The 56112-nt window shown below is 69.0% G+C and carries 54 protein-coding genes (1 of these 54 only partly in view); 26 read left to right on the top strand and 28 right to left on the bottom strand.

Annotation, left to right across the window (positions count from 1 at the left end; genetic code table 11):
* The 3 genes from ABZS69_RS61440 to ABZS69_RS61430 form a co-directional block, all read left to right on the top strand.
* A protein-coding gene (locus ABZS69_RS61440; protein WP_355392514.1) for an ABC transporter permease crosses the window boundary here: on the top strand, positions 1 to 268 show its final stretch. It extends 497 nt beyond the left edge of the window; only the last 268 of its 765 coding nucleotides appear in the window; its start codon lies beyond the left edge, outside the window; it ends in the stop codon at positions 266 to 268.
* Between the two features lie 67 nt (positions 269 to 335).
* Positions 336 to 941, top strand: a complete 606-nt coding sequence (locus ABZS69_RS61435) for a DUF1707 domain-containing protein (protein WP_355392511.1) — start codon at positions 336 to 338, stop codon at positions 939 to 941.
* A gap of 223 nt (positions 942 to 1164) precedes the next feature.
* Positions 1165 to 3324 (top strand): hypothetical protein, encoded by a 2160-nt coding sequence (locus ABZS69_RS61430; protein WP_355392508.1) that lies wholly within the window; start codon positions 1165 to 1167, stop codon positions 3322 to 3324.
* Between the two features lie 145 nt (positions 3325 to 3469).
* Here ABZS69_RS61430 and ABZS69_RS61425 read toward each other — a convergent pair whose 3' ends face one another.
* Positions 3470 to 3913: a hypothetical protein gene (locus ABZS69_RS61425; RefSeq protein WP_355392505.1), complete on the bottom strand. Its 444-nt coding sequence runs from the start codon at positions 3911 to 3913 to the stop codon at positions 3470 to 3472.
* Positions 3914 to 4127: 214 nt separating this feature from the next.
* On the opposite strand from ABZS69_RS61425, the gene ABZS69_RS61420 reads away from it, so the two are divergent.
* Together ABZS69_RS61420 and ABZS69_RS61415 are read left to right on the top strand one after the other, a co-directional pair.
* Entirely contained in the window at positions 4128 to 4697 is a 570-nt protein-coding gene (locus ABZS69_RS61420) for a TetR/AcrR family transcriptional regulator (RefSeq protein WP_355392502.1), read from the top strand.
* Positions 4698 to 4722: 25 nt separating this feature from the next.
* The gene (locus ABZS69_RS61415) at positions 4723 to 5901 is read left to right on the top strand and encodes a GDSL-type esterase/lipase family protein (RefSeq protein ID WP_355392499.1); all 1179 of its coding nucleotides are present in this window, start codon (positions 4723 to 4725) and stop codon (positions 5899 to 5901) included.
* A 50-nt stretch (positions 5902 to 5951) separates the two neighbouring features.
* Here ABZS69_RS61415 and ABZS69_RS61410 read toward each other — a convergent pair whose 3' ends face one another.
* On the bottom strand, positions 5952 to 6221 hold the full coding sequence (locus ABZS69_RS61410; protein WP_355392496.1) for a hypothetical protein: 270 nt from the start codon (positions 6219 to 6221) through the stop codon (positions 5952 to 5954).
* Complete coding sequence (locus ABZS69_RS61405; protein ID WP_355392493.1) at positions 6212 to 7354, bottom strand: alpha/beta hydrolase; 1143 nt, start codon at positions 7352 to 7354, stop codon at positions 6212 to 6214. The genes ABZS69_RS61410 and ABZS69_RS61405 overlap by 10 nt, the downstream gene beginning before the upstream one ends.
* 199 nt (positions 7355 to 7553) lie before the next feature.
* Here ABZS69_RS61405 and ABZS69_RS61400 point away from each other — a divergent pair, with 199 nt between their 5' ends.
* Positions 7554 to 8093 (top strand): GNAT family N-acetyltransferase, encoded by a 540-nt coding sequence (locus tag ABZS69_RS61400; protein ID WP_355392490.1) that lies wholly within the window; start codon positions 7554 to 7556, stop codon positions 8091 to 8093.
* 27 nt (positions 8094 to 8120) lie between these two features.
* Here the strand turns inward: ABZS69_RS61400 and ABZS69_RS61395 are convergent, their stop codons facing one another.
* The 3 genes from ABZS69_RS61395 to ABZS69_RS61385 form a co-directional block, all read right to left on the bottom strand.
* On the bottom strand, positions 8121 to 9506 hold the full coding sequence (locus tag ABZS69_RS61395) for an SPFH domain-containing protein (RefSeq protein WP_355392487.1): 1386 nt from the start codon (positions 9504 to 9506) through the stop codon (positions 8121 to 8123).
* A 77-nt stretch (positions 9507 to 9583) separates the two neighbouring features.
* Positions 9584 to 10606, bottom strand: coding sequence for an alpha/beta hydrolase (locus tag ABZS69_RS61390; RefSeq protein WP_355392484.1), 1023 nt, complete (start codon positions 10604 to 10606; stop codon positions 9584 to 9586).
* Between the two features lie 85 nt (positions 10607 to 10691).
* Positions 10692 to 11345, bottom strand: a complete 654-nt coding sequence (locus ABZS69_RS61385; protein ID WP_355392481.1) for a helix-turn-helix domain-containing protein — start codon at positions 11343 to 11345, stop codon at positions 10692 to 10694.
* Between the two features lie 118 nt (positions 11346 to 11463).
* Between ABZS69_RS61385 and ABZS69_RS61380 the strand changes: the two genes are divergently transcribed.
* On the top strand, positions 11464 to 13071 hold the full coding sequence (locus ABZS69_RS61380; protein WP_355392478.1) for an arylsulfatase: 1608 nt from the start codon (positions 11464 to 11466) through the stop codon (positions 13069 to 13071).
* A 65-nt stretch (positions 13072 to 13136) separates the two neighbouring features.
* On the opposite strand, the gene ABZS69_RS61375 is transcribed toward ABZS69_RS61380, so the two are convergent.
* The 3 genes from ABZS69_RS61375 to ABZS69_RS61365 form a co-directional block, all read right to left on the bottom strand.
* Positions 13137 to 14012, bottom strand: coding sequence for an LLM class flavin-dependent oxidoreductase (locus ABZS69_RS61375; protein WP_355392475.1), 876 nt, complete (start codon positions 14010 to 14012; stop codon positions 13137 to 13139).
* A 327-nt stretch (positions 14013 to 14339) separates the two neighbouring features.
* Positions 14340 to 15248, bottom strand: coding sequence for a MerR family transcriptional regulator (locus tag ABZS69_RS61370; RefSeq protein ID WP_355392472.1), 909 nt, complete (start codon positions 15246 to 15248; stop codon positions 14340 to 14342).
* Positions 15249 to 15322: 74 nt separating this feature from the next.
* A complete protein-coding gene (locus tag ABZS69_RS61365) occupies positions 15323 to 16315 on the bottom strand; it encodes a LacI family DNA-binding transcriptional regulator (protein WP_355392469.1) in 993 nt (330 codons plus the stop codon).
* Between the two features lie 201 nt (positions 16316 to 16516).
* On the opposite strand from ABZS69_RS61365, the gene ABZS69_RS61360 reads away from it, so the two are divergent.
* Together ABZS69_RS61360 and ABZS69_RS61355 are read left to right on the top strand one after the other, a co-directional pair.
* Positions 16517 to 20536, top strand: a complete 4020-nt coding sequence (locus ABZS69_RS61360; protein WP_355392466.1) for a glycosyl hydrolase 115 family protein — start codon at positions 16517 to 16519, stop codon at positions 20534 to 20536.
* A 157-nt stretch (positions 20537 to 20693) separates the two neighbouring features.
* Positions 20694 to 21758: a serine/threonine protein phosphatase gene (locus ABZS69_RS61355; protein ID WP_355392464.1), complete on the top strand. Its 1065-nt coding sequence runs from the start codon at positions 20694 to 20696 to the stop codon at positions 21756 to 21758.
* 90 nt (positions 21759 to 21848) lie between these two features.
* Here ABZS69_RS61355 and ABZS69_RS61350 read toward each other — a convergent pair whose 3' ends face one another.
* Positions 21849 to 22661: an NAD(P)-dependent alcohol dehydrogenase gene (locus tag ABZS69_RS61350; RefSeq protein ID WP_355392461.1), complete on the bottom strand. Its 813-nt coding sequence runs from the start codon at positions 22659 to 22661 to the stop codon at positions 21849 to 21851.
* A gap of 38 nt (positions 22662 to 22699) precedes the next feature.
* Between ABZS69_RS61350 and ABZS69_RS61345 the strand changes: the two genes are divergently transcribed.
* A complete protein-coding gene (locus tag ABZS69_RS61345) occupies positions 22700 to 23287 on the top strand; it encodes a TetR family transcriptional regulator (protein WP_355392459.1) in 588 nt (195 codons plus the stop codon).
* A 5-nt stretch (positions 23288 to 23292) separates the two neighbouring features.
* Here ABZS69_RS61345 and ABZS69_RS61340 read toward each other — a convergent pair whose 3' ends face one another.
* Positions 23293 to 23847: a helix-turn-helix transcriptional regulator gene (locus ABZS69_RS61340; protein WP_355392456.1), complete on the bottom strand. Its 555-nt coding sequence runs from the start codon at positions 23845 to 23847 to the stop codon at positions 23293 to 23295.
* A 432-nt stretch (positions 23848 to 24279) separates the two neighbouring features.
* Here ABZS69_RS61340 and ABZS69_RS61335 point away from each other — a divergent pair, with 432 nt between their 5' ends.
* Positions 24280 to 24897 (top strand): hypothetical protein, encoded by a 618-nt coding sequence (locus ABZS69_RS61335; protein WP_355392453.1) that lies wholly within the window; start codon positions 24280 to 24282, stop codon positions 24895 to 24897.
* A gap of 114 nt (positions 24898 to 25011) precedes the next feature.
* On the opposite strand, the gene ABZS69_RS61330 is transcribed toward ABZS69_RS61335, so the two are convergent.
* The gene (locus ABZS69_RS61330) at positions 25012 to 25875 is read right to left on the bottom strand and encodes a LysR family transcriptional regulator (protein WP_355392450.1); all 864 of its coding nucleotides are present in this window, start codon (positions 25873 to 25875) and stop codon (positions 25012 to 25014) included.
* 93 nt (positions 25876 to 25968) lie between these two features.
* Between ABZS69_RS61330 and ABZS69_RS61325 the strand changes: the two genes are divergently transcribed.
* From ABZS69_RS61325 to ABZS69_RS61310, 4 genes are all read left to right on the top strand, one after another.
* Positions 25969 to 26706: an SDR family oxidoreductase gene (locus tag ABZS69_RS61325; protein ID WP_355392447.1), complete on the top strand. Its 738-nt coding sequence runs from the start codon at positions 25969 to 25971 to the stop codon at positions 26704 to 26706.
* 146 nt (positions 26707 to 26852) lie between these two features.
* Complete coding sequence (locus ABZS69_RS61320; protein ID WP_355392444.1) at positions 26853 to 27809, top strand: D-alanine--D-alanine ligase family protein; 957 nt, start codon at positions 26853 to 26855, stop codon at positions 27807 to 27809.
* On the top strand, positions 27806 to 29191 hold the full coding sequence (murF, locus tag ABZS69_RS61315; protein ID WP_355392441.1) for a UDP-N-acetylmuramoyl-tripeptide--D-alanyl-D-alanine ligase: 1386 nt from the start codon (positions 27806 to 27808) through the stop codon (positions 29189 to 29191). The genes ABZS69_RS61320 and murF overlap by 4 nt, the downstream gene beginning before the upstream one ends.
* Before the next feature lie 82 nt (positions 29192 to 29273).
* The gene (locus tag ABZS69_RS61310) at positions 29274 to 29966 is read left to right on the top strand and encodes an aspartate/glutamate racemase family protein (RefSeq protein WP_355392438.1); all 693 of its coding nucleotides are present in this window, start codon (positions 29274 to 29276) and stop codon (positions 29964 to 29966) included.
* A 21-nt stretch (positions 29967 to 29987) separates the two neighbouring features.
* On the opposite strand, the gene ABZS69_RS61305 is transcribed toward ABZS69_RS61310, so the two are convergent.
* Positions 29988 to 32000 carry an ATP-binding protein gene (locus ABZS69_RS61305; protein ID WP_355392436.1) on the bottom strand — a complete coding sequence of 671 codons (2013 nt, stop codon included), beginning with the start codon at positions 31998 to 32000 and terminating at the stop codon, positions 29988 to 29990.
* Between the two features lie 60 nt (positions 32001 to 32060).
* Positions 32061 to 32609: a D,D-peptidase/D,D-carboxypeptidase VanY-N gene (gene vanY-N, locus ABZS69_RS61300; protein ID WP_355392434.1), complete on the bottom strand. Its 549-nt coding sequence runs from the start codon at positions 32607 to 32609 to the stop codon at positions 32061 to 32063.
* Between the two features lie 201 nt (positions 32610 to 32810).
* Here vanY-N and ABZS69_RS61295 point away from each other — a divergent pair, with 201 nt between their 5' ends.
* The 5 genes from ABZS69_RS61295 (at position 32811) to ABZS69_RS61275 (ending at position 37695) form a co-directional block, all read left to right on the top strand.
* The gene (locus ABZS69_RS61295; RefSeq protein ID WP_355392431.1) at positions 32811 to 33485 is read left to right on the top strand and encodes a response regulator transcription factor; all 675 of its coding nucleotides are present in this window, start codon (positions 32811 to 32813) and stop codon (positions 33483 to 33485) included.
* A gap of 7 nt (positions 33486 to 33492) precedes the next feature.
* Positions 33493 to 34971 carry a HAMP domain-containing sensor histidine kinase gene (locus ABZS69_RS61290; RefSeq protein ID WP_355392428.1) on the top strand — a complete coding sequence of 493 codons (1479 nt, stop codon included), beginning with the start codon at positions 33493 to 33495 and terminating at the stop codon, positions 34969 to 34971.
* Positions 34968 to 35456, top strand: a complete 489-nt coding sequence (locus tag ABZS69_RS61285; RefSeq protein WP_355392425.1) for a hypothetical protein — start codon at positions 34968 to 34970, stop codon at positions 35454 to 35456. Before ABZS69_RS61290 ends, ABZS69_RS61285 begins: the two co-directional genes overlap by 4 nt.
* A 41-nt stretch (positions 35457 to 35497) precedes the next feature.
* The gene (locus ABZS69_RS61280) at positions 35498 to 35917 is read left to right on the top strand and encodes a hypothetical protein (protein ID WP_355392422.1); all 420 of its coding nucleotides are present in this window, start codon (positions 35498 to 35500) and stop codon (positions 35915 to 35917) included.
* 230 nt (positions 35918 to 36147) lie between these two features.
* Complete coding sequence (locus ABZS69_RS61275) at positions 36148 to 37695, top strand: DUF885 domain-containing protein (RefSeq protein ID WP_355392419.1); 1548 nt, start codon at positions 36148 to 36150, stop codon at positions 37693 to 37695.
* 114 nt (positions 37696 to 37809) lie between these two features.
* On the opposite strand, the gene ABZS69_RS61270 is transcribed toward ABZS69_RS61275, so the two are convergent.
* Entirely contained in the window at positions 37810 to 38199 is a 390-nt protein-coding gene (locus ABZS69_RS61270) for a GNAT family N-acetyltransferase (RefSeq protein ID WP_355392416.1), read from the bottom strand.
* A gap of 371 nt (positions 38200 to 38570) precedes the next feature.
* On the opposite strand from ABZS69_RS61270, the gene ABZS69_RS61265 reads away from it, so the two are divergent.
* Entirely contained in the window at positions 38571 to 39527 is a 957-nt protein-coding gene (locus ABZS69_RS61265) for a hypothetical protein (RefSeq protein ID WP_355392413.1), read from the top strand.
* A 155-nt stretch (positions 39528 to 39682) separates the two neighbouring features.
* On the opposite strand, the gene ABZS69_RS61260 is transcribed toward ABZS69_RS61265, so the two are convergent.
* The 4 genes from ABZS69_RS61260 to ABZS69_RS61245 form a co-directional block, all read right to left on the bottom strand.
* Complete coding sequence (locus tag ABZS69_RS61260) at positions 39683 to 40105, bottom strand: lasso peptide biosynthesis B2 protein (RefSeq protein ID WP_355392410.1); 423 nt, start codon at positions 40103 to 40105, stop codon at positions 39683 to 39685.
* On the bottom strand, positions 40102 to 40368 hold the full coding sequence (locus tag ABZS69_RS61255) for a lasso peptide biosynthesis PqqD family chaperone (protein ID WP_355392407.1): 267 nt from the start codon (positions 40366 to 40368) through the stop codon (positions 40102 to 40104). Before ABZS69_RS61255 ends, ABZS69_RS61260 begins: the two co-directional genes overlap by 4 nt.
* Positions 40365 to 42179 carry an asparagine synthase-related protein gene (locus tag ABZS69_RS61250; RefSeq protein WP_355392404.1) on the bottom strand — a complete coding sequence of 605 codons (1815 nt, stop codon included), beginning with the start codon at positions 42177 to 42179 and terminating at the stop codon, positions 40365 to 40367. The genes ABZS69_RS61255 and ABZS69_RS61250 overlap by 4 nt, the downstream gene beginning before the upstream one ends.
* A gap of 190 nt (positions 42180 to 42369) precedes the next feature.
* A complete protein-coding gene (locus ABZS69_RS61245; protein ID WP_355392401.1) occupies positions 42370 to 42495 on the bottom strand; it encodes a lasso RiPP family leader peptide-containing protein in 126 nt (41 codons plus the stop codon).
* A 458-nt stretch (positions 42496 to 42953) separates the two neighbouring features.
* Here ABZS69_RS61245 and ABZS69_RS61240 point away from each other — a divergent pair, with 458 nt between their 5' ends.
* Positions 42954 to 43076 (top strand): hypothetical protein, encoded by a 123-nt coding sequence (locus ABZS69_RS61240; protein ID WP_355392399.1) that lies wholly within the window; start codon positions 42954 to 42956, stop codon positions 43074 to 43076.
* Positions 43077 to 43314: 238 nt separating this feature from the next.
* On the opposite strand, the gene ABZS69_RS61235 is transcribed toward ABZS69_RS61240, so the two are convergent.
* The gene (locus tag ABZS69_RS61235) at positions 43315 to 43539 is read right to left on the bottom strand and encodes a hypothetical protein (protein WP_355392396.1); all 225 of its coding nucleotides are present in this window, start codon (positions 43537 to 43539) and stop codon (positions 43315 to 43317) included.
* Positions 43540 to 44529: 990 nt separating this feature from the next.
* Here ABZS69_RS61235 and ABZS69_RS61230 point away from each other — a divergent pair.
* A complete protein-coding gene (locus ABZS69_RS61230) occupies positions 44530 to 45705 on the top strand; it encodes an MFS transporter (RefSeq protein WP_355392393.1) in 1176 nt (391 codons plus the stop codon).
* A gap of 858 nt (positions 45706 to 46563) precedes the next feature.
* On the opposite strand, the gene ABZS69_RS61225 is transcribed toward ABZS69_RS61230, so the two are convergent.
* From ABZS69_RS61225 to ABZS69_RS61200, 6 genes are all read right to left on the bottom strand, one after another.
* Positions 46564 to 47334, bottom strand: a complete 771-nt coding sequence (locus ABZS69_RS61225; RefSeq protein WP_355392391.1) for a transposase family protein — start codon at positions 47332 to 47334, stop codon at positions 46564 to 46566.
* A gap of 92 nt (positions 47335 to 47426) precedes the next feature.
* The gene (locus ABZS69_RS61220; RefSeq protein WP_355392388.1) at positions 47427 to 47879 is read right to left on the bottom strand and encodes an RHS repeat-associated core domain-containing protein; all 453 of its coding nucleotides are present in this window, start codon (positions 47877 to 47879) and stop codon (positions 47427 to 47429) included.
* Between the two features lie 70 nt (positions 47880 to 47949).
* On the bottom strand, positions 47950 to 48492 hold the full coding sequence (locus ABZS69_RS61215) for a BMP family ABC transporter substrate-binding protein (RefSeq protein WP_355392385.1): 543 nt from the start codon (positions 48490 to 48492) through the stop codon (positions 47950 to 47952).
* Positions 48443 to 49003: a BMP family ABC transporter substrate-binding protein gene (locus ABZS69_RS61210; protein ID WP_355392382.1), complete on the bottom strand. Its 561-nt coding sequence runs from the start codon at positions 49001 to 49003 to the stop codon at positions 48443 to 48445. The genes ABZS69_RS61215 and ABZS69_RS61210 overlap by 50 nt, the downstream gene beginning before the upstream one ends.
* Before the next feature lie 175 nt (positions 49004 to 49178).
* Positions 49179 to 49571 (bottom strand): GNAT family N-acetyltransferase, encoded by a 393-nt coding sequence (locus ABZS69_RS61205; RefSeq protein WP_355392379.1) that lies wholly within the window; start codon positions 49569 to 49571, stop codon positions 49179 to 49181.
* A 444-nt stretch (positions 49572 to 50015) separates the two neighbouring features.
* Positions 50016 to 50630, bottom strand: coding sequence for a TetR/AcrR family transcriptional regulator (locus ABZS69_RS61200; RefSeq protein ID WP_355392377.1), 615 nt, complete (start codon positions 50628 to 50630; stop codon positions 50016 to 50018).
* A 216-nt stretch (positions 50631 to 50846) separates the two neighbouring features.
* Here ABZS69_RS61200 and ABZS69_RS61195 point away from each other — a divergent pair, with 216 nt between their 5' ends.
* Positions 50847 to 52331, top strand: a complete 1485-nt coding sequence (locus ABZS69_RS61195) for an MFS transporter (protein ID WP_355392374.1) — start codon at positions 50847 to 50849, stop codon at positions 52329 to 52331.
* A gap of 35 nt (positions 52332 to 52366) precedes the next feature.
* Positions 52367 to 53035 (top strand): SGNH/GDSL hydrolase family protein, encoded by a 669-nt coding sequence (locus ABZS69_RS61190; protein WP_355392371.1) that lies wholly within the window; start codon positions 52367 to 52369, stop codon positions 53033 to 53035.
* Positions 53036 to 53310: 275 nt separating this feature from the next.
* Here ABZS69_RS61190 and ABZS69_RS61185 read toward each other — a convergent pair whose 3' ends face one another.
* Together ABZS69_RS61185 and ABZS69_RS61180 are read right to left on the bottom strand one after the other, a co-directional pair.
* Complete coding sequence (locus ABZS69_RS61185; protein ID WP_355392368.1) at positions 53311 to 54051, bottom strand: VOC family protein; 741 nt, start codon at positions 54049 to 54051, stop codon at positions 53311 to 53313.
* Between the two features lie 306 nt (positions 54052 to 54357).
* Positions 54358 to 55104 (bottom strand): hypothetical protein, encoded by a 747-nt coding sequence (locus ABZS69_RS61180; RefSeq protein WP_355392365.1) that lies wholly within the window; start codon positions 55102 to 55104, stop codon positions 54358 to 54360.
* Between the two features lie 618 nt (positions 55105 to 55722).
* Here ABZS69_RS61180 and ABZS69_RS61175 point away from each other — a divergent pair.
* Positions 55723 to 56022 carry a VOC family protein gene (locus ABZS69_RS61175; protein WP_355392362.1) on the top strand — a complete coding sequence of 100 codons (300 nt, stop codon included), beginning with the start codon at positions 55723 to 55725 and terminating at the stop codon, positions 56020 to 56022.
* Positions 56023 to 56112: the final 90 nt, after the last annotated feature.

Genomic DNA, 56112 nt, shown 5'->3' with positions numbered 1-56112 from the left:
GTCCGTGGAAGGCGCGAGCGCGTTCTCCTACCCGCTCATCTTCCTGCCGTTCCTCAGCTCGGCCTTCGTACCCACCGACACCATGCCCGGCCCGCTGCGCGTCTTCGCCGAGCACCAGCCGGTGACCTCCATCGTCAACGCCATCCGCGACCTGTTCACCCAGCAGCCGGTCGGCACCGACATCTGGATCGCCCTGGCCTGGTGCGTCGGCATCCTCGTCGTCGCGTACGCCTTCGCCATAGCCACCTACCGTCGCAGGATCGCGTAGACAGCCGTCTCCAAAACCGATCAGTCAGGTGGCCGCGGTGCCACCACCTCACCACGGAGGAGGCCGGATGCCGGTAGATCCCCCCAGCTCACCCGCGCTGCGCGCGTCCGACGCGGAACGCGACCGGGTCATCGAACTGCTGCACGCCGCCGTCGCCGACGGCCGGCTCGACGCGGTCGAGTTCGACGAGCGGCTGAACGCGGCGCTGGCCGCCCGCACCATCGACGAGCTGACCCCGCTCGTCACCGATCTGGTCGCGGCGCCAGGCGGCGACCGCGCACTCGCGCTGCCGTTCGCCGGGACGCCGGCCGAGCCGGCCGCCGAACTGCTCACCATCAAGGAGCGGCACGGCTCGGTGCGCCGTGACGGCCGGTGGACGTTGCCGCACCGGATCACGCTGCGCACAGCGTGGTGCAACGTGCTGCTGGACCTGACCAGCGCGGTGCGCAGCGCGCCCGAACTGGTCATCGAGCTGCGGGTGAACGGCGGCAACGTGGAGTTGGTCCTCGCGCCGGGCATGGTGGTGAACGCCAACGAGCTGTCGGTACGGCACAGCCTGGTGGCGATCAGCAGGGACGCGGGCGACAACGCGCCGGAGACGCTGGAGGTCCGTTTGGTCGGCCGAATGCGACACGGCCGGCTCGACACCCGATGGCAGGCGCCGCGCCGGTGATGCGGCAGGGCCCGGACACCCCGGCATCCGGGCCCTGACATCTCGCGCGTGGTGCGGGCGCGCCGCCGTACTCCGGGCTGAAAGGGCGAGTGGCAGAGCAGGTTCAGGGCCACGCCGTAATGGATCGTTCCAGTGCCTGTAATGACAAACTTCGACGCTAAATCTTGCGCGATGCGCCGCATGGGAGGAGAAGAGAAGTCTCGCACTCATGGGAGGGGGCGCGATGAAGCGCTTGAAGAAAGACACCCAGACCTCGGTCGAGGAAGAAGCGGGCATGCGAGCCCGCGAGCACAGGGGACTGCCCGCCGTTCACCTGCGGCCGGCGGTGCTGCTGTCCGGCGAGAACGTCTGGCGCGTGCAGATCAGCCCGAGCCCGCGCACGCCGTCGCCGTTCGGCAGCAGGATGGGGGACCACACGATCGCCTGGGCGGTTCACCTGGACGTCCTCAAGGCCGAGATGTACGGCAAGCCGATCAAAGAGGCCGTCGTGGTGCTGCAGACGGCGCATGACGAGGCCACCAGATGGATGGCCGACCCGGTCGGCACGCAGATGAAGATGCTCGAGTGGCTGAGCGACCACGACGCGCGGGTGCTGCGGCTGGAGGACTCCGACTTCCGCACGCGCAAGCATCTCGACGCGGCGCTGCAGGGCATGGTCGCGGGGCGGGCCGACGAGATGGTCGCGGCGCTCGGCCCGGCGCTGGCCCACCATCTGGCGTACGTGAACTACACGCCGTACGCCACGGTCCGCAACCTCAAGGACCGTTCCACCGGTTCGGCCGAGGCGCACTACCGCAGGATCATCATGCAGTGCGAGCGCTACTACGTGGACCAGGCGGCCAAGCCCCAGAAGATGGAGACGGAGCCCGTCCAACCGGCCCAGCCGCCGACCATGACCAGGACGGGGACGGTCATCCTGCGGCCCGAGGATTTCGAGGAGCCGACGCCGCCGCCCGATCTGCCGGCGGTCAAGGCGGCGCTGTGGCGCATGTTCTCCTTCGACGCCGCGCTGCGCGAGACCGGCCTCAACTACGCCCTCAGCCAGGCGGCGGCGATGCAGCCGCGCAACGACAGCCGCAAGCTGGGGCAACTGGCCGTCCAGATGATGAAGCACCTCGACAAGCGCACGTCGTTCACGCTGGACGTCTCGGGGATCGAGCAGCAGGCCAAGGCGCTCACCGAAAAGCTTCGCGGGGAGGGGGCGCAACAGCACCTGTTCAAGGCGGCGCAGACCATCAAGAACGTGGCCGCCAACCTGGTGTTCGCCGACCCGGAAGTCTACGCCTACAACAAGAAGCTGATCAACAAGTATCTGGCGCTGGCCAAGGGAGAGACGCAGGGCGAGACGACCAAGGCCAACGACTCCACCGACCGCTTCGTCAAGATCATGTCGTACCTGCTGCACGAGCATCAGCGGCTGTGCTCGCTCGCCTACCCCCAGAGCGTGTCCCACTCGGAATTCCTGTCGCCCACCCCGGGCGAGGCGGCGATGGCCGAGCTGAAGGCGCAGCTCGCGAAGCTGTATCCGAAGCTCAAGTTCAACACCGAGGCGGGCACCCAGCTGCTGGCCCTGCTGAAGGCGGAGCTCGACAGGATGCCGAGGCTGCCCGCCGTCGACCAGGTCAAGGGCTGGGTGAGCGACGACACCGGCGACCCGCTCGTGGTCACCTTCGTCGATCGCCAGGGCGCCGACATCAACGGCCGCCCGCCCGCTCCCGCGGGGGTGGCGGGCATGGGCTGCCACACCACGGCGTGGGTGATCCAGAGCACCGCGGTCAAGAAACTGCTGGAGCGCAGGGCCAACAACGAGGACGGGCTGGCGGTGCTGGAGGAGGCCATCGAGGCCGACCTGGCCTCCGAATTGATCAAGCTCGACAGGTACCTGCCGCTGGCCCAGCTGGAGGGCGGCCAGCTCGGCGCGATGTTCCAGGCCGCCTTCGACACGATCACCGACGCGACGGCGGGGGAGTCCGCCGCCTCGTACCTCACCTTCCGCAACCTGCTGCCCTTCGCCACGGTGGACGCGGGCGACCGGGGCGGACACGGCGAGAGCCTGAACGCGACGGAGCCGCAGACCTTCGACGCCAAGGCTCTGGGCACGACGCTGGAGCTCTTGCGGGAAGAGCGCACGCAGACGCCCAAGCAGATCGCCAAGCGGCTGCGCGCCGTGGCCGACGAGCTGGAGGACGAGCTCACTCTTGAGGGCGACACCCACTGGTCGGCCGACCACCGCATCACCGCGGCGGTGGAGGACTCGGTGGACCGGCTGCGCGAGGAGGCCGATCTGCTGATGGCCGGGCAGGTCGCCGACGCCACAGCGTTGATCAAGCAGACGCGCCAGAACGAGCACCACCGTCTGTATCTGCAGGCCCACCAGGTCTGACCGCCACCGAACCGCCCGGCCACGTCGGAACGGCCGGGCGGTTCCTGCTTGGGTGGCATGCTGAGCGCCGGGGGTGCAGGCGGTTCATGAGCCTGTGGAAGCCGGCGAGGGTGAGCAGGTGGCCGCGGTGGGGCTCCGCATGGCTCTACCCGGTGGCGAACAGCGAGCGCAGGTGCCTGCCGTTCGCGATCACGACGACGCCCGCCAGGAGCACCCCGCAAACGCCCTGCTCGACCCTCATCCACGGTGGCAGAAACCCCGGGATCGAGATCAGGACCGCGATGGCCGCCACCATGACGCCCGAGGCGATTCGCAACCGCAGGTACGCGCGGCGGCGGCCGCGGGCGGTGCCGACGACGAAGGCGAGCATCAGCACGGAGGTGAGGGCGACGATCCCGCCGCGCACCCAGACCGCGTCGTTCACCAGCCCAGGATCACGGCGGAGCACATAGGCGGCCACGATCGTGAGCACGCTGAGGGCGACGTAGGCACTCACCAGGAGCTTCATGGTGCGAAACGTCGCCAGGCTGCGCGGCTGGTTCAGCGCTTGGCCGGAGATCACGGCAGGGCGTGAGCTGCGGGTGTTCATGGAGAAGCCCTCCTCTCTGTACGGCCTCCAGCGTCGCAACCCCACGCCGGACCGCGCATCGACCATTCACCCGGAACCACGGCTGAACCGGCGGACCGGCCGGACGGCTGAGCCGCCCCACCGATCGGCTGACCGGGTCGCCCCTGACGCCGCCCCATTTGCCTAAAACTATTAGGCAAATGCATACTAGCTTTAGCCTAGCGAGAGGAAGGTCATGGTCAGAGCAGGGCTGACCCCGGAGCGGCTGACCCGGGAAGGGGCGGAGCTGGCCGACGAGGTCGGCTTCGACCAGGTGACCGTCTCCGCGCTCGCCCGGCGGGTCGGCGTCAAGGTCGCGAGTCTCTACTCGCACCTGAAGAACTCCCAGGACCTCAAGACCAGGATCGCCCTGTTCGCGCTGGAGGAGCTCGCCGACCGGGCGGCCGCCGCCCTGGCCGGGCGGGCCGGGAAGGACGCCCTGGCCGCATTCGCGGAGGCCTACCGCGACTACGCCCGGGAGCACCCCGGCCGCTACGCCGCCGCCCGGCTCCGGCTCGACCCCGAGACGGCCGCCGCCAGTGCCGGAGTCCGGCACGCACAGATGACGCGGGCGATCCTGCGCGGCTACGACCTGGCAGAGCCGGACCAGACGCACGCGGTCCGGATGCTCGGCAGCGTCTTCCACGGCTACGTCAGCCTGGAGCTGGCCGGAGGCTTCAGCCACACCGCCGTCGACTCGCAGGAATCCTGGACCTGGATCTTGGATTCCCTCGACGCTCTGCTACGGAACCAGGCCACATCCTGATATTTCGGAAACACGGGTTGAGACAATGAACACTGAACACGACTGGATCACCACACCTGTCACCGCGGACCTGCTGCGCGGCTTCCTCGACGTGGAAGCGACCGCCCACGGTCTGCTCCCGCATCGGCTGCCCGCCCGGGCGCGGCGGCAGATCCCTGACGACCGACTGGCCATGGCCGAGGCGCAGCCCTCCGGCGTGCGGTTGACCTTCCGCACCCGGGCCACCACGATCGAACTGGACACGTTGCCCACCAAGCGGGCCTACCGAGGCTTCCCGGCCCAGCCGGACGGCGTGTACGACCTGCTGATCGATGGCCGTCTCACTGCCCAGGCCACGGTGGCCGGCGGCAGGGTCCACATGATCATCGACCTGGTCACCCAGTCCGCCGAACTGCGCGAGGGGCCCGCCGGCACCGCCCGGTTCGCCGATCTGCCGGCGGGTGACAAGGGCGTCGAGATCTGGCTTCCGCATACGGAGATCACCGAGCTGATCGCCTTGCGCACCGATGCCCCGGTCGAGCCGGCGCGGGACAGCGGGCGCAGGGTGTGGCTGCACCACGGCAGCTCCATCAGCCACGGCTCGAACGCCGCCCACCCGACCGCCATCTGGCCGGCCCTGGCAGCCGCCCAAGGGGGAGTGGAGCTGGTCAACCTGGGGTTCGGTGGCAGCGCGCTGCTGGACCCGTTCACCGGCCGGGCGATGCGGGACACCCCCGCGGACCTGATCAGCGTCAAGCTCGGCATCAACGTCGTCAACGGCGACGTGATGCGCCTGCGCGCCTTCACCCCCGCGGTCCACGGCTTCCTGGACACCATCCGCGAGGGGCATCCGGCCACTCCGCTGCTGGTCGTGTCCCCCATCCTGTGCCCGGTCCAGGAGGACACCCCCGGCCCCCTCGCGCCCGACTTCGACGGCGGGACCTTGCGGTTCAAGGCCACGGGCGACCCGGCCGAACGCGCCGCCGGGCGGCTGACGCTCAACGTCATCCGGGACGAGCTCGCCAGAATCGTCGAACAGCGGACGGCTGACGACCCGAACCTGCACTACCTCGACGGCCGCGACCTTTACGGCGAGACGGACTACGCCGAACTCCCGCTGCCCGACGAGGTCCACCCCGATCCCGCAGGACACCGCCGCATCGGCGAGAACTTCGCGCGGCTCGCGTTCGGCGACGGCGGTCCCTTCGCCGCCAAGACCGGCTGACCACACCGGTCCGGGCACGCCTCTCACGATCCTTGACGGGTGGTCTCAGATCACCCCAGCTGTTTCCAGATGCGCGTGAACACGTCGAGCTGCGCCGGGTTGTAGAGATCGAGGAGCGCGTTGATCAGCGTGGCGGTCGCCGCGTGCCGACCGGTTGCGGCGTGCTCGACGGTGCGCGGTGGTGTCGGGTGCTTCGCGTTCAGCGCGAGCATCTGCGGGGCGATGAGCCGGGCGAGTCGCTCGCGGGTCTCCTCGTCGGCATCCGGCGGGAGCGCGTCGAACTCGTCGGTCGCGTCATCTCGCTCGAGGGTCAGCGGCACTGCTTGATGCGGACGGAGCAGAACGTGACCTCGGGATAGCGGGCGGACGGCTTGTCCAGCAAGGGCTGCGGCCTGGCCGAGAGGTGGCGGGCGAAGAAGGCGGCGACGTAGGCGCGGGTGATCTCCACGGAGCGGACGCCGGTCATGGAGAACCCGAGGTCGATGCCGATCTGTTCGGCCAGCATGGGGACGTCGGTGAAGGACGCGTGCTCCGCGCCGGTCACCACCAGCCACCGCTTCCAGCCGGTCAGCTTCTCCCAGTCGCGCGCCCAGCTGCCGTCCTTGCCGCCGGGGCTGTGCATCTCCGCCGTGCCCACGAACAGGAACGGCTGGGACAGGCCGTCCTTCGGGATCGGGGCGAAGGTGCTGCCGTCCAGGTTGACTCCCGCGCGGATGCGTGTGTCCTTCACCATGGCCGCGATGCTGCTCGCGCCGCCGACCGACTGACCGGCCATCCCGATGCGTGACCGGTCGATCAGCGCGGCCCCCTGCCACTTCGGCTTCGAGCCGGTCAGCTGGTCGAGGACGAAGGAGACGTCCGCCGCCCGGCTCCGGACGACTTTCTGCCCGAGGTCCGGGTCCTTGTTCCCGCAGGCGACGCACGTGGCGACCCGCCCGTCGGGGAAGGCGGTGGCGACGCTCTCGTAGGTGTGGTCGATGCCGACCACCACGTTCCCCCTGCTGGCCAGGTCCTCGGCCAGGCTGGTGAGGGAGCTGCGCGGGGAGCCGAGACCGGGGGAGAGCACCACCAGGGGCAGGCCGCCCTTGCGGCTCGCCGGCGCGGCGTCGGCGTAGGCGTTGGTCCGTACCTTGCTCAGCATGTCGGGTGCGACGCCGGGCAGGCCGGCGTCCTTCACCAGCAGCTCGGACTCCTTCGGCGTCACGTACTGGGCCCGGTGCCCCTGGCGCGGCTTGACCGCCGGGTACCACAGGGACACCATCAGCTCCCTTGACGTCGCTGTGGGAACCCACGGGTCACGCCGGGAGGTGTCCTTCAGGTAGAGGGACGTGGTGCCGACCGTGTCGGAACCCGTGGGGGCGGGCAGCCGCGGTGCCGCCGGCGCCGCGACCGCGGGGAGGGGAGCCGGGAAGGTGAGCAGTCCGGCGAGAGCCAGCACAGGCCACCGATGCATTGTTTCGTCGCCCTTCTTCGGCAATTTGAGGTCGTCCGCGACGGTAGGCGCGGCCGAGGGGCGGGCGCGTCGGCCGTCATGCCGAATTCGGGTACTTCCGAGGAATGATCTGAAGCGGCCTCATCCTCGCGATGTACTCCCGGAGGACGCCTGTCACGCGGGCGGGTGCGGGGGGCCCGTGTCCTAGGATCACGGGCCTATGAGCCAATTGCGCACGCTGTCCGCCACGGAAGTCTCTTCGGAACGGCTCCTGCTTCGCAGAGCGTTGCACGACGCCGACCGTGAAGGATTCATCGAGCTCTCGACCGATCCCGAGGTTCAGGCGTACATCGGTGGTCCCCAGCCTCGGGGTGACGTCGAGCGGCGCTTCGACGCGGCACTCGCCAACGTGACCTCTAGGCCCGGCAATTACGTCATCGCGGACAACGCGACGAACCGATTTATCGGGACATTGATGCTGGCCTGCCGGCCGGCCGAGGGTGACGAGGAACTGGAACTGGGCTATGTACTGCGGCGCAGCGCATGGGGTGCGGGGTTCGCGTTCGAGGCCGCGACGGCCGCGTTGCGCGCCGCGGCCGACGAACTCCCCGACCAGCCGGTCTCGCTCGTGACCCAGACCGCGAACAAGCGATCTCTGAAACTCGCCGCCCGCCTCGGCTTCCGCCCCATCAGCACGTTCGAGGAGTACGGCGCCGAGCAGACGCTCTGCACGGCTCCCCTGTCCACGTTCCGAATCTGATCTCGGTTCTCGACACAGTGAAGGCGATCAGGAACCCGGGGTGTCCCGGTCGATCGCGGAACGCAGCACTCCGACCATGGCGGCGAGCTCGGCCAGCAGGCCCGACACGGTGGTCCGGTCGCTGCCGTTGATCGACACCATGCGCAGCTCCTCCGGCTTGGGGAGTTTCGCCGTGATCTCGGGCAGCAAGCCAATCAGCTTGGCCTGCAGGCTGGCCGGAGACTGCTGGTTGTCGATGTCGGCCCGCAGCCGCAGCCGCTCCACGTCCAGCAGCGCCCGCTCATGCTCGGCCAGCGCCCGGGAACGCGCCAGCTCCAGCTCGCCGGCGAGCTCCAGGCTCTTGAGCTCCTGCTCCCGCTCGATCCGGAGCCTGCCGGTCTCGGACTCCTCGGTGTGCCGTTCGCGCTCCATCCGCAGCGCGTGCAGGGTCGTCTGGGTCTCCAGCTCCGCCACCGCCCTGGAGTCGTCATGCTGGCGCTGGGTGCGCCGCAGCCGCTCGGCCACCTCGGTGTCGAACCGCCACGCGTCGTTACGGGCCCGCAGCCCGGCGAGCTCCCGTTCGTTCTCCAGGCGCTGGGTCTCCTTGACCCGTTCGCCCGCCATCTCGCGCTGGGTGATCGCCTCTTCGGACTGCAGCTCGGCCAGGCGGGCGCGCTGCCCCTGCTCGGCCCGGTAGGGCTTCTGTAAGTTCTCCCAGAGCCGCGACGAGCTGACGACGGCCTCCTTGATCTGGACGGTGACGATGCGCAGACCGAGCCCCTGGTCGCTGTCGTCCTCGCCCTCGGCCACCGCGCGCAGGCGGGCGGTCAGCTCCTCGATGATGGGCTGCTTGTCGCTGAGCACGTCACGCACGCCCATGGTCGCGACCTTGTCCTTGATGGCCGCCTCCGCCTGCTCCCGCAACTGGAGGTTGACCAGCCGCATCGGGTCCTGCGGATCGCTGAAGTCCAGCTTGCGGTAGGCGACGGGGAAGGTGTGGATGATCCACTGCACGTACCCCTGCACCAGCACACCCTGGAGCTCGCGGCAGACGCAGTAGGCGTTGATCAGGATGGTCTGGGTGGCCCCCGGCACGACCAGGAACGAGTCGGTGGACGGGTTGAAGCGGAACGACACGCCCAGGCCGACGTGCAGGGGCTTCTCGCGGCCACGCCGGGTGTGCACCACGAAGGCGTTGGGCGGGACGAGCACGTTCTTCCAGCGCCAGAACCCGGTGATCCGCACGTCCACCGGGCCCGCGGCCGCCTTGTCGGGCGCCGCCCCGCCGATGGCCCGCTCGCGCTTGACCAGCGCCGCCGCCGGGGGCGCCGGCTCGACGGAGGCGGCGCGGCGTGCCCTGAGGTCGTCCTCGAGCACCGCCTGCTGCGCGACGACCCGTTCCAGATAGGCATTGCCCTTGTCAGCGGTGCTCATCGTCCCCTCCGCCCACCTCGCGACTGCCGCCGAGTCTTGCCTACGCCGCCGAACCACCGCAACCCGCTCGGGCAGCCCTACGCCGTCGCCATCTCGTCGCCGCGGGCGGCGGGGGAGCCGAGGGCCGCGCGGACGAACCGTTCAACCGTCTCCCAGGTGGGCGGCGGCGCGTCCGTCAGAAGCCCTCGGTGCCCGGCCCTCGTCCACCTGGCGACGTGGCCTTCGGCCCGCGCCGGGTCGGTGAGGAAGGAGTGCTCGTGCCCGAGTTCGGGGATGGAGTAGAACAGGGCGGTGCCGTTCCGCGCGGCGACGGCCTCGAACAGCAGGGCACTCTGGTGCTCCGGGACGAGCCGGTCCGCCCGGCCGTGCACGATCAGCAGCGGCGGCATGCCGGCGGTCACGTGCGTGACGGGGTTGGCCAGCGCGACAGCCTCACGGTGTTCCCGGATGGGGCCGCCCATCAGGCGAGACTCGGGGGACAGCGGGTCGTCGTGGCAGTCCGACAGGCCCAGGAGGGCGTTGAACTCCTCGCGGGCGCCGGGCGGCATGTGCGCGTCCATCTGCAGGAAGTCGGTCGGCCCGTAGAGGTCGACGGCCGCCTGCACCCGGCTGGACGGCCCCACGACGCCGACCTCGCCCTCCAGCTCCGGTACGTCGCCGGTGAGCGCCGCCATCGTGGCGACCCAGCCGCCGGAGGAGTTGCCCATGACGGCGAACCGGCCCGCGTCGAGCCGGTGCCGCGCGGCGTTCGCGCGCAGCCACCGTACGGCCGCCTTCACGTCGTGGACCTGGGCGGGGAAGACGGCCTGCCCGCTGGCCCGCACGCTCACCCCGGCCACGGCGTACCCCGCCGGGTTGAGGGCGGCGGCGACCTCCGCCGCGCCCTGCTTGCCCTCGTCGGAGCGGAACGCCGACCCCGACGTCCAGATGGCCAGCGGGTACGGGCCCCCGCCCGCCGGCACGTACAGGTCCAGCAGGTGGCCGCGGCCGTCCTGCGGCTGGGGCGGGGCGTAGGCCAGCTCGACGAGCCGCTCGACCTCGACGCCCTGCATAGGCTCGGCTGCCGCCAGGAAATCCGCGGCCGTTGACTGGATCGTCACGGAACCTCCTCGTATGCGCTCTCCTTGTTTGTAGCAGTACGTCCCCGCGAGCCCCGTGCGTGCCCTGGCGGCGCCCCCGGACTCCCTACCGTGAGGGTCGCGGCGCGAGTCCGCGCAGGTAGGAGTCGAGGAAGGTCCGGAACGCCGACCGCATGTCCACGGCGGCGGGGTCGAGCAGCCATTGGACCTGCAGACCGTCCATCACCGCGATGATCGTCGAGGCGGCCGCCGCCAGGTCGGCCCCGGCGTCGATCCGCCCCTGGTCGCGCGCGTCCCGCAGGTGTCCCTCGACGCGTCCGCGCGTCTCGGCGTACCGCTCCAGGAAGTACGGCTGTGCCGGATGCCCCGGGCTGACCGACTCGCCCGACAGCACCGTGTACAGCCGGACCAGCCCGGCCTGGCGGGAGTTGGCCTCCACCAGCCGCACCAGGTAGTCGAGCTCATCGACGCTGTCCTCCTGGAAGAAGCGCTCGATGAAGGCCGTCTGCTCCTCGTCGCGAAGCCGCAGCACCTCCTCCAGCAACTCGTCCTTGGACGAGAAGTGGTGCAACAGACCGGCCTGGCTCAAGCCGACCATCTCCGCGATCTCGCGCATCGAGGTGGCCCGGAAGCCCTGCTCGGCGAAGGCCCGGAAGGCGGCGCGCAGGATCTCCTGGCGGCGGGCCCGCCCCTTCGCGTATCCCCGCGCCGCGTGTCGCCCCTTGCCAGACGGCTCGTACGCCGGTTCCTTCACGGACATACCGTGACCCTAAGCCATCCCACTCAACTGATTGGTTTTGTGGCGCAGAAAACCGCCGACAAACCATTCACATGACTGGTTTTTTGTTCTAGGGTCCGATGACCAGGAGGGGATGACGATGACCGACCGCCCCAACGTGGTGCTCGTACTCGCGGACGACATGGGCTATTCCGACATCGGCTGCTACGGCAGCGAGATCGAGACGCCCAACCTCGACGCTCTCGGCCTGGCCGGGGTCCGGCTCACCAGATTCACCACCACCGCCCGGTGCAGCCCGTCGCGCGCCTCGCTGCTGACGGGCCTGCACCCGCACCAGACCGGCATCGGCGTGCTCACCGCGGACGACGGCCCCGGCGGCTATGCCGGCAGCCTGAACGACCGCTGCCTCACCGTCGCCGAGATGCTCGGCGCGGCCGGCTATGTGACGTACCTCAGCGGCAAGTGGCATCTCTCGCACGAAAAGGACGTGCCGTCGGACGCGTGGCCGATGCGGCGCGGCTTCCAGCACTTCTACGGCACCCTCGACGGCGGTGGGAACTACTACGCGCCCCGCCGCCTCACCCGCGGCGAGCGCGACGTGTCGCGGGAGGCGCTCGACGACCCCGGCTTCTACTACACCGACGCCATCTCCGGCACCGCCGCCGGCTACATCCGCGACCACCGCGCCCGCTACGGCGACCGGCCCTTCTTCTGCTACGTCGCCTACACCGCGCCGCACTGGCCGCTGCACGCCCCCGAGGCCGACGTCGCGCGCTGCGCCGGCAGATACGAGGACGGATGGGACGCGGTACGCGAGCGGCGGATCGCCAAGATGCGCGCGCTCGGCATCCTGGGCGAGGACGCCACCCCCAGCCCCCGAAACCCGCACGTGCCGCCATGGGAGGACGTCGAGCACCCGAAGTGGGAGCAGCGCCGGATGGAGGTCTACGCCGCGCAGGTCGAGGCCATGGACCGCGGCATCGGCAAGATAGTCGAGGAGCTGCGCGCGACCGGCGAACTGGACAACACGATGCTGGTCTTCCTCTCCGACAACGGCGGCTGCGCCGAAGAGTTGCCCCATGGCACGGGCCGCGACTACGTCGCCCGCGGCAAGCGATTCGCATCCGCCGCCACCCGCGACGGCCGTGACGTGTACGTCGGCAACCGGCCCGAGCTCGCCCCCGGCGGCGAGGACACGCACATGTCATACGGGCCAGGCTGGGCCAACGTGTCCAACACCCCGTTCCGGCTGTTCAAGCGGTGGGTGCACGAGGGCGGCGTGGCGAGCCCGTTCATCGTGCACTGGCCCGCCGGGCTGGGGGACCGGGCCGGGACGATCTGCCGGGACCCGCACTACCTGCCCGATTTCGTACCGACCGTGCTGGAGGCGACCGGCGCGGCGTACCCCGTGGACATCCCGGGCCGGGACCCGCTGCCGCTGGAGGGCCGCAGCATGCTCACCTCCCTCCGCGGCGAGGAGGAGCCCGAGCGCAGCCAGTTCTACGAACACCTGGGCAACGCGGCGGTGCGGCGCGGCAGGTGGAAGCTCGTCCGTGAGTACCCCGGCGACTGGGAGCTCTACGACGTCGAATGCGACCCCGCCGAGCTGGCGGACATGGCCGCCGGCCACCCGGAGACGGTGCGCGAACTCGCCCACGCCTGGGCGGAATGGGCGGCGCGCTGCGGCGTCGTGCCGCGGGAGCGCATCCTTGAGCTCGAACGCTGGGGCCTTACCGTGCCCGACTGAGCAACCAGTCCGGCGGCAAGCGTTCAAGACCCGGCCTCCTTGGCGGTAGGTCTGTGAGGAGGCCCTCACGTGCCGCCGAGCGCTCCGGCGAAGCGTTCCACCTGGGTCGTGTCCGAGGCCCAGCAGTAGAACATGACCTCGTCGGCGCCGATGTCCGCCATCCGGGTGACCGTGTCGCGGATCTGGTCGGACGTGGTCAGCATGCTCGCCACCGCGCCCTCGGCGAAGCCGGCCGGCAGGTTCATGTAGTGGGGGCCGCTGTAGTAGTCGTACAGCCGGTCACGCGCCTCCTTGACCAGGTGATCCGGTCCCAGCGCGGCGTTGAACTGGGCGACCAGCCGGGGACGGCCAGAACGTCCCTGCGCCTGCCACTCCGCCTCGGTGGAGCGGAACAGACCCTCGGCGTCGGCGAGGTGCGCCGCGCACAGGAAACCGTCGCCCAGACGGGCGGCACGCCGGATCCCGGCCGGGCTGAAGGCGCCGAACAACACCTCGGGGCCGCCCCGGCGGGCGGGCCTGGGCCCGATCGGGCCGATCCCCTCGCCGTACGGCTCGCCCGACCAGACGCGGCGCAGCACCTCCATCGTCTCCTCCAGTCGCGCCCCGCGCCGGTGCACGTCCGCACCGACGGCCTCGTAGTCGTCCCGGCGCGCCCCCAAGCCGATGCCGAGCGTGAAGCGGCCTCCCGACATGCGGTCCAGGGTCACGGTCTGCTTGGCCAGCAGCGCCGGCTCGCGCAGCGGGGCGAGCAGCACCTCGGTCTGCAGGCGGATCCTGGAGGTCGCCCCGGCGAGCACGGCCAGAGCGACCAAGGGCTCGGGATTGTCGTAGACGAGACGATCGAGCAGGCCAAGCGTGCTGAACGGCCCCGCGTCCGCGAGCCGGGCCCACTCCAGCAAGGCCGCGGGCTCGCTGATGGGCAGGCCGAGACCGATGTTCATACGTCCCCCAGGCTCCCACCGCCGGCGAGGCGCCGCCGGTTGCGCCGCGTACCCGGTCACCGTGCCCGCCGCACTCCCGCTGATGCGACCAGGCGCAGCTCTTGCCACAACCTTTCCGCTCCTTGGAACGACGACGGGTCGGCCCGACGGTGTCATGGTGCTCGAAAAGCACGCCACGGCCAGCTACTAGGGGTCTACTGGGCGGCCGACAACATCACCGCCAACGCCCTGATTCCCGGCGCCGTTTACACCAACCTCCAGCGCCATACCGGCGGCCGGGGCAGCGACCTGGTGGTTCGCCGGCGGGTGCCGGTGCGGACGTACGGATCAGCGGTGTTCGCGCAGCGCGGCCAGCACCCATTCGAAGGCCGGGACCGCTGGTGGGGACGGCGTCTGGCCCTTGAGGATGCTCAGGAGCTGCCAGTACCGCTCCACCCGGGGCTCGGCGACCAGGTCCAGCCACGTGATCAGGGCGGCGGTCTCCTCCGCGGGAAGGTCGTCAGGGATGATCCGATCCAGGATCAGGCGCGCCCCTGGGGACTCCGGCGCGATTCCGCGCGACAGAGCGGCGCCCGCGTGCTCCAGGACCAAGGGCCGGAGGTTGAGGCCGTACTCCAGGCGGTTGTCGTCCTCGCCGCTGAGAACCATCCGTCGGACCGTGTGCTGGAAGCTCTCCTCACCCGCCAGTTCGGCCAGCTCCACCCACGCGTCGACCTGTTCGGAGGTCGGGTCCTCCGGCAGATCGTAGGGGAGGTCGCGCATCCATCCCGCGACGAGCGCGGAGTCCTCGTCGACGACGTCGGCGAACGCGCGGTCAACGAAGTCGTCGATGACCTGCCGGCGTTCCCGTGCCGATAGTCGGGCCAGTGCGTTGATCAATGAAATCTCCTTTGTCGAGCTGTCACGGTCGGCCAGAATGCGCAGGACGGACCGGCGGATCTTCAGGGTGCGGATCTCGGCGTCGAGTGCTCTGGCGTGCAGGTCCGCCACCTCGCTCAGCGTGACGCGCTGCTCCAGCACCTGCTGGATGGCCTCAAGGCCGAGCCCGAGGTCGCGAAGTGTCCGGACCAGGTCCAGCCGCGCGACCGCCTCCGCGTCATAGAGCCGGTACCCGCCCTCCGACCTCTGGGCCGGGGGGACGACGCCGCTGTCGGACCAGAATCGGATCGTGCGCGCCCGCAGCCCCGTACGCCGGGCCAGTTCTCCGATCGTGTAAAGACCAGTGACGTCGTTCATGGCTCGAATCTGCACCTTCCACCCGGTGGAACCTCAAGTGTTCCGTCGGAGATTCTCGCCGTGGGGCAGCGCGCTCAGGCGGGACGTCCCGCTGGGCCGGACGACTCGCGAAGCACCAGCTCGGTAGGCAGGCGGATCGCCTCGCCGTCGCGTTGTGACCGTGCGGCGAACTGCTCGATCAAGAGCTCCACCGCGAGCCGACCGGCGTGTGAGCCGGGCCCGGCCAGGGTGGTCAACGAGGGATGGACGAAGTCGGCGGCGAAGATGTCGTCGAACCCGATCACGCTGATGTCGGCCGGCACCCGGACACCGCGCTGGGAGAGGCGTCGGATGATGCCGATCGCCACGAGGTCGTTGTGCGCCACGACCGCCGTCACACCGGTGCGCAGTGCTCCGTCGGCCGCGGCCCCGCCGCTGGCGACGTTGGGGGCGTACGGACCGATCCGGTGTGCCGTCAGACCGTGCGTCTCGGCCCCGGCGCTCAGTGCCGCCCAGCGCGCCGCGCCTATCCAGGAGCTGGGCGGCCCGGCGCAGTAGGTGAAGCTCCGGTGCCCGAGCGAGGCCAGGTGTTCCAGGATCTGCTGACAGCCGGCGCCGGTGTCGAACGTCACGCTGGTCAACCCGGGCAGCTCTCGGTTGAACAGGACGATCCGGTGCAGTTTGGCGAGGTCGCGCAGGACCTCGTCGTCGAGCCGGCTGGAGGCCAGCACGAACCCCTCCACGCCGGCGGCCAGGTCGCGGATCTGGTTCTCCTCGATGCGCCGGGACTCCTCGGCGTTGAGGATCACCAGCGTGGCGTCGGACGCCTTCGCGCGCTGCTCCGCGCCGCGGATCAGCTCGAAGAAGTGGGGGTTGGTGATGTCGGACAGCACCATGGCGATGGTGCGGTGGCGCAGACCGGGAAGAGCGCGGTTCTGCGGTCTGTGCTGGTAGCCGAGCTGCGCGGCGGCGGCGACCACCCGCTGTCGCGTCGCTTCGTTGACCCGGCCGGGCTTGTTGAACGCCCGGGAGACCGTCGACGCGGCCACACCGGCGGCTTGCGCGACGTCAAAGATCGTGGGCTCCACGAACGCATCTAGTCACGAGATGGAAATTCTGGCAACACCTTGCAGAAATTGTCGGGTGCTACCTACCTTGCGATCATGCCGGCCACACAGTGACAAGTCGGGCGAGAGGGGCGAGGGATGTCGCAGCCCGGACAAAGAGGTCGAGGTGTGCAGCACGACGAGCGCGATGCGGCGGGTCGGGTCAGGCGGTGGTCCGCGGCTGTGACGATCGGCGCTGTGCTGGCCGCGTCGCTGACATCGGTGGGGGTGACGCCGGCGCAGGCGGCGTCGACCGACTTCACCGTCTTCAACGGTCACACCACCGCTCCGATCCTGATCGACCCGTCCTACGACGGCGATCAGGCCGATCGGGACTACAAGCAGGTGCGCCGCGCGGTCCAGGACCTGCGTCAGGACGTCGCCATGGTGACCGGGGCGATCGATCCCGGTGAGGTGCAGAGCCTGTTCGCCGACGACGAGCCGGCCAAGCAAGCGCGGCTGGCCAAGGCCGACCGGAACAAGCTGCCGGCCCTGCTGACCGACGCCGCGGGCCGAAAGACCGCGATCATCATCGGCCAGATCGGCCGGAGCAGGCTGATCGACGGGATCGTCGGAGCCGGCAAGTTCGCCGAGGCCGCCGGGATCAAGGGCAGGTGGGAGGCGTACGCCACCAAGACCATCAAGAACCCGGTCCCCGGGGTCGACAACGCACTGGTGATCGCGGGCAGCGATGCCCGCGGGACGATCTACGGGATCTACTCGATCTCCGAGGAGATCGGCGTCTCGCCCTGGTACTGGTACAGCGACGTGCCGGTCAGGCAGCGCGACGACATCGAGGTCAAGGGCAAGGCCCGGGTCGACGACGGGCCGGACGTCAAGTACCGCGGAATCTTCGTCAACGACGAGGAACGCACCGTCGCGTGGGCGAAGAAGAAGTTCCCCACCGCCAACGGCACGCCTGATGTCAACTACTACCGGCACGTCTATGAGCTGATGCTGCGCCTCAGGCTGAACACGCTGTGGCCGGCGATGCACCTGGCCTCGAGGGCGTTCAACGCGGTCACCGACACCGGGACGTACGACCAGGGGACCCCGATCAACGCTCGCGAGGCGGCGGCGTACGGCGTGGTCGCATCCTCCTCTCACGCGGAGCTGATGCTGCGCAACAACGAGGGCGAGTGGCGGCAGTGGTACGCCCGCAACAAGGACGCGCTCGACATCAAGGGCGCGGACGCCGTGGCGGCCTTCGACTATTCGATCAACAAGCCCGCGATCCTGGAGTACTGGCGCCAGCGGGTGGTCGCCAACGCCGCCTTCGAGAACATCCTCGCCCTGGGCATCCGCGGTGTGCACGACAGCGATCCGGTGTTCACACCCGGCAACCCGTACGGGTTCAAGGACAAGATCGAGATGCTGGCCGACGTCATCCGCGAGCAGCGCAAGCTGATCGCGGGGATCTACGGCAGCGCCGACGCCGTGCCGCAGGTGTTCATCCCCTACAAGGAGATGAACGATCTCTACAACGCCGGGCTGAAGGACCACATCCCCGCCGACGTGACCCTGATGTGGGCCGAGGACAACCAGGGCTATCTGCGCCAGGTGCCCACGCGGACCGAAGCCGCCCGGTCCGGCGGGAACGGCGTCTACTACCACATCTCCTACTGGGGCGAGCCGAAGAGCTACCTGTGGCTGAACTCGACGCCGATGTCCCTGATGGTGCAGCAACTGCGCCGGGCGTGGAATTCCGGCGCGGGGCGCTACTGGATCCTCAATGTCGGCGACATCAAACCCGGCGAGATCAAGCTCGACCTGTTCGCCAAGCTCGCGTGGGACGTCCAGGGCTATGACGACACCAAGTTCCTCACCGAGCACGCGCAGCGGGACTTCCGGCTGAGGGGCGACAACGCGGCCGCGGTCGCCGACGCGCTGAAAAGGTTCGACGCGCTCGAGAACACCAAGCGCGCCGAGTTCTGGGGGGAGATCAACTCCTCCAACGCGAACTCAGGAAGGATCCACAACGGTCAGGTCTTCCCGTTCAGCGCCACTTCGAACGGGGATGAGCTCCAGCGCTACATCAACGAGTCCAACAAGCTCGTGACGGTGCTCGAGGGTGTTTCCGCGAAGCTCGAACCGCGCTATCGCTCCGCGTTCTATCAGCAGGTGCTCCACCGCGTCCGCTCCTACCGCAACATGGCGGAGCAGATCGGCTACTACTGGAAGAACCAGCTCGCCGCCGCCCAAGGCCGCTACGCCAGCGCGGGAAGCTACGAGCTGCTCTCGAAGCAGGCCCGCGAGCGCATCTTCGCCGACGAGGACTACTGGAACACGATCAGCGACGGCAAGTGGGACCACGCCATCGGCCACAGCCATCCCGAAGGCTTCCCGAACGAGGGCGCCGTCATGCTCACCAACGACCGGTACGCCCGGGTGGCCGCACCGGCCGACGCCGTGGGCGCCGCCGCCGAGGGGAGCAAGGAGCCTGGCCGCGGCACGCTGACGTTCAACTCGGCCGGGCCCGACGACAAGCGGTTCTTCGACGTGTTCTCCCGGGACGACGTGGCCAAACCGCAGCAGTGGGTCGGCGAGGCGGACGCCCCGTGGATCACCCTCTCTCAGCGCTCGGGCACGACCGCGACAGAGCAACGAGTCACGGTGACGGTCGCCAAGAACCACCCGGCCACGACGGGGACGATCCGCGTCTTCAACGCCGTCGACGGCGCCAAGGTCGGCGACCCGGTCGCGACGTTCACGGTCGACGCGGAGCGGGCAGCCGTGGATCTACGCCGGGTCGCCGAGCCGGCGCACCTGGAGGCCAACGGATACGTGGCCCTCGAGGCCGAGCACTTCTCCGAGAACGTGCCCGGCGCCGACGGGAGCCGGTGGGCTCCCCTTGAGGGCGTGGGCCAGCGCGGGGCATCGATGGGCGGCTTCCCGGAGATCGCGCCCCGGGTCGACTCCGGCTTCGAGACGACCGCCCGCCTGAGATACCGGGTCCACTTCACCTCCACCGGGAGCTTCACCGGGACCTTCTACCGAATCCCGACGCTGAACGAGGGCACGGAGGACGACGGCACGCCGCGAACCGCGCGCACGGCCATCGGGCTCGACGCCCAGGCCCCCAGCCTGCTGCGCGGCAACTCCGTCGCCGGTACGAGCACCAGCACCTGGGGATTCAACATCATGCACGGAATCGAACCCCTGAGCTTCACCGTCGACGTGACCACGCCGGGGTGGCACGACCTCGTGGTCTACCGCTCGGACGCGGCGATCCTCTTCGACCGGATCATCATCGAGACCCGCGCCGGCGCGGCCGGTGACGGCCTGGTCGGCCCGCCCGAGAGCCCGAACAACATCGCCGCACCCCAGAGGGCCACCGTGGCGCCTCGTCCCGACACGATGCCGGAGCTCCGCCGGCTGCCGGCGATCCAGACGTCGGCAGGCGAGACGAGCACGGTCGAGGGTGTGCGGAAGGTGGTGGCCGCGAACTCCGACAACGAGACCGCCGTGTCGGTCGAGGTGCAGGACGGTCAGGCGCGGGTCACCGGGCACCGGGCCGGCACGGCCGAGGTCTCGATCACCGCTGGTGGTGGCGAGGCCTGGGTGGTGCCTGTCACGGTGGGCAGGGGAGAGGGCGCGCCGGTCGGCCCGTACCTGGAGCAGGGCGGCCGGGTGGTCGCCGATGCGGCCGACGCGCTCGAGAACAGCGCCTCCGCCCACGCGACCGACAGCAACAACGGGACGCACCGCTGGGCGCTGGCCCGTAACGGTCTCCAGGTCGTCCCGCCGGCCGACGCCGGCGCGAAGGCGCAGTGGCTGGCGACCTCGGCGGCCCAGGCCGAGGCGTTGTTCAAGGCCGGTCCGACGCAGAAGGTCAACGGGAGCTCCGCGGCGGGAACGCCACCGCGGCTCGACTTCACCGTCGACCTCCGGACCGGTGGCACGTACTACCTGTTCGTCAACACGAGCAACCCGAACGCCGACGCCGACTCCTACCATGTGCTCGTCGACGGGCAGTGGAGGTACCAGTCGAACAAGTCCGGGCCGGAGACCGGGTTCGAGACCTGGTACGGCAGCACGAGCGTCGCCGCGGCCGCGTTGACGCTCGCGCCGGGCGAGCACACGATCTCGCTGGCCCCCCGTGAGGCCGGGCTGGTGCTCAACCAGATCGTCTTGACCACGAACAACACACCCGGCCTCACCGGCTTCCAACCCCCCAGCGGCCGGGGAACGAGCGCCTCATGACGCTCTGACATCGAGCAGAGCACCCTGCCCGGCTGCCAACCGAGCCGGCCGGACGTTCCAGGTCCGGCCGGTCGGCCACCTGGCGGTGTAGTGTCTGACACACCCGAAGTTGATCACGAAGGGTGTGTCGTTGGAACTGCGAAACAGCCGGTTGGACATGTCTCACGGTGAGCGGGTCAGCCGATACGGCGAGGTCGCGAGCGCGCTGGCGTTACACAGCGACCGGCAGCTCGGCGAGTCGCTGGAGCAGGCACAGGTTCTTGGTGAGGGGATAGGCGGCACCTCGGCACTGCTGGCCGTGGACGGCGTGCCGGTCTTCGCCAAGCGGGTGCCGCTGACCGACCTGGAACGCCGCGCGGGCAACGTGATGTCCACGGCCAACCTGTTCGGGCTGCCTCCGTTCTGCCAGTACGGGATCGGCGGGCCGAGCTTCAGTACGTGGCGTGAACTCGCGGCCGGTGTCATGACGACCAACTGGGTCCTGGCCGGGCGCACCGCGGCCTTCCCGCTGCTGTATCACTGGCGGGTGCTGCCGGGGGCGCCGCCGCAGAGCGATCAGCATGCCGACGTTGAGACGGTCGTGCGGTACTGGGGCGGGTCGCCGGCGGTACGGGATCGTCTCCACGCCGTCGCACAGGCTTCGGCCAGCATCGTGCTGTTTCAGGAGTTCATCCCCCACAACCTCAACGAGTGGCTGGCCACTCAGCTCGCCGCCGGCCAGGACGCCGCGGTGGCGGCGAGCGCCATGGTCGAGTCGTGCATGCTGACCGACGTGGCCTTCATGAACGGCCAGGAGCTGATGCACTTCGACAACCACTTCCGCAACATCCTCACCGACGGCGAACGCCTGTACATCGCCGACCTCGGGCTGGCGACCTCCTCCCGGTTCGACCTGTCCAGGCAGGAGATCGAATTCCTGGACCGCAACCGGACTCACGACCTCGGTTACGGGCTGATGCGGCTGGTCAACTGGCTCGTCTCCGATATCTGCGGGGTGCCGGTGCCGCGGAACGGTGCAGTGGGACAGCGCAACGAGTACATCCGGGCGTGGGCGGACGGCGCGGAACCTGCCGGTGCTCCGCCGGCTGTCGCCGCGATGCTCCGCCGGCACGCGCCCGTGGCGGAGGCGATGAACGACTTCTACTGGGACCTGTTCTGGTCTGATCGGGCAACGCCGTATCCGAGCGAGAAGATCGAACGTGCCATGAGCACGATGCGTTGAGGTCGCCGGCTTGGGCGACGCCTGCCGTCCGGTTCGGCATCGGCCGGGCCGGACGAGCCGACGCGCACAACGGCCCGGCCGGCCGGCTCTTCAGTTCAGGTCGGACATGTCGAGCACGAAGCGGTAGCGGACGTCGTTCCGCCGGAGGCGGTCGAGCGCCGTGTCCACCTGTGCCGACGGGAGCACTTCGACGTCGGCGGCGATGCCGTGGTCGGCGCAGAACCGGAGCATCTCGGCTGTCGCGGGGCGGCCTCCGCTGCCCGCGGAGCTGAGCTTCTTGCGGCCCACGAGCAGGTCCATGGCCTCGACGGTGACCGGGCCCAGGTAGCCGAGGAGGCTGAGCGTGCCGTCCATCGCCACCAGCTTCAGATACGGGGCGAGGTCGTGGGGTGCGGAGATGGTGTCGATGACGACGTCGAAGGTGTCGCGTGCCGCGGCCATCTCCTGGAGGTCCGTGGAGACGATGAGGTCGTGAGCGCCGAGCCGGCGGGCATCCTCGCGCTTGTCCCGCGTACGGCTGACGACGGTCGTGGTGGCGCCGAGCGCCACGGCCATCTTGACCGCCAGGTGGCCCAGGCCGCCGAGCCCGGCCACGGCGACGCGGCTGCCGGCGCCCACGCCGAGGGAGCGCAGGGGTTCCCAGACGGTGACGCCGGCGCACAGCAGCGGGGCGGCCGCGGCCGGGTCGAGGCCGGAGGGGAGCGGGTAGGCGAATGCGTCGCGCACGACGTACTCGCGGGAGAAGCCGCCCAGGGTGGTCGACCCGTCCTGCCGGTCGGTGCCGCCGTAGGTGAGGGTCGGGAAGGAGTGGCAGAAATTCTCCTGTCCGGCTTCGCACATGGCGCACACGCCGCAGGAGTCGACGATGTTGCCCACCGCGACGCGGTCGCCGACCGAGCGCACCAGAGCAAACAGACTGTTCTGTTTGGTAGGGTGGGCCCATGCCGGAACAGCCCCAGACCTCGCGAGGTGCCGCGACGTACCAGCGCATCCTGGACGCCGCCACCGAGGAGTTCGCTCAGCACGGCATCGCCGGGGCGCGCATCGAACGCATCGTGACGGCGGCGCGCACCAACAAGGCGCAGCTCTACGCCTACTTCGGCGACAAGGAACGGCTCTTCGACGCGATCTTCCTCAGCTCGCTGGAGCGCATCACCAACGTCGTGCCCATCGACGCCGACGATCTCGCGGACTGGGCCGTGCGCCTCTACGACGAATACCTGCGCCGTCCCGACCTCATCCGGCTGGCGACCTGGACGCGGCTGGAGCGCCGGCCTGCCGGGCACCTCGTCGAGACCCACCAGCACTACGACGACCGCAAGCTCACGGCCATCGCCGAGGCCCAGGCCGCCGGGCGGGTCCGCGCGGGCGACCCGTTCGACATCATGGCCATGGTCATCGCCATGTCCATGGCCTGGTCGCCGGTCAGCAACGTGTACGCGGCCAGCAGCCAAGAGCCCGATGACGTACATGACCAGCGCCGCGCCCTGCTTCGCGACTGCGTCCGAAGGGCCACCGCGACCCCCTAAGAAATCTACGTTGTAAAGGGCATCGGCGGGTGGAGATCATCCGCCGGAACGGCATCAAACAGGGCGGCGAGTTGGGAGCGGTTGCTGATGCCGAGCTTGCCGTACACGCGGGCCAGGTTGTTGTTCACCGTCGCCACCGACAGCCCCAGGCGCTGGGCGATGGCCCGGCTGCTGAGGCGGACGGCGAGCAGTGCCACCTCGCGCTCGCGGCGGGTGAACACGGCGGAGACGTGTTCGTGATCGAGCAAGGGGGTGACGGCGCCTCGGCATCGGGCGCGCAGCGCGGCCGCGCGCTCCAGCGTCAGCGCCGCCTTGCCGGCCAGACCGGCGCGGCGACAGGCGCGGACCGCGCAGGTCGCGGTCTCGGCGGCGAGCAGGTGGTGACCGAGGTGGGCGAGGACGTCGGTGGCGTGCGAGAGTGCCTCGCCGTCCGCGTGTCTGAGCCCGTGGGCCGCTTTCGCCAGCGCGTGGCTCAGCGGTGTGCCGAGCGCGGTGTCGAGTTCGCCGAGCCGCTGGTGTTCGCCGTCTCCGCCGAGGCGTAGCACGTCGTACCGGGCCATCGCCTCGACGCAGGGGAGTCCGATGCCGCGGGCCAGGTCGGCGGCGAAGTCATCGCCGAGTCACAGCCACGTCATGCCATCGCCGTGGCGCGGGTGCGCCGGCGGACGACCTCGCCGGGCGCCGGGCGGCGTCCTCGGTCGATCGGCCGCATCCGGCCACCCTGACGGCCCCAGCTCGTTGATTAGCTGACTCTCCGTGTCCTGATGAATAGAGCAATGGTGTTGATCCAGACATGAGGCGGAATCGGCCTTACCGTCTTATGCGGATCAGATCTAAATGCCCGTCAAAGACAGGCGCAGGGTCTGGTCGCCCGGCTTTGTCTGTAAGAAATCTCGCGGAGGAGGGAATTCATGTCGACGACAGTTGGCCGAGGGGGGATCCGACGTCGATGACGCCGGGTCGCGCTGGCGCTGGCGCTGGTCGCAGGGCTGGTGGTGGCGATCCCGGGAACGGCATCGGCGGCCTATACCTGCCTGCCCTATCCAGGCGAAAGTTACCATTACCAGTTCGACCAGTTCACCGCCGATCCGAACTTCAAAGATGAGGCCGGCAATCCCATCGTCAGATTCCTTCAATTCCCTGACGGCCACACCCACAAGCACGTGCTTCTCACGTTCTGGATCAGGCAGGTGACGCCGAGATTCATTCCGGTCGCCACGGCGTTCGTCGACAACAGAACCGATACGACTGGGATGGGGACCTTCTCCACGACCGAGTCGAAAACCTTCTCGGTCACAAATTCGGTCACTCTCGGCGTCAGCGACACGTTCAAATCCGAGCTGCTGGACGTGACGTTCTCCGCCTCGGTCAGCAGCAGCGTCACAAAGTCGATGACGTCGTCGACCACCATTACGGCCAGCAACCCCGTCCCACCGCACACCCGCCTGATGGGTGAATTCGGGGTGGACACCTTCGACATCACCTACGACGTGGCCTTCTGGCAGCTCGAAGACAACAGATGCTGGTGGCACGGCACCCAGACCAACATCACTTCCAACGCGCCGACCAACAGCCAAGGCTGGCGGGTGACCTCCTCGATGCCGATCTGATCCTGTCGGCGGCCCGCGAGCGCCGGCCGCGGCCTGAACGTGCGTAGACCTCCGGACCAGTCCGGAGGTCTACGGCTGGCCCCATCGGCGGCGGCGATGGAGGGCGCGAGAGGGTCACAGCCGGGTGGCCGTGCGGATCAGCCCGGCGAGGGCGAGGGAGCGGCTGTGCGCGGGCCAGGCGATGTGGGTGACGACGGGGGGCGCGTCGGTCAGGGGGACGGCGGTGTGCTCGGCCCACAGCCAGGCGCGGGCGGAGTCGGGGAAGACGGCCACCGTGCGTCCGAGAGCGATCAGCTGGGCCAGTTGCGTCTGGTCGTGGATCTCGGGGCCCGGCCCGGGTGGGTACGTGCCGTGGCGGGACCAGCGGGCGAGCGGAAGATCGGGGAGGTCGCTGATGTCGGCCAGGGACAAAGCCTTGCGCGCGGCGAGAGGGTGGCCGGTGGGCAGGATGGCGATCTGCCCCTCGGTCATCAGCTCCTCGCTGTCGAACCCGGCGAGGGAGTTGAACGGCTTGTGCATGAGCGCCACGTCAGCGCGGCCGTCGCGCAGCATTTCCTCCTGCTCACACGTGCCACTCGGCAGTACCTCGATCTCGGCGGCGTCGGGCTCGGCCGCGTAGGCGTCGAGGAGCTTGTGCAGCAGCTCGTGAGACGCGCCGGCTTTCACCGCCAGCACCAGGCGGTTGCGGGGGCCGCCCGGACTGTCGGCGCCACCGGCCCGACGGGTGCGGCGAGCGGCGGCGGTGGTCGCGTCGAGGGCCGCGCGGCCCTCGTGCAGCAGCACCTCTCCGGCGCCGGTCAGGGAGACGCCGCGGCGGTTACGTTTCAGCAGGGAGACACCGAGACGCCGCTCGAGCTGCTGGATCGCCCGGGACAGCGGTGGCTGGGCCATGCCGAGGCGCTCGGCGGCGCGGCCGAAGTGCAGCTCCTCGGCGACGGCCACGAAATACCGCAACTCGCGGGTCTCCAAGGCATCCATGGCCACACCATAGCCCAGTGATACCTGCCGGGTATGACAGGTCACTGTACCGGTGTTGGCCGCACCGCTCGTCCGCGAGCGAGCATCAACGGCATGAGCGAAACGAAGATCGCGCTGGTGACCGGCGCGAACAAGGGGATCGGGTACGAAATCGCGAAAGGGCTGGGCACCCTCGGGTACCGCGTGGGTGTGGGGGCCCGCGACGAGGCCCGGCGCGAGTCCGCCGTCGAGAAGCTGCGCGCCGCCGGGGTGGACGCGTTCGGGGTGCCGCTGGACGTGACCGGCGACCGGAGCGTCACCGACGCCGCGGAACTGATCGAACGGCGGGCCGGGCGCCTGGACGTCCTGGTCAACAACGCCGGCATCTCGGGAGAGACGGGGCCGGGGTGGGTGCAGGACCCGACCACGCTCGACCTCGACGTGGTCCGCACGGTCGTGGAGACCAACGTCATCGGGGTCATCCGGGTGACCAACGCGATGCTGCCGCTGCTGCGGCGCGCGACGTCGCCACGCATCGTCAACGTCTCCAGCGCCGTCGCCTCCCTCACCCGGCAGGCGGACCCGGACATCGAGATCGGCCCCGTCATGGCGGCCTACTCGCCGTCGAAGTCGTTCCTCAACGCCGTCACCGTGCAGTACGCCCGGCAGCTCGCCGGTACGGACCTCCTGATCAACGCCGCCTGCCCGGGCCTGGTCGCGACCGACTTCACCGGCTTCCACGGACCCCGCACCCCTGAGCAGGGCGCGGCCACGGCGATCCGGCTCGCCACACTGCCCGACGGCGGCCCGACCGGTTCGTTCTTCGAGGACGACGGCGTCATCCCCTGGTGACCCCGAATCTGCCACCTGGGCACGGGTGCGCTTCGGTCAGTAAGTGGACAGCGAATGGCCTGGGAACCGGTCAGGCGAAGAGCCGACACTCCGCAGGCCGGTCCTGCGACCGCGAACACCGTGCCACCGAGGAAGGCTGATCGATCGTGACTGAACGCGTACGCGTGGCTGTGCTGGCGGGTGGGCCGTCCGCCGAGCATGAGGTGTCGCTGCAGTCGGCTCAGGCCGTGCTCGATGCCCTGCCGAGGGAGCTGTACGAGCCCGTCGCCGTCATCATCGACCGGCAGGGCAGGTGGCCGGTGGAGCTGCGACGCGATCTGGCGGACGTGGTCTTCCCCGTGCTGCACGGGCCGTTCGGCGAGGACGGCGTCGTCCAGGGTCACCTGGAGACGCTGGGCATCCCGTACGTGGGCTGCGGCGTCCTGGCCTCCGCCGTGGCCATGAACAAGGTCGCGATGCGGCGCACGTTCCTGGCGGAGGACATTCCGGTCACCCCACATGTGTGGTTCACCGAGCACGAATGGCGCACCACCACCGACCACTGGAGTCTGGTGAAGTCGCTCGACTGGCCGATGTACGTCAAACCGGCCGGCATGGGCTCCTCCATCGGCATCTCACGGGTCACCTCCATGGAGGAGCTGCGCACGGGCGTGGATCTGGCGCTGGCCTACGACCGGGTGGTCGTCGTCGAGCAGGGCGTGACCGCGCGCGAGCTCATCTGCGGCGTGCTCGGCGACCATGACACTCCGGACGCTTCGGTGCCCGGCGAGCTCATCGTGCCCGGCGACTGGCTCGACTACGAGGCCAAGTACCTCAGCCAGGCCGAGATCGCCACCATCCCCGCCGTACTGCCGGAACGGGTGGCCGAGAACGTGCGCGAGCTGTCCCTGCGCGCCTTCCGGGCGATCGATGGCCACGGCCTGTCCCGGGTCGACTTCCTCTATGAGGAGGACACCGGACGCCTGTACGTGCTGGAGATCAACACCATGCCCGGCTTCACCTCCCGTTCCGTCTACGCCAGGGCCTGGGCCGCGAGCGGCGTTCCGTACCCGGACCTGCTGCGCCGCCTCATCGACCTCGCGTTCGCCAGGAGCGGCTCATGATCCCCATGACGCTGAACGAGATCGCGCAGGTCGTCGGCGCACGCCTGCATGACGTGCGCGACCCGCGGGCGCTGGTGACGGCGCCCTCGGCGGTCGACTCCCGCGAGGTGGTGCCCGGCGGACTGTTCGCCGCGACGGCCGGCGCCCGCGTCGACGGTCACGACTACGCGGCCCGTGCCATCGCGGGCGGCGCCGTCGCCGTGCTGGCCGCGAGGCCCGTCGGCGTGCCCGCCCTCGTGGTCGAGGACGTCCAGCTCGCGCTCGGCCTGCTGGCCAGGCAGCTGCTCGAACACATCGGCCCGACCGTGATCGGCCTGACCGGCTCCGTGGGCAAGACCACGACCAAGGACCTGCTGGCCCAGGTGCTCGAACGGCACGCCGCGACGGTCGCCACCGACAGGTCGTTCAACAACGAGCTCGGGCTGCCGCTCACCGTGCTGCGTGCCGATGCCGGCACCCGATACCTGGTGCTGGAGATGGGTGCGGGCCGCAAGGGCGACCTGACGTACCTGACCGGGCTCGCGCCACCCCAGGTCGGGCTGGTGCTCAATGTCGGCACCGCACATGTGGAACGGATGGGAAGCGGGCCGGCCGACGTGGCCGAGGTCAAGGGCGAGCTGGTCGAGGCACTTGCGCCGGACGGGTTCGCACTGCTCAACGCCGACGACCCGTACGTCATGGGCATGGCCGGCCGCACCAGGGCCCGGATCCTGTTGTACGGCCGCTCGGCGCAGGCACAGGTGCGAGCCGAAGCCGTGCGGGTGGCCGGCCGCGCGCGAACCGCGTTCGAGCTGGTGACGCCCGCCGGCCGAGCCCCGGTCGAGCTCGACCTCATAGGCGAGCACCAGGTGAGCAACGCCCTGGCCGCCGCCGCCGCGGCCACCGCACTCGGCCTGGGCGTCGCCGAGATCGCCGACGGGCTGAACGCCGCGCGGCGGCGCTCCGCGGGCCGGCTGGAGATCGTCGAACGACCTGACGGCATCACCGTCGTCGACGACGCCTACAACGCCAACCCCGAATCCATGCGGGCCGGGCTGCGGGCGGTGAAGGCCCTGGCCGGCACCCGTCGTACGGTCGCCGTGCTCGGCGCGATGGGGCAGCAGGGGGACGCCTCCCGCGCCCGGCACGCGGAGATCGGCCGGCTCGTCGCCGACCTCCACTTCGACGTGCTGATCGCGGTCGGAACAGGGGACCCGCTCGCCATGGCGGAGGCGGCGGAGTCCTCGGACCGGGGCGTGGCCGTCCATGCCGTCGAGGACGTGGCCGGGGCCCTCAGGCTGGCCACCGCGCTCCTCGAACCGGGAGACGTGGTGTTCGTCAAGGCCTCCAGCGAGATCGGGCTCGGTGTCTGCGCCCGCGCGCTGGCGGCGCCGCCGAGCTGAACCCGATCGGGCAGCTTTTGGTCTGCTGAATGAGCAGGAACCCCGTCTAGCCTGCCGGCACAAGCTGGCGAAACGGAGTTCCATGCGCACTATCGGTCTCATCGGCGGGTTGAGCTGGGAATCGACGGTGATCTACTACCAGATCATCAACCAGCGGGTACGCGAACGGCTCGGCGGCAGCCATTCCGCCAACAGCCTCATCTGGTCGGTCGACTACACGACCGTCGAGGACCTCATCTTCGCCGACCGCTGGGACGAGGTGAGTACGTTGCTGACCGGTGCGGGCAGGAACCTGGAGGAGATCGGCGCCGAGGTCCTGCTCGTCTGCAGCAACACCTTCAGCCGGGTGAGCGACGACGTGGAGCGGGCCGTGAGCGTGCCCGTGCTGCACATCGCCGACGTCGTGGGCGCAGAGGTCCGCGCCAGGGGCATGCGCAAGGTCGGTCTGCTGGGCACTCACGTCACCATGGAGCAGCCCTTCTACCGGGAGCGGCTGGCCGCCCATGGCTTCGACGTGGTCGTCCCGCGGCGTGAGCAGCGGGAGCTGGTCGATCGCGTGATCTTCGACGAGCTGGTGCGCGGGGTGCTCCGGGAGTCGTCCAGGGACGCGTACGCGCAGATCATCGATGATCTCGCAGCCGACGGCGCCGAAGGCGTCATCCTCGGCTGCACGGAGATCGAGCTGCTGATCAGTGAGAAGGACAGCGCCGTCCCGGTGCTGCCGAGCGCTCGGCTGCACGCGGAGGCGGCGGCCGGCTTCGCGCTTGCCGGCTGACCTGCCCTCGGCCGCGTTCGTTCACGGCGGCGGAGCCGACCCGTACAGCTCCCGGTGCCACAGGTCGGCGCAGACCCGTTCGATGCCGGCCGTCAGATGGCGGCGGTAGGTGGTGAAAGGGAGGCCGAGTCGCTCCGCGGCCAGCTCCTGGGTGGGCGCGCCGCGGAGGAAGGTGACGGACAGCACCCGGTGGAACTTGACCGAGCGCGGATCCTCACCCAGGTCGTCGATCGCCTGGCGGAGCAGGTCACCCAGCGCCGTGGCCGGGCTCTGCCCGGCCCGCTCGGCGATCAGCCTGGTACGCGTCAGCGGGGAAGCGGCCAGCGCGTCCAGCCGCGACAACTGGCGCAACGCCTTGCGAACCGCCTCGGCGAACTCCGCCTGCGACAGCACCGCCAGTTTCGCCGTCGCCGCACCCGGGCCGACGGCGGGCCCCGCGACGCGCAGTCGGTTCATCCGCTCCAGCCACGCCCGCGCCGGCACCGCGCGCCAGTCATGGACGAACAGCGCGTACGCGTCATCCCCCGGCCGCTCGGAGATGTCGCGCATCCCGTAGTGCTCCACCCGATGCCGTGCCTCGATATAGGACCAGGCCAGCCGCTCGGCCCGCAGACAATTGCCGATCACCCGCCACTGGATCAGATCCATCACCGGCGAGTTCCCGCGATACGGCGGCAGCACCCACAGCCGGCTGACCGCCAAATGTTCGCTGACGCGCAACGGCGTGGTGGCACGCGCATGCGCCCACGCCATGGCCACGACGGGATCGGCCGTCAGCTCCTCCTCATCGAGCTCAGCCAGCCGCAACCACGCGGAGAAGGCCACGGGCTCGCCGGTTTCGGTCCGTCGGTACAGCCGGAACGCCTCCGGCTGACGTTCCGCCCAGAAGGCGGCGCAGCCCGCGGACCCCGCACCCTCCGCCGCCGTCGCCACCCGGAGCAGCGTGCCGACGTCCTCCTCCCGCACCGCCTCTTCCCGGAACTCGCCCTCGTCGTGGCGGCCGTGGACCTCGGCCGGCGCCTCGTTGCCGCGATGCAGGTAGAGCAGTGCCGCCACCGCGCCGGGCACGTCCACATCGCCCGCCGTGCGCACCCTGTCCGCCAGCTGCGCATGAATGCGGCCGTGCATCACCGCGTACCCCTCGGGATCCCGCCATCGCAGGTCCGCCTCCAGCAGCTCCCGAACCACGTCATGCGGAAACAGCCCACGGCTGCTCGACTCCACGAACGGCAACCGCCGCAACCACCGGAACAACGTCCCGGCGTCCTCCGGCAGGGCCGCCCGCAGCAGGTCCTCCGTCGTCCTGTACGCATGCGCGCAGATCTCCAGAGCATGCCGGTGCGCCGCCGAAGGCAACTCGCCGACCAGCTGATCCAGCAACGTGGCCACCACGTCCTGACTCGGCGTCCACCGCCTGCCGGCCCCGCCGTCCTTCACCGCCACGGCCGCCCCCAGCAGTAGCGCCAGCGGATGACCACCGGCGAAGGCCAGCAGCGGCTCGCGCAACTCCGCCGGCACCCCGGAGGCGTCCATCAGGGCCTGCGCGTCTGCGGCCCGCAGGTCGTGCAGCGGCAGCACCGCCAGCGCCCCCGCCCATCCCGGATCCGCCTGCCACCGCATATCCGGCGGGTTCCGCCCCGCGATCACCACCAGCGCACCCTCGGGCACCCTCGGCAGGAACCGCTCGCGCAGCCAGCCCTCCAAGCCCTGAACGCGTTCGAAGTCGTCGACCAGCAGCACCGCGTCCGCATCGCGGAGCACCGGCTCGGCTTCAGCCGCCGCCGGCTCCAGCATGCGTCCGTCCACCATGGACACCGGCCGCCCCGCCACCGCGGCCTCGTGAGCGAACCGCCGCAACAGGGCCGACTTCCCGATGCCGCCGGGACCGTGCACGTACAGAACGCTGCAGCCGCCGCCGTACAACGCCGCGTTGAAAACCGCGAGCTCCTCCTCCCGCCCCACGAACGCCGTCTCGCGCGCTGCCTGCAGGCGCCGTCCCAGCGATCCGGACTGGTTGTCACTCCCCGATGACATACCGCTTCCCCCTCTCCGTCGGACTGTCGGTCCGGTTCTCGGGCAACATCCGTGGATGGATCAGTGGCCCACGCCGGGGTGGGGTCGTCGTCGTGGTGGCGTGCCGCCGCGGTCCGGGCGGTGCTCGAAGTGCCACCACTCGTTGTCGTACATGCGGTAGAGGTCGTACCGGGCGCCGTGTTCCTCGAGCCAGCGCGCGCCTTCGTGGGGGCGTACGTCCAGGGCGATGCCCTTGACGTGGCTGGATTCCGCCGGCGGCAGCACGAGCATGCGTGCCGAGGCCGGAGAGCCGGAGCGGCGCACCTCCTCGTCGAACATCCGCTGTTGGACAAGGGGATCTCGGTATCCCGACGTGAGGCCGATGAGCTGGCCGTGACGCCAGAGAGCCCTGGTGCGCGCCGCGGTGAACGCCGCCATGGCGCCGTCGGTGAGCCCGCTGAGGTCCTCGGCGGGGAATCGCAGCCGCAACGCCCAGCGGCAGGCCAGCTCTCGGGCGCGGCCGGGATGGCGGGCGAACGCCGCGGGCAGCAGGAGAACGGCGAGCACCAGCGTGACCGCGGCGTACAGCCGGTCGCGGGGCCGAGATGGGATGGTGCGTGGTTCGTCCATGACGAACCACGATTGGCGCCGAATGTGCGCGCGTCGTCCGCCGAATGTCACCGTTTGTCGACGGCGGCCGGCCCGAGGGACCTCCGGCGCGGCCGTGACACAACCATGACACGGCGCGGACGAGGCGGGGACACGGCTGACCTACAGTGGGTGGGGTTGACCGGCGGGTGAGTTACGGAGCGTGCTGTGAAACTCGGCGGCGTGTCGCGAGTGTTGTTGATCGAGGATGACCCGGCCGTGCGGGAGGGCCTTGAGCTGGCCCTGACCCGGCACGGGCACCGGGTGCGCGCGGTGGAGTCCGGCGAGCAGGGGCTGGACCGGCTGCGCATGGACCTTCCCGACGTCGTCGTGCTCGATCTGATGTTGCCCGGCATGGACGGGTTCGAGGTCTGCCGCCGCATCCGGGCCGCCAGGGAGGTGCCGATCATCATGCTGACCGCGCGCGGCGACGACATGGACGTGGTGGCCGGGTTGGAGGCGGGCGCCGACGACTACGTCGTCAAGCCGGTGCAGCCCAGGGTGCTCGAGGCACGCATTCGCGCGGTGCTCAGGCGGATCGGCCGGGACCAGGCGGAGCTGGAGCGGTACGGGGATCTGACCATCGATCGGGCCGGGCTGGTGGTCGCCAACCGCGGCGTGCCGGTCAGCCTCGCCCCGACCGAGCTGCGCCTGCTGCTCGAACTCTCCGGCACGCCAGGCCGGGTGCACAGCCGCCAGCAGCTGCTGGAGTCGGTGTGGGAGCACGGGTACTTCGGCGACTCGCGTCTCGTGGACGCGTGCGTGCAGCGGTTGCGCGCGAAGATCGAGGACGACTCGGCGGCGCCCGTCTACGTGCAGACGGTGCGCGGGTTCGGGTACCGGTTCGGGCCGGTGTGAGCCGCCGGTGACACCTCGGCCGAGCCTGGGGCTGCGTGCCCGGCTGTTGTTCGCGTTCACCCTGCTGTGTGTGGTCACCGCGGCGGCGGTGTCGGGCGGGGGCTACGTCCAGGCGCGCAGCGAGATCCTGCAGCGGACCCAGGATGCCACGGTGCAGACGATGAGAAGCCGCATGGAGGCGCTCTACCCGTTGCGGAGTGCGACGCCGGGCCCGGCCGAGCTCGACGACATCGCCGCCGCCGCCGTGCCCGACCAGAACAGCGTGGAGTTTGCGGTCGCCGTCTACCGCGAGACGCGCTCGCCGGTCGCCCCGCAGGGGCTCGGGAGGCCGGGCGGCAGGGTGCTGAACTTGGATCTCGGGGTGATTTCACCGGAGTTGCGGCGGGTGGTGGCCGGCGGCGAGATCGCGTGGCAGCGGGTGGTGCGGGATGACACGCCCTGGCTGATCATCGGCACGCCGTTGCTGATCATCGAGCAGGATCGGACGACGCGGGTGTCCGGCATCGAGGTCTACGCCGCGCGCAGCCTGCTTTCCGAACAGAGCAGCATCGACGGGCTCGCCGCACGCGCTTGGCTCACCGGCGGGGCGGCCCTGGCGTTCGCGGTCTTCCTGGCGTTGCTGGCCACCCGTGGCGTGCTGGGCCCGGTGCGCGAGCTCGGCCGGGCGGCACGCCTGCTGGGCGAGGGCGAGCTGCGGACCAGGATCGCGGTCCGCGGCTCCGACGAGCTGGCCGACGTGGCACGTACGTTCAACAACACCGCCGCGGAGCTGGAACGGCACGTCAAGCAGCTGCGCGAGATGGAGGCCGACGCCCGCCGGTTCGTGGCCGACGTGTCCCACGAGCTGCGCACCCCGCTGGCCGCGCTCACCGCGGTCGCCGACGTCCTCGAGGAGGAGGCGGCCGGGCTGCCCGAACCCGCCGGCCGGGCCGCCAGGCTGGTCAGCCAGGAGACGCTCAACCTCACCGCTCTGGTGAACGACCTCATCGAGATCAGCAGGTTCGACTCCGGCGTCGCGGCCCTCGTGCTGAACGAGGTCGACGTGGCCGAGCTGGTGCGCTCGACCCTGCGTACCCGGGGCTGGTCGGAGCCGGTGCACACCGAGCTGCCACCCGCGGTGACGGCCCGGCTGGACCCGCGCCGGGTGGACGTCATCCTCGCGAACCTGGTCGGCAACGCCCTGCGGCACGGCGAACCACCTGTGTCGGTACGGCTCTCCGCCGACGCGCACTGGATCACTCTCGAGGTCCGCGATCACGGAACGGGGCTGGACGAAGCGGTGCTGCCGCACGTGTTCGACCGGTTCTACAAGGCCAGCGCGGCCAGAGCCAGGTCCGAGGGCAGCGGCCTCGGCCTGGCCATCGCGCGGGAGAACGCGCGCCTGCACCGAGGCGACCTCACCGTCACCAACGCCCCGGACGGCGGCGCCATGTTCACGCTGCGCCTGCCACGCCGGGCACCCGATCCGGACGGAGGCCCCGAGTGAGGACCGGCCTCGCCCGTCGCGTGCTCGCCGCGGGCCTCGTATCGCTCGTCGCGGCGGCCGGCTGCGGCGTGCGCCCCACCGATGTCATCAGGGTCGGCAACCCGCCGAGCGGGCGCGTCGCACCGACCACGAAGATCACCCTTTTCCTGGTGAAGAACGGCCGGCTCAGCGCGGTGACGCGGTCCAGTGATCGTCCGATGTTCCGAGCGGCCACGCTCGCGCTGCTGGCGGACGGACCCACCGCGAGCGAACAAGAGCGCGGATTCACCACCGAAGTCCCGCTCGAAGCCGGCCCGTTCTCGGTGACCGACGCACCGGCCGGCCACGTAGAGGTCACCCTGTCGACTCCGGCCGGCGAACTGTCCACGCTGGCCGTCGGGCAGATCGTGTGCACGGCCGCCGCCGTCACGGCCCTGGAAGGCCCTGCCAAGGTCACCATCGTCGGCGCAGGACAGAGCGTCGGCCCCCGGAACTGCCCGGGGTAACGGCAGCGACCTGTCCGCTACTTCGGTCAGAGTATCTGGATATGACGACATCGCCCGGACAGAGTGACCAGATCGACGACATCCAGGGCCGGTTGGAGAGCCGCGGATGGCGATCCGAAAGCGGCGAGGGGTGGCGCTGGGTCGACCACACGTTCCAGAACGACGACGCGACGCTCCGGATCAGGCATCTGCCCAACGTCAACGTGATCCGATTCGATTTCGAATCCGCGGAGCACCTGGCGCGGCTCTCCATCTCCTTCGAGGACTCCCCGAACCAGATTCTCGATCTGATCACCCGTGACCAGTCGTCACTGTCCGAGGAGACCTGGCGGGCCTTCATCGCTTCGCTGATCGAGCTGTCTCCCCGGATCCTCTCGCTGGCCGACGAGGACGGTGACGATGAGGTAATCGTCAACCCGGACGCGGGTGTGGCCGCGCTGCGCGAGGTCGACTGGGAGTGAGCAGCCGGCCTCTTGCCTTTCCGCGCGATCATCCTGGACCTCGAACGACGGCTCGAGCGGATCGGCTGGCGCATCAAGACTCACCCAACCTCTGGGCCGTTCCCCGCGCGAGGCTGTCGACGCGCCTCATCGGTGACACCCCACGGCCCGGTTACTGTGACCAGATGACACCGATTTTCAAGCTTTGTGAGGAATATGTCGGAAATTCGGCGGCGCTCGATCCGATCAGCATGGGAGTCCGTGGGGTCGCTGGTGACTTCGTGGCGGCCACCGACTACAGCCCAGCCGGCCATGCCGCCCGCGCCGAACTGATCCGCCGAACCCTGGACGAGCTTGCCGAGCTGAGCGTGACCTCACAAGCCGACCGGCACGCCGCCGCGCACCTTCGGGAACGTCTGGAAGCCCAGTCGCACTGGCATGCGAGCGGGGAGCCACTGCGCATGCTGCGCGGCCAGTTCGGGCTGGTCACCATCATCCGCGACAGCGTCGACCTGCTACCACGTGGCGACGATGATCAGTGGCGCGACGTCGCCGCCCGCCTGGCAGCCGTGCCGGTGATGTTGGCGAGCTGGCGCACGAGCCTCGATCTCGGCCTGGAGAAGGGCCTGGTGGCGGCTCGAAGGCAGGCGCTGGAGGCCGCCATCCAGGCCGAGCGCTTCGCCGGGGTTCACGACGCCCTGGTGATGTCCTATGGCGACGGTCGGCTGGCCGGAGAGCTCGCCAAGGCGGCGGCCTCGGCACACGCGGCCTACGCCGCGACCGCGCGCTACCTGCGTACGGACTACGCGCCCAGGGCGACGGAGCGGGACGGGGTCGGGGCCGAACGCTATGCCGTGGCAGCCCGGCAGAGCCTCGGCGTCGACATCGACCCGGCCGAGGCCTACGCGTGGGGCTGGGCCGAGCTGGACAGGATCGAAGCGGAGATGGCCGGCGAGATCGAGCGCATCCGCCCGGGCGCGAGCTGGGAGGAGGTGGCCACGCTCCTTGACCAGAGCCACTGCGTGGTCGGAGTGGACGCCTACCGGGGCTGGCTGCAGGACCAGCACGACCGGGCCATCAGCGCACTGGACGGCACACACTTCGACATCGCCGAGCCGCTGCGAAAGGTCGAGGTGACCATCGCCTCCGCCTCGACCTCCGGGTCCCCCTATTACACTCCGCCAACAGAGGATCTGGTGCGGCCGGGCCGCACCTGGTGGCCTCTGGGAGGACGGGAGCGGTTCGCGACCTGGCGTGAGCTGACGACCGTCTTCCACGAGGGCGTACCCGGTCATCACCTGCAGATCGGTGCCGTGATGGCCGCTGGGAACACGCTGTCGCGGTTCGCGAAGACCTCCCGGGTGAGCGGGCACAGCGAAGGTTGGGCTCTTTACGCCGAACGGCTCGCCGACGAGCTGGGCTGGTTCGCTGATCCCGGCACTCGGCTGGGCATGCTGGCCGGGTCGGCGCTGCGCGCGGCCCGCGTGGTCATCGACATCGGCATCCACCTGGACCTGCCGCTACCGGACGGGTCACGATGGACGTTCGAGAAAGCCTGTCAGGTGCTGAGCGAGCGCGGCCGCGCCAACCCCCATCGGGTCCGTCCTGAGGTGGTGCGCTACTTCGGCTGGCCCGCCCAGGCGATCTCCTACAAGCTCGGCGAACGCGCCTGGCTGGCCGCCCGCCAGACAGCCGGGCAGCAGCCGGGGTTCGATCTCAAACGCTGGCACACCGATGCTGTCGCCCTCGGACCCATCGGGCTGAACGGCCTGGCCCAGGCACTGAAGCGGATCGGCTGACCAAACCAGCGTCAGCCGGTCAGACGATCGACTCGCTCTCTTCGACCTGCCACCATCGTGAAGATCACCAACAGCATCCGGGGAAAGCGTCAGAGCCAGAATCGCGTAGCCCCATCACGTGGCCGGGGGCCGCAGGCCGAGCCACTGCTCGGCGTCCCAGGCCTGGAACCGCTCGACCTCGGCGAACCCCAGCTTTGCCGCGAGGTGCATCGAGCCGACGTTGGCACTCTGGGTGGTGAGCATCACCGGCTCGCCGGGAAGGACGCCGTCGAACCAGTCGAGTGCCGCCGCGCACGCCTCGGCGGCGTACCCTCGCCCCCAGAACTTCGGCAGGAACAGGTAACCGAGATCGGCCTTCCCCACGGCAGCCGGGCGACGGTGCCCGGCTGCTCTCCTGAGCAGGATCTGGCCGATCATCGCCTCGTCGAGCTCGACGACGAAACTCCCGGGCCATCGCTCGGGCACCTCGGGCAGCTCACGCCGCTGAACCTTCCGCCCAACCACGAGCGGACATGTCATGAAGAACCGCGTGTCCGGCGGAGACCCGGCGCGATTGAGCGTCGCCGCGCAGGAGGCCGCCTCCCTTTCCCGTGGACCTGGAAGTCAGGGACACGCCGGCGCCTCGTGGTGCAGCGGGCGTGCTCGCCCGATCACCCGCGGAGTGTCCAACAGAGTCCCGGCTGTACTCGGCATCACCGGATGCGGACACGTTCAGCGATCGCTCGTACACTGTCTGACGCGGCCGGTGAGGCCGAACGGCCGGGGCAGGAGAGGGCAGGGTCTGGGAAAAGATGAGCAAATCCCCCCAAGGCGACCAACACCCTCGGCCTGCAGGAGAGGGCGGACTGGAGTCGGTGACCTGTCACGAGGGCCTGGTGAAGCTGCTGGCCGAGCAGTTCGCGCGAGCCGACGTGTCACTTCGGGAGCTTCAGACGCGGGCGGACAGGGCGGGCGGAACGCGGCTGCCACGCACCACCTGCGCCGACATGCTGGCCGGTCGGCGCTTCCCCAAGAAGGCGGTGATGGTGGCCTTCCTGCGGGGGTGCCGCGTCCCCGACCACCAGCTCCCGGCGTGGGAACGGGCGTGGGAGCGGGTGCGTGTCAGCCAGCTGCCCGCTGGGTCCAAGGAGGATCGCGGCGTCGAGTCCGCCGACGGCACGCCGCTCGCCGCCCAGGTCCTGACCACAAACACGGGGACGACCCGTGCTCCCCGCCGGCGTTGGCGCCGAGCCGCCCTGCTCGCAGCGGTGGCCGTGCCGACAGCTGCGGTGGCCCTGAGCGTCATCGTCGCTCAGAGGATGACGCCACAACGCAGCGCGTCCGAAGGGGTACCTGACCACATTGTGGATTCCGCCCACATCGTCAGTGACGATGGTCGTGCGTTCCCTCGTGGAGGGTCGAGCCGGTTTACCGTGACCGTCAATCCGGTCAATACGGGCGTACGACTGATCCGCCGACTGGATGTAGGCGTCGGCTTGCAAGATGCCACCATCACCGTGAACGGAACCCCGGCCGCGAGATGGCGACCGCTGCTCGAGGATGGCATCTACAAGTGGAGAAACCAGATCGTCACCCTCCCGCCGAATCTGACGACGGGACGACGTTCGCTCACGATCGTCAACACGTGCGTGTCCTCCTCGGGCTTCAACGAGTTTCTCTACACCGTGGAGCACAAGGTCAACGGTGTCTGGTCGGTCGCGGACAGGATCGACATCGGCCGCCGCCACACCGCGAGCGAAGCCGCGCACGACTACCGCGTAGTCGGGGAGGACTGGGCCGATACCCAGACCTTCGCCTATCCGCCGCAGAAGGAGAACTGGAGCGTCTATTGAGCTGACCTCCCGCGGACAGGCGGCCTTCGAAGGTGTTGAGGCCCATCGTGCCGCACCAGGCGATCGGGGAGCCGTTCCGGCGGAAACGTGCCGCGGCCTGACGACTGATCGCCAAGGTGTGAGCGTCGTCATGGTGATGGTGGTCCGGGAGGCCCTCATCTTCGAAGCTCTCCGTCCGGGGCGATGGCGATCGTGACCCGATAGCGGTGGGGCGGCTCGTCGACGGGACGGCCGTCGGCCTCGATCCAGGCATGGGCGCCGAACGGATGGACCCGTACGCCCGCGCACCAGGTGGGCCAGGATCCGTACAACCTGCACAGCAGGGCGGCGGCGATGGAGCGGGGCAGGCAGCCTTCCCCGGCGCACGACAGGCTGACCGCGAGCACCGCGTCCCGTGCCGCTCTGGCCTGCTCGGCGGTGGCCGCCGCGGCGCCGCGGCGGGCGAAGGTGAGCACCGCGCGGATGCGGGCCGGCGGCAGGCGGGCGATCAGGTGCGCGGCGGCCACGGCGGCCAGCGCCGGCAGGCGGCGGCCCCAGGGCAGGCCGGGCCGGTCGGCGGGCACCATGGGCACGCTCATCGCGGCTGCTCCCGGTCGACGATCAGGTTCGCGGCGCGCAACTGCGCCAGGAGCGCGGCGATGTCCGCCTCTGCGGTGGGCGTCGCGGCCGGATGGGTTCGGACGAGGTCGCGGGCGGCCTCATCCGGGCCGTGTCCCGCCAGCAGGCTGCGCAGGACGAGTGCGGCGGTGGCGTTCAGCTGGCTGTAGCGGCCGGTGCGCTCGTCCAGGAGCACGGCGACCTCGTCGATCGGGGTGAGAGTGACGCCGGGGCGAAGGCTCACGCGCACGACTCCTCCTGGGCAGGGTAGGCGAGAAGGGCTCGTAGCCAGTTCTCGGCGGCGATGAAGACGTCGAGTGCCAGCACGCCCGGCCCGCCCTCGACCGGGGTGCGCACGCAGGCCCGGCGCAGGGCGGCGGCGTCGGCCAGGCCACGCTCCACCAGCAGCGAACCGTCGAGCAGGGTCAGGAGCTGGTCGCGGTGGCGGCGCAGCCCCTGGTAGATGTCGGCCGAGAACTCACCCTTGGTGGTGCGTTCCATGCATTCGGCCGGCATGACCGGGCGCATCGCGGCCCGGGTGAGCGGCTTGTAGGCGCCGGGCACCGCCCGCTGGTCGAGCCGCACGGCCAGGCAGGCGGCGACGACGTGGTCGTCCAGATAGGGGGCGTGCACGGGGGCGCCCGCGCGGCCCGTCAGGGTCCGCACGCCGTCGACGGAGGCGGCGATGGAACGGACGTTCGACAGGCTCTGGTGCTGGGCGCGCAAGGGGGAGTACGGCTCGGCGGAGCACGCGTCGAGCTGCCGGCGGACCGCGTCCGTCGCGGCCTCGGTCGTCCAGTCAGGCATGCGGAGCGGTTGCTCCCATCCGAAGTCCGGCCGGAAGCGGGACAGCGGCGCGCCGAGCGTCTTCGCCTGATCCGCCAGCCAGGCGGCATAGGGACGCCGGTCGGCCAGCGCGCGGGCGCACGCCGGCAGCGGCCACCGGGCCCTGGACCGCTGATCGCGCAGGTGGGGCCAGAGCGCCGCCGGGTGGCGACGGGCCAGGTCGTACAGGTAGCAGTCGGGCAGCAGGGCGACCTCGTCACCGCCGTGCCCGGTCAGGCGCACGCCCGCTCCCCGCCCAGCCAGCATCTCCGAACTCGCCAGCTCGCGGGCCAGCGCGCGCAGCCACCGCGTCGGCTCGTCCAGCCCGGGAACGGCCTCGGCCACCCCGGCGAACCACTTGGGCACGTCACCCGGCCGGGCCACCGCGTGTTCGCCCGGGAGATGCGCCCGCGCCCGGGCCGCCCACTCCGGGTCGTCATGCTGGGGATCGTCGATGGCCAGTACGAACGTGATCAGCTTCGCCGACCGCTCCCCGGCCGCCGCGGCGGCGAGGAAGCTGACCGGCGTGGAATCCAGCCCTCCGGACAGGTCACTGGCCACCACCGCGCCCTCGCCGATCCGGGCGGCCACTGCCTCCTCAAGGGCCGCCCTCACCACGGGAGCCCCCTCCTGCAGCGGTGTCTCCGGCTCCGGCACCCGCCACCAGGCGCGCAGGCGTACCCCGTCCGCGTCGATGTGGGCCGCCTCGCCGGGCGGCACCATGGCGACCCCTTCCCACAGCGGCTCGGCCAGCGCCGGCGGAACCATCGTCAGCAACCGCACCGCCAGAGCCTGCTCATCCACCGCCGCCCGTGTCAGCGCGGCCGGCACCGCCGCCCGACCGGACGCGACCACCGCCTCGCCGGCCCGCGCGTAGTACACCCGCCGCATGCCCGAAGCGGTGCCCTGCACCCGGACCTGCCCGCCCACCACCGCGACCAGATGGAAACTGCCGGGCAACGCCGCAGCCACTCCGTCTGCGTCCGCCAGGCACCCGAGTCGTGCCGCCATCCGCCGGAGTCGGCCGGCGGTGACCGGGCACGTGCCGATCACCGCCAGCCGCGCGTGGCCCGCGTCCGCGTGGACGATCTCGCCGGGCGAGGCGGCCAGCAGACATGGACGGCCGGACGCGTAGCTCAGCACCACCGCGCCGTGCAGCGCCTCAGCGAGGGCTTCGCCGGCGGCGCTGTCGGGCAGCACCACGAACTCCTCGCCGCTCAGCTTGCGCACCGGACCCCTGCCTTACCGGTAGTAGTGGACCAGGTCCATCCGCGGCCCGGTTGTACCGCTCGTCAGCTCTCCGACGTCGAGCATCCGCGGGGGTTCGTACGGCTCGTTGCCGACCATGCCTGGTGCCTTTCTCCAGGGATGTGCGGACCCGTACCGGACTCCATGGGACTCGATGGGCATGGTGGCCTCATCACAGCTTGAAGTAGTAGATGCCGTCCATGTTGAGCATGCCGTAGCCACGGGTCAGCTGCCCGAACTCGCCGATCTCGAGCATCTGCGGGGGCTCGTACGGCTCGTTGCGCTCGTTGTCGATCATGACAGGTCCCTTCGTCCGTGCGGCGCACCGCCGCGTCACCGTCAGTGAAGACCCGCGCTTCCGCTGTCCAACAGGGGTTCGGCCGCACTCGGACAGACTCGGACAGGCTCGGCACCGCGGCGGCTGGTCGGGCGCTCGGACCGGGCGGACCCGTCCGGAAGCACGCCCCCGAGCCGCTTCGCGCGTACGTGACGGCGTTGAGCACCCTGGAGCCTGTGTGTCCCGGCCCCCCGGGGCGACCGCCCTGGACACCGTCGAGAACCGCAGCCCGTCCATACAACGTGCTGTGAGAGGCGGTCGATGCGCTCAGTGAGTACGACGGCGGGGCCCCAGGACCTTGACGATGGCTTCGGTGTCGGGTTTGAGACAGCGCATGGCGGTGCGAGCGTTCTTGCAGCGGGTCTTGCCGATGATCAGCTGCAGGGGGCTTCGGCTTCTCCGAGGTGGGTGGCGGCGGAGTGAGTCAGCTGATGCAGGTCGAGACCGGCGTACTTGTCGGGCAGGACGCGAGCGCGGTCATGGCCCAGACGGGCATGGCCGGTATGTCGGCGGCGGCCGGGCGCCGGGCCGGAGGTGTGTGAGGTGCCGCAGGCGCCGACCAAGTTGTCGTCGGCGACGACGGCCGGTGGGACATCGACGTGACCTGCATCGTGTCCCAAGATGGCAATGACCCGGCCTCGGAAGAGGACTGGCTGCGGCTCGGCTTCGACTCGGGCGTGTACATCTGAAGGTCGTGGTGGTTATCAGGAGCCGTGCTACGTCATCACGCTGTGAGCCGGCACTCCGCCGCCGGGGATGAGAGGCAGGGGCGAAGCGTTCTCATGTTGTGAGACCGAGCAACTGGAGTCCGTCGGCGGGGTGGCTGCGGTAGTGGTCGGTGGCGGCAGCGATGTTGGTCCAGCCGATCAGGCGGGCCAGTCCGATGGCGAGGTTGCGGAGGCTGGCCATGATCCGGGGTGCGGTGCCGGTCCGGATTTTGGAGGCGTATTCGCGGATGTCGTGCAGGCTTCGACGCTCCAGTGATCGCGGATCAGCGCTCGGCATGCTCGCGTCCACACCCCTGTAAGTCCATGTACGGAACGTTGATAGATCGGCTTCCTCGCCGGCTATCAGCAGCGGTGGCGGCCCAGATCGATCGGGCCGGGCTTCGGTGTCGCGCGAAGGCATTACTTGTTGCTTTTGCCTTTTGTGGAGCGAAGAAACAGGAAGAAACTCACACCCAATGAGAAGATGCCCATCAGGCCGAACCAGAAGGCGCGTTCCAGGTCCCACCGAGTGACTAACGAGATAAGCATCAGCACACCGGCGTAGATAGCCAACAGAACAACGACAATGAGTCCGAGAACGAAAAATCGACCAAATCTCTTCACCGGTCTGCCTTTGTAAGTTAGGGAAGGGGCGGGTGGAGCGTTATGTCATTCCACCCGCCCGCTCAGGGTACAGTGCGGATGTGGCCTGTTCAACTCACCTAGGTCGCCTCATCCGGATCGCTCTTACCGCTTCTTGTTGAGATCGACGAGCCATACTGCGAACTTGTTCGGTAACCGCCGGTTGAGGAGCGGCAGCGGGGCCGAGGAGGACTTTAACGTCTTCGACGCAGCATTTGAACAGTGGAAAGCGGCCGCGGACACCCTCAAGTCCCTGTGCGAGCGGTGAGGGCGCTTCGGCCGTGAGTATCGGTGGTGGTAATCCGGCGCCACAATCGTTATATAGGGTTGTCAAGCGAACTAGATGGTCAGCGGCTTGAAGGCCTGTCAGGCACACAAGGCAAGTAGGCAGGCCCAGATGCCGCTTAGGTGGCTCGCCGAGAGGTCATGCCACTGCATGGGCGACCTCGTACTCAACCTCACCTCACCCGTGCAAGCACGCACGACTCAGCTCGGCCTGGAACCCGTGCGCTCTTCGCCCCCGCGCGATCGTTGCCAGTGAGCAGACGGCTCCCACCTGCCCGAGAGGTAGGGTTCGGTCCAATGCTGGCGATCTATATGGTGGTGGGAACGACCCTTGTTGCGTCATTACCGAGAAGTTCTGTCTGTGCCAGGAGCTCTGGCATTTACTGGCTCGGGGTGGCTGGCCCGCATATCAGCATCCATGACCAGCCTCAGCCTCCTCCTTCTCCTAACCGAAACTCATAACTCATATGCTGTAGCTGGATCCGTCTCGGCCGCCTATGTGCTTATGGCTGCCATCGGCGGCCCCTTGCAAGCGCGACTTGTTGACACGCTCGGGCAGCGCGCCGTCCTTCTTCCCTTGAGCATCATCAATCTGCTGGCGAAGCTGGCTATGGTAGCGACAGTGGTCCTTGGAGCAGCCTTGCCCATTCCCCAGCTTTGCGCTGCACTGGGTGGGGCCACCTCTCCGCTCGTGGGCTCTTATGTGAGAGCAAGGTGGAGCAACCTCATCAAAGATAAAGCGAAACTGCGCACCGCATTCGCGCTCGAGTCCGCTCTTGAGGAGATATGCGCTGTTGCAGGCCCGCCGCTGGCGGCTTTTCTGGCAGTCCAAGTGTCCCCGGTCGCCGGGCTTGCTGTTGCGATCGCAGCCTGTTTCGGGGGCACCGCGCTTCTATCATTGCAGCGCCGAACAGAGCCTCCGGTTCGGAGTCCCAGCCAAACGGCCAAGCGCGACAAGTTCGCGCGGACTCCTCTGATCATGCTGTGCCTAGCGGCAGGCGGACTGGGTGTGATCTTCGGCAGCATCAACGTAACCGTCGTTGCGTTCACGTCAGAACACGATGCCCGCGGCGTTTCGGGGCTCCTGCTGGCGATTATGGCCGGCAGCTCCATTCTCGCATCGCTGGCCGTTGGCGCCTTCAAAGGAAAAATGTCCAACTACCGACAACTGCAAGCTGGCACGATCGTCACGGTGGCCGCAATAACTCCCCTTTTATTTGTTTCCGACAGCCGAATGCTAGCGGTCGTTCTGTGTGCAGTGTCCTTCGGAATGTCGCCTGCCATTATTGCAACTTTTAGCCGTGTTGAGCGAATTGTGCCTGCCTCCAGGCTGTCGGAAGGAATGGCTTGGGTGACCTCGGCGATGATTGGCGGCTCAGCTGCGGGGAACTCGATTTCTGGCATCTTTATCGATCTGTCAGGGGGCGAGGCCGGCTTTCTTGTATCTCTCATTGCGGGTATTCTTTCAGCGCTCCTGGTTCAGGCAATGCGTCTGAGCGCCCGTGACAAGCGCGGCATGTCCGATCCCGGCACGTGAGCACGACACGAACTCCGTCAGGGCTCTGGCAAGGGTGTGTTCGAACGTGGTCATGACGGGCTCCTGACTGATCATTGGTCGTGCAGCGTGGCCAGGACTGGCTTCCATGGCGGTGGACGTCCACGCCCATGGCCGACTCCGCCTCCAACCGCGACGCGATCGAACGCATGTCAGGCGCCCTCAACGACCTGTCCGAACCGTAGCCGTCAAAAAACGATCAGGGTCGCTGTAGCCGTCAAACGAAGTTCGACACCTCCTTAAAGTGATCTTCACGACTGACCAAGGTCGCGATCTTCTAGCACAGAATAATCAAATGGAATCTCCTCGAAGTGTTCCACCATCCAAGCCCGCCGCTCGGAATGCGAAACCTCCCAGGCCCACGCAAGGCTCTGATATAGGCGCTCCCGCCGAAGCTTCTTAGAGGAAAAGCTAAACGGCCCAGCTATACTGTGACATAGGTCTGAGAGCCAATATATGCGCTCAAGCTTTAGTTGAGATTCACCCCGAGAAACACCCTCTCCACGCTTCAGGTCTCCCGAATCTCTCCTAATTTGCAGTTGTGCCCTATAAATAAGCACAACTATCACACGCTCAATATCGACCTTGTTGCTTTTGTCAAAAAACCGCCAAAGCATTTCATATCCCGTTCGTCTATTTGGCTGCGTCCGCGCCTATAGTTTTGATTGCCTATTTGTTGGTGAATATTCCTGCGGTCGGCCTGGCCATGACTCGGGTGATTATCTCTCACGCTGCCGCTTCTGTTGCTCCCTGCGCGAATTGGAGCATTGCGCCATTAGTATTGACGTCCTCGTTCCATTTCTCATACAGATACTTGGTCACTACGACAGTGAGGCTTTTTCATCCTCGGGTGAACTCGTAGTTCTGCAGGACGGCGATGGCCTTGCATAGCTTGCCTGCCTTGTGTGGGCAGCAGCGGAGCTTGCGGAGGATACGCCAGCTCTTGAGCTGGGCGTTGGCGCGTTCGCCGGGTCCGCGAAGCCGAGCGTGGGCGCGATTGGCCGCTTTCTGGGAGGCGGGCTTGTTGCGGCCCTTGTAGGGCGTGGCGATCGGGCCTTCGGTGCCTTGGTAGCCCTTGTCGGCCAGGGTGAGGACGCCGGCCTGCTCCAGCGCGCGCAGGATGCCCCAGATGCGGGCGGCGGTCAGGTCGTGGGTGCTGCCCGGTAGTGAGCCGGAGGTCCAGATGATCGTGCCGTCTGGGGAGGCTATGACCTGGATGTTCATGCCGTGCATGCGGTGTTTGGCCGAGTAGCGCGGCCGGTCGGCGCGCACGCGGTCGGTGGGGATGAGCATGCCGTCCAGCACCAGGTAGTGCAGCCCGTCCCGTGCGGCCTTGTGTAAGGCGCGGCCGAGCTTGGGGGCGCGGACTCGCAGCAGGCTCACGGTCTCCTCCACGTACCGCCAGGCAGTGGCCACCGAGACACCGAATCCGGCGCTGAGCTCGGTGAACGTCTCACCTTTGCGTAGGTAGACCAGCACCAGCAGGGCTTGCTGGGTGGGAGTGAGTCGCCGCCAGGTGGAGCGGATGGTTTTGCGGTGGCGACGGATGATTCCGGCCACGTAGTTCAGCGTTGAGCGCGACAAATCGACGGCAGCACGGTAGAACAGCATCCGAAGCTCCTGGTGGTGACGGTGTTGATTGTGGTGATCCACCCGTCTACCAGGGGTTTCTCTATGCCTTCAGGCGAACGCCGGACTCGCGATCATGCTGTGATCAGCAGGCTCCCCACTGAGGATGAAAACAGCTCAGTGTCGCCGACGAGGGCCTTGCAGACGAGGTAGGCCAATCCGCGCACGCGGCAGGCCATGGCCAGAACCTCTTCGATCATCGTGAACACGAAGTTGCAAACCGCGAACCATTCGCATTCGGCTTTGCCGTGGAAGTCACGGCAGTTAATCGGATGCGCCGAGCAATAGTCATAAGCATTGGCGCAGCCGCCGAACACTGCGTCTACTTGCAAGAAGCGGCTGGTGCTTGGGTTGTACACCCGTACGCCCATGAGGATCAGGCAGGAAAGGGTGTCGGTGGGGCGCTGTGCGGTGTACCCAGCCAGCCGTAGCGCGATGGGGGCGTGGCGGCTCTTTGGTCTCCGTATTAGATAACCGCTACGTGATCGCCGAGTGCGCCGTCGCCGAAGAACCGGCTCGACTTGCATCGCTCAGAGCAACGTGTGATTGATCGCATCCGCTGACCGCTACCACAGCCATCCCATCGACAGCCTTCAGCTAGGTGGTATCACACCATGAGAACGCTCCGGCCCTGGGATGAGAGGGGCTCACTGCTGGCGCAGGCACCTTGATCTCACCGGCGGCGACCTTTTTCGTGAGTTCGTCGAGCTCCGGGCAGTTCCCCGTGACGCAGACTCCGCCGTTCTTCATCCCGTAAACCACCTTTCCGCCCTTCACCTTCCCCGCGGCAAAGCGACTGAGGAAATCGAAGACTGCCACATCGACACACTTCACCGCAGAGACGAAAACGGCTCTCGCCTCGAATTTTGGCACCCTTCTCGCCGCATCCACATCTGCCCCGATAACCCCGATACCAGCCTTCGTGGCGGCCCGTCGAACAACGGATCCGGAATCGCCTGTGACATCGAATATCACATCGACACCCCGACCGATCAGCCCCTGGGCGGCGGACGCGCCCTTCTTCGGATCATTGAAGCCACTGAAGTCGCGCGACGGCGTCAAATACAAAGTCTCTGGAGTGACGAACGGATCAACAGCCGTGGCCCCTGCCATGAAACCCGCTTGATAACGCTTTACCATCGACTTCCTCGGCACCGCCGAGGAAGTCGATGCGCTTCGTCGAGGCTACGGCGCCCGCGAGAAGCCCCTGCTCGTTCTCGGCGAACACCAGGTGGGTGACGTTACTCCCACTGACGGACGACCCGTCGTCCACCGGGGCGAACTTGACGCGCGAAAACTCGGCGGCCACCTTTCGAACTGCGGGACCGTAGATGTAACCGACGGCCACCACCGGGTTATATCCCTGCCCGGCAAGCACTCGCAGCCGCTTGACCTTCGCTGTCTCGTTCTCTCTCGCGGATGCTTCCAGCATCAAAGGCTTACCGAGCCGTAGCTTCCGCACAACTTTACGAATCCCCGCCTCAGTCCCTTCGTTCAACCCATGGTCACCCGTACCACCGAGGTCATAGGCGATCCCACTCTGATTGCCGGAGGCGTAACGCCAATGAGTCCGACCATCATGGCGAGACCCGTACCGGCTGCGAGAAGGCTCATGCCGCTTGGACGCCACTTCGAAACAACTTGTTGTCATCCCAGGTACGATCGCGCGCCTGGTGAAGAAGATCCAGCGAGTTCAACTCGAGAACTGTCGGTCATCCGGTAGTCTGCAGCGGCTTGATCAGGAACCGGCATGGGTCGGCGACTTCGTGGCGGATGCCATGGTCGTCGATGTAGTGGTAGCGGTCGAGGTACCGGCAGCCGGTTTCCTAGTAGCCGAGCCGGAGGTAGAGCGCAGCCGCGCGGAGGTTGTGGTCATCCACGCCCAGGCCGATGTGGTGATCGCCGCGTTGAGCGGCGGTAGCCTCAGCCGCGTGGATGATGGCGGTGCCGATGCCGTGGGACTGTCGTTCGGGGGGCCAGACGGCCAGGCCGTTGAGTTCGGGGCAGTTGGCGTAGCGTTCGCGCACTTCGGCGGCCGCGCATCCGCGCCACCGAATCTCTCCGTGCCCCACTGGGACGAAGTCGATCCAGGCGGTCAGAAACGTGCTCAGCCCCTGCTGCTGGCGGTGGAACCGGGCTTCATGAATGCGGGTGCGGCCCGAGGGGATGTGGTGCTCCAGCAAGGAAAGGTCGTCCTCGCGGCACTCCCGGATGATCATCGTTCAAGTTCCTTCCCGAGGTGGGCGCTGATCATCACATGTCAGACAGCGGTCGCGCATCATCTTTCTGAGCTCGTACTGAGGCAGGCCACGTCCTCGGCAAGGAACCGATCGGGATGCTACTGGCCAGTAACGGCGCAGTGCCCGAGAGCGCCCGCAAGGTCTCGAAGCAGCGCGCAAAGGCGGTTACGTCAGAGGAAGACGCTCCGTGGTAGATGACGACAAACGCGCCGCCATCCTCGCCCGCCGCCAGCGCGGAGAATCCATCCGCACGATAGCGGCCGGGGCCAAAGTCTCCATTGGCGTCGTCCGCAAAGCCCTCGAAGACACCCAGCCCCCGGCGGGCGTCTGGTTCGCACCGGTCAGCCGGATCTCCTCGTCGAACCTCCACCTGAGTTCCAGGCGTGCGGCCTTGCGCCACCGCGCGCGGTGCGGCGGTGATCCTCACGGCCGGGGTGCGACTCCGCCGCTGAGGGCGTCGAACAGGCGCTCCAGGCGGGCGCGGTGGTCGTCTGCGATGGTGTCGGCCGGTTCTCCGGCGATCAGGCGCCGGGCGGTCTCCACCAGCACGGTGGTGTAGCCGGCGATGAAGAAGGCGGCGAGCAGCGGGGCGTCGCCGTCGAAGGCCGGGTCGTGTTCGAGCTCGCCGGCGAGGGTCCGTTGGAGGTCGGAGGCGATCTCCCTGGCGCGGGCGACCAGTGCGGGTGAGGCCGCGACGGTCCGGAAGAAGGGGGCGGACCCGTCCTTGAGGCCGGACAGGGCGTGCCGCTCATCGAGGAGACGGAACGCCGTATCGCGCAGGGACTCGAGCACTCCGGCGTCCGGGGCGCGGTCGCGTACCGCTGAGCGCAGGAGCTCGACGGCGTCGACCTCGCGGTCCAGGAGGAGGTCCTCCTTGCGCGGGAAGTGCTTGAAGACCGTCACGGCCGAGACCCCGGCCTCCTGCGCAACCTCGGTGACCGTGACCGTGTCGAATCCGCGTTCAAGGAACAGCCGGGTCGCGACCTCCGAGATCTTCGCGCGCGTCTGCGGTCCGCCTCGCGCTCCGGTCCTGGGCATCCCGACCTCACTTCCTTGTGTCACTTAATTTAGTCACATAACCTAGTGGCATGTCCTTCGAGCAGACAACCGTCATTGTCGCCGGAGCGGGCCCCAGCGAGCCACGCGCCACCGCGACCGCGTCCCGTACAAGGGCGGAGATGGCCGGCCCGCGCCAGCGGCCGGGCCGCGCCGATCAGGGTCCCCGCCGGGATCGCGACGTGAAGGGCGTCCTCCATGAATGAGATGGCTGCGGGCCGGCCTGGCCGGACTCCTCGGTCGCTGCGGGAGGCGTGGGTCGCGTTGGCGGGGCTGTCGGCGGTGTTCCTCTTCGAGATGCTGGACAACTCGATCCTGAACGTCGCGCTGCCCGTGATCGGACGCGAGCTGCACGCCTCGACGACCGCTTTGCAATGGGTGACGGGCGTCTATGCGGTCGTGTTCGGCGGGTTGATGCTGGCGTTCGGCGCGATCGCCGATCGGTTCGGCCGGCGGCGGATCATGCTGATCGGGCTGGTCCTGCTCGGCGTGGCGAGCCTGGCGACCGCCGTGGTCACCACCGCCGAGCAGCTGATCGCGGTCCGGGCGGCGATGGGGGTCGCCGCGGCGATGACGACCCCGGGATCGATGGCGCTGGCGTTCCGGCTGTTCGACGAGGACGGCCTGCGCGTGCGCGCGCTGACCCTCATCTCGACAGTCGGCCTGGTCGGGCTCGCGATCGGCCCGACGGCGGGCGGCCTGGCGCTGGCGATCGCGCCCTGGCAGGTCCTGCTGCTGGTGAACGTGCCGATCGCCGTGCTCGCGTTCCTCGGCGTGCGGTCCGGCATCGACGCCGACGACCCGGCAGGCCTCCACCGCGACCCCCTCGACGTCCCCGGGATGCTGCTGGGTACGGCGACGATCGTGCTCGCGCTCTTCGCACCGACGCTGTTCGTGGACGAGGGCGCCGGCTCATGGGCGCCCTGGACGGCCACCGCCGCGGCCGCCGTGACGGCGATCTGCTTCGTCCTGCGTGAGCGCCTGGCCCGCCATCCGCTGCTCGACCTGAAGCTCCTCGCCCTCCCTCTGGTCTCCAGCGGCCTGGCATACAAGGCCGCCACCGGGCTGGCGACCGCCGGACTCGGTTACATGGTGACGCTGCAGCTGCAGCTCGACTGGGGCTGGACGCCCGCACTCGCCGCCGTCGGGATGCTGCCGCAGGTCGTCGTCCTCATCGCGGGCAGCGCGTTCGTCAACCCGTTCGTGCAGCGCGTCGGCCTGGACCGGGCCGCATGGATAAGCGCCGCGGCGGTCGTGTCCGGCCTCGCCGTCTATGGTCTGCTCGGCCGGTTCGGCTACCTGTGGGTCGCGATCGCGCTCGTCCTCGTGGCGGCCGGGATGCGCGTGGTCGGCGTCGTCGCCGGGCTCAACGTGGTCCGCGGCCTGCCCGAGAACCGGACCACAATCGGCACCGCGCTCGTCGACACCGCCACCGAGGTCGCCTCCGGCACCGGCATCGCCGTCACCGGCACCATCCTCGCCACCCTGTTCACCGGCCACATCGCCACCTCCCACTGGAGCCCGCGGCAGACCGGCGAGTTCCACCAGGCCGTCACCGTCGCGGGCCTCACCCTCACCACCGTCGCGGCGGCCCTCGTCAGCTGGGGGATCGCCCGCACCCGGTCCGCCGCCAAGGGTCAGGCGGCCACTCCCGTCCACGACACCGTCCCCCAGGACTGGTGAGTCTTCCTTCCCCGAACCGATTTCAAGGAGCACACATGACGATCACCCTCCGACCGGGCAGCACCGTGATGTTCACCGGCGACTCGATCACCGACTGCCAACGGCTGCAGAGCGAGCACGGCCTCGGGTTCGGCTACCCGCTGCACATCGCGGGCGAGTGGGGCCTGCGGCACTCGGACCGCCCCGTGACCTGGCTGAACACCGGGATCGGCGGCAACAAGGTGATGGACCTCGAAGCCCGATGGCAGGCGGACGTGCTCGACACGCGCCCGGACGTGGTCTCGATCCTCGCCGGGGTCAACGACATGGGCTGGCACACGCTGGACCCGAAGGGGTACGTGATCCCCGTGGAGGAGTTCGAAGCGGGTTATGACCGCCTGCTCGCGCCCCTCGCCGAGGCGGGCACGGAGCTGATCCTCATCGAGCCGTTCCTCCTGCCGATCGGCGGCGTCGTCGAGGCCGGTGTCGCGCGCGCCCTCATCGGTGAGGAGGAACGCAAGGAATGGCGCGCCGACCTGAACCCGAAGATCCAGATCGTCCACGATCTCGCCGACAAGTACGGGGCCCGGCTGCTTCCCGCCGACAGCATGTTCGCCGAACTCGCTGCGACGACCGGGCCGGAGTACTGGGCCGAGGACGGCGTGCACCCGACGCCGGCCGGTCACGCCGCACTCGCGGCGGCCTGGCTGCGTCTGGTCACGTGACCGGGCCTGCCGGCGACTGTTAGGAGCTTCGCCGGCAGGCCCGCTGATGCCCTGGGCGGGGGACGCCGTCGATGTGCCAGCCGGCGACAATCTACGGGGCGACGTCTGGCCGGGTCAGGACGATCTCCACGGGGCTGCGCTCATCGGGCGCGATGGCACGAGCCGGCAACGGCGCAACGCCTCCTCCGCGCGCACGCGGTACTCACCGATACCGGTGGGGTGGCAATCAAGTACTGGCTCTCCGCTGTGCGACCCGCAGGTAGGGAAGCTCCGCGTCAGGCCGGACGACGGAGGACACAGAACTCGTTTCCCTCCGGGTCGGCGAGGACGATCCACGGGACGTCGCCCTGGCCGACATCGGCGAGCGTCGCGCCGAGGGACTGCAGCCGGGCCACCTCCGCCGCTTGATCGTCACCGCGATACGGCAGCAGGTCGAGGTGGACGCGGTTCCACACGGTCTTCACGTCATGCGTTCGGAGGAACTCGAGATACGGCCCGACGCCCTCGGCGGAGCGCAGCCTCGCGTGATCGTCGGTCACCTCGTGCAGGGTCCAGTTCATCGCCTCGCCCCAGAACCGGGCCATGGCCCGCGGGTCAGCGCAGTCGACGACCACCGCGGCGATCGGCCCGGTGTCCCGGTAGATCTCCCGAGGCTCCAGGACGCAGAACACGTTGCCCTCCGGGTCGGCCAGAACCGTCCACGGAACGTCGCCCTGACCCACATCGGCGGGCGTCGCACCGAGCTCCTGGAGGCGCGCGACCAACTCCGCCTGATGGGCCTCAGAGGTGGTGGCGAGATCGAGGTGCACGCGGTACTGCACCGTTTCGGGGTCCGGGACGGTGACGACATCGACGCAGACGGCGACGGGGTCCGGCCACACGAAGCCCACAGGTTCGACGTTGGTCACACCGGGTCCCTCGCTGGAAACACCCCAGCCGAGCGCCTCCGCCCAGAACCGGCCCAGCGTCGCGTCATCGCGAGCTTTGAAATTCACCTGAACGAATTGCAGCCCCATCCGGCCTACCCTATGCCCCAACGGATGGACCGGGATCAACTGGCCGTACGGGCAGGTCGGGGACTTCGCCGAGCGGTCGAGGTGGTTGATGTGGGCGACGTCCTCGTCGTCACGGAGTCGGCCGACGGCCGCTGACAGGTAGCGGGTGTTCCCCAGCGCGACGGCGTTGACGACCAGGCCGAGTATGGCGAGCTGGTGCGGGGTCGGGCAGGGCCATGTGGCCGGAGCCCAGCCGCAGAAGGCACCGGGATACAGCGAGTACAGGAGGCGCGGCGGCGGCCTTGATGGCCAGGAGGCGGAACTTCGCTAGGTCCGGTTGAGCAGGCGAGCGCGGGAGGTCAATGCCAGCACCCCCGCGATCAGGTACGGCCAGTCGAACAGCTCCAGAGGGCTGGAGCAGTTGTGCGGCGCGTTGGACAGGAGCCAGGCGGCGGGCTCGAACAGTGCGGGCACCAGCAGCACCAGCCCACAGAGCGGTGCGGCCCGATACCCGGAGAGCACGGCACCGATCGCTGCGGCCGCGACCCAGTAGTAGAGGCCATGGGCGGTGTCGAGGTGGAAGAAGGCCAGTAACCATGTCCCCTTCATGTCCACGTAGCAGCCGAAGTCGCTGGTGGGGGTGTTCCTGACCAAGGTCCGGCCGAGGGCGATCAGCACGACCGCGCTCCAGATGACCGCCCGTGGCCATGGCACCCGCTGCTCCGGGCGGGTCCGTAGGAGGGCGACGACGGCGATCGCCTGGCAGGCCAGTATGAAGCCGAACTGCGGGCCGAAGCCGCCGGTTCCAGAGACCACGAGGGCCGACACCGTGAGCGCCAGCGCCACGGCTGCGGAGATCGCGCCGACCTTGGGAAACCACCGCGGCGTCCAGAGCGCGAGGAACGCCAGCAGGACCGGCAGGTAGTCGGTGGCGTAGCCGTAGGCCACCCCGATCGCGAGCTCCAGCGGATCCAGCTGCGGCGGCTCATGACCGAACCAGCCGAAGCTGCGGAGCATCAGGATGGATAAGAAGGTCGGCGCGGTGGCCGCCAGGATGGCCAGGAGACGGGACATCTGCAGCCTCTCGCGCAAAGTTGATCGGCGGTGAGCGTACCGGACCGCTACGACAAGATGATCTCGAAATGCCTGGTCTGGAACTGCTCCGAGTCGCCGTCGCGGGCATCGAACACGGGCTTCAGAACTTCTCCACCCCCTCCACCAGGGGGTCAGTGTGCAGGTACAGGGCTCGGTAACTGCCGTTGGCGGTGACGTAGTGGCGGGCCTAGGGGACCATCGCGCGGGCCAGGCCACGCCGGCGATGCCCCAAGTCCACGTACACGCGGAAGAGCCGCGCTGTGGACGCGGCCGGGTAGCGCCCGGCCTGCCATCCCGGATGCGGCGAGCTCTTCGGGCGGCTCGGCATGGTCAGGGGCTTGCCGTTCGGTAGCGGCGGGTGTGGAAGCCCAGCGCGTCGAGGCTCGCAGACTCGATAGCGATCTGATCGTATTCGAGGTGAGGGGGCCGGGATGGTCGAGTCGGTCAGAGCGCCTGCATCCGCAGCGAACGCGACCAACGCTGGGGGCGACCACCCGCGTGCATGATCAAACCCCGGCGAACGTCGTGGTCATTCGCCCTATGGTCTCCATGATGCCGCCCTGTGATCCTGCCCCACGGACCGCCTAAGATCATAGGATGCCCCTTGGTCACATTGGAGTGAATGTCCGAGAACTTGCTCAGGCTAGGGCGTACTACGACGAGTTCATGCCCCTGGTCGGCTTTGAGAGCTTCTTCGCCACAGATGAGGAGTTTTCCTACCGTCCAGCAGGCGGCAAGCCGGGCACCTACCTGTTCTTCTATCCGGCACTGGAGGATGGCGACTATTCCCGCCACCGGCCAGGTCTCCAGCACCTGGCTTTCATGGTGAAGACTCGCCAAGACGTGGATCGCCTAAACGAATGGGCGACCGAGCGGGGCGCCAACGTGCTGTACTAGGGCCTGTTTCAGAAGTGGATCACCTAGGTGGTCCACCTCCGGGATGATCTTTGTGTGGGTCGGGGTGATTTGACCGCGGAGCAGTGGGCG

The organism is Nonomuraea sp. NPDC005650 (assembly GCF_040605375.1).
Taxonomy (GTDB): Bacteria; Actinomycetota; Actinomycetes; order Streptosporangiales; family Streptosporangiaceae; genus Nonomuraea.
This window is presented reverse-complemented; position numbering and strand designations above follow the sequence as displayed.

Excerpts from the sequence above, each read along its gene's own strand:
- ABZS69_RS61435 (WP_355392511.1), top strand. The coding sequence starts at position 336 with ATGCCGGTAGATCCCCCCAGCTCACCCGCGCTGCGCGCGTCCGACGCG.
- ABZS69_RS61430 (WP_355392508.1), top strand. The coding sequence starts at position 1,165 with ATGAAGCGCTTGAAGAAAGACACCCAGACCTCGGTCGAGGAAGAAGCG.
- ABZS69_RS61425 (WP_355392505.1), bottom strand. The coding sequence starts at position 3,913 with ATGAACACCCGCAGCTCACGCCCTGCCGTGATCTCCGGCCAAGCGCTG.
- ABZS69_RS61420 (WP_355392502.1), top strand. The coding sequence starts at position 4,128 with ATGGTCAGAGCAGGGCTGACCCCGGAGCGGCTGACCCGGGAAGGGGCG.
- ABZS69_RS61415 (WP_355392499.1), top strand. The coding sequence starts at position 4,723 with ATGAACACTGAACACGACTGGATCACCACACCTGTCACCGCGGACCTG.
- ABZS69_RS61405 (WP_355392493.1), bottom strand. The coding sequence starts at position 7,354 with ATGCATCGGTGGCCTGTGCTGGCTCTCGCCGGACTGCTCACCTTCCCG.
- ABZS69_RS61400 (WP_355392490.1), top strand. The coding sequence starts at position 7,554 with ATGAGCCAATTGCGCACGCTGTCCGCCACGGAAGTCTCTTCGGAACGG.
- ABZS69_RS61395 (WP_355392487.1), bottom strand. The coding sequence starts at position 9,506 with ATGAGCACCGCTGACAAGGGCAATGCCTATCTGGAACGGGTCGTCGCG.
- ABZS69_RS61385 (WP_355392481.1), bottom strand. The coding sequence starts at position 11,345 with ATGTCCGTGAAGGAACCGGCGTACGAGCCGTCTGGCAAGGGGCGACAC.
- ABZS69_RS61380 (WP_355392478.1), top strand. The coding sequence starts at position 11,464 with ATGACCGACCGCCCCAACGTGGTGCTCGTACTCGCGGACGACATGGGC.
- ABZS69_RS61375 (WP_355392475.1), bottom strand. The coding sequence starts at position 14,012 with ATGAACATCGGTCTCGGCCTGCCCATCAGCGAGCCCGCGGCCTTGCTG.
- ABZS69_RS61370 (WP_355392472.1), bottom strand. The coding sequence starts at position 15,248 with ATGAACGACGTCACTGGTCTTTACACGATCGGAGAACTGGCCCGGCGT.
- ABZS69_RS61355 (WP_355392464.1), top strand. The coding sequence starts at position 20,694 with ATGTCTCACGGTGAGCGGGTCAGCCGATACGGCGAGGTCGCGAGCGCG.
- ABZS69_RS61345 (WP_355392459.1), top strand. The coding sequence starts at position 22,700 with ATGCCGGAACAGCCCCAGACCTCGCGAGGTGCCGCGACGTACCAGCGC.
- ABZS69_RS61340 (WP_355392456.1), bottom strand. The coding sequence starts at position 23,847 with ATGGCCCGGTACGACGTGCTACGCCTCGGCGGAGACGGCGAACACCAG.
- ABZS69_RS61330 (WP_355392450.1), bottom strand. The coding sequence starts at position 25,875 with ATGGATGCCTTGGAGACCCGCGAGTTGCGGTATTTCGTGGCCGTCGCC.
- ABZS69_RS61325 (WP_355392447.1), top strand. The coding sequence starts at position 25,969 with ATGAGCGAAACGAAGATCGCGCTGGTGACCGGCGCGAACAAGGGGATC.
- murF (WP_355392441.1), top strand. The coding sequence starts at position 27,806 with ATGATCCCCATGACGCTGAACGAGATCGCGCAGGTCGTCGGCGCACGC.
- ABZS69_RS61310 (WP_355392438.1), top strand. The coding sequence starts at position 29,274 with ATGCGCACTATCGGTCTCATCGGCGGGTTGAGCTGGGAATCGACGGTG.
- ABZS69_RS61305 (WP_355392436.1), bottom strand. The coding sequence starts at position 32,000 with ATGTCATCGGGGAGTGACAACCAGTCCGGATCGCTGGGACGGCGCCTG.
- vanY-N (WP_355392434.1), bottom strand. The coding sequence starts at position 32,609 with ATGGACGAACCACGCACCATCCCATCTCGGCCCCGCGACCGGCTGTAC.
- ABZS69_RS61280 (WP_355392422.1), top strand. The coding sequence starts at position 35,498 with ATGACGACATCGCCCGGACAGAGTGACCAGATCGACGACATCCAGGGC.
- ABZS69_RS61275 (WP_355392419.1), top strand. The coding sequence starts at position 36,148 with ATGGGAGTCCGTGGGGTCGCTGGTGACTTCGTGGCGGCCACCGACTAC.
- ABZS69_RS61260 (WP_355392410.1), bottom strand. The coding sequence starts at position 40,105 with ATGAGCGTGCCCATGGTGCCCGCCGACCGGCCCGGCCTGCCCTGGGGC.
- ABZS69_RS61245 (WP_355392401.1), bottom strand. The coding sequence starts at position 42,495 with ATGATCGACAACGAGCGCAACGAGCCGTACGAGCCCCCGCAGATGCTC.
- ABZS69_RS61235 (WP_355392396.1), bottom strand. The coding sequence starts at position 43,539 with ATGCCGAGCGCTGATCCGCGATCACTGGAGCGTCGAAGCCTGCACGAC.
- ABZS69_RS61225 (WP_355392391.1), bottom strand. The coding sequence starts at position 47,334 with ATGCTGTTCTACCGTGCTGCCGTCGATTTGTCGCGCTCAACGCTGAAC.
- ABZS69_RS61220 (WP_355392388.1), bottom strand. The coding sequence starts at position 47,879 with ATGCAAGTCGAGCCGGTTCTTCGGCGACGGCGCACTCGGCGATCACGT.
- ABZS69_RS61215 (WP_355392385.1), bottom strand. The coding sequence starts at position 48,492 with ATGGTAAAGCGTTATCAAGCGGGTTTCATGGCAGGGGCCACGGCTGTT.
- ABZS69_RS61210 (WP_355392382.1), bottom strand. The coding sequence starts at position 49,003 with ATGACAACAAGTTGTTTCGAAGTGGCGTCCAAGCGGCATGAGCCTTCT.
- ABZS69_RS61205 (WP_355392379.1), bottom strand. The coding sequence starts at position 49,571 with ATGATCATCCGGGAGTGCCGCGAGGACGACCTTTCCTTGCTGGAGCAC.
- ABZS69_RS61200 (WP_355392377.1), bottom strand. The coding sequence starts at position 50,630 with ATGCCCAGGACCGGAGCGCGAGGCGGACCGCAGACGCGCGCGAAGATC.
- ABZS69_RS61195 (WP_355392374.1), top strand. The coding sequence starts at position 50,847 with ATGAATGAGATGGCTGCGGGCCGGCCTGGCCGGACTCCTCGGTCGCTG.
- ABZS69_RS61190 (WP_355392371.1), top strand. The coding sequence starts at position 52,367 with ATGACGATCACCCTCCGACCGGGCAGCACCGTGATGTTCACCGGCGAC.
- ABZS69_RS61185 (WP_355392368.1), bottom strand. The coding sequence starts at position 54,051 with ATGGGGCTGCAATTCGTTCAGGTGAATTTCAAAGCTCGCGATGACGCG.
- ABZS69_RS61180 (WP_355392365.1), bottom strand. The coding sequence starts at position 55,104 with ATGTCCCGTCTCCTGGCCATCCTGGCGGCCACCGCGCCGACCTTCTTA.
- ABZS69_RS61175 (WP_355392362.1), top strand. The coding sequence starts at position 55,723 with ATGCCCCTTGGTCACATTGGAGTGAATGTCCGAGAACTTGCTCAGGCT.